The sequence below is a fragment of the Methylobacterium sp. NEAU K genome, from assembly GCF_030700285.1.
GTDB lineage: Bacteria > Pseudomonadota > Alphaproteobacteria > Rhizobiales > Beijerinckiaceae > Methylobacterium.
In genome coordinates this window covers 1-56,380 of sequence record NZ_JAUYZJ010000001.1, presented here as the reverse complement: position 1 = coordinate 56,380, position 56,380 = coordinate 1, and the positions used below count along the sequence as shown (strand labels likewise).

Here is a 56,380-nt window from a genome sequence, read left to right as displayed (position 1 = left end):
GTTCCGGCACCTCGCCGAGCCCGATCCCGAGCACCCGGGGGGCGAGCCCGCCCCCGGCGGCCTGACCGGGCGCCTCGCCACCATCGCCATCGCCGGCGTGGAGGTGAACCGGGCGATCTTCTTCTCGGCCATCATCATCATCGTCGGCTTCCTGCCGCTGTTCACGATGACCGGCGTCGAAGGCCACATCTTCGGGCCCATGGCCAAGACCTACGCCTACGCGCTGATCGGCGGCCTGCTCGCGACCTTCACGGTCTCGCCCGCCCTGTCGGCGCTCCTCCTGCCCAAGCACCTGGAAGAGCGTGACACCCTGATCGTGCGGCTCATGCGCTTCGGCCACGAGCGCATCCTGGCCTTCGGCCTCAAGAACCGGGTCCTGGCGCTCGCCGTGATGCTGGCGGTGCTCCTGGTCTCGGGGCTGGCGGCCAAGAACCTCGGCCTGGAATTCCTGCCCCGCCTCGAAGAGGGCAACCTCTACGTGCGCGGGACCATGCCGTCCTCAATCTCGCTGGAGGCCGGCAACGCCTATGTCCAGCGCATGCGCAAGATCTTCCAGGAGGTCCCGGAGGTCGTCACCGTGCTCTCGCACCAGGGCCGCCCGAACGACGGCACCGACGCCACCGGCTTCTTCAACGTCGAGATCCTGGCCCCCCTCAAGCCCGTCGACCAGTGGCGCACGGGCCTCGACAAGGAAACCCTGATCCGGGATCTCAACGCGAAACTGGAAGCGGAATTTCCCGGCATCGAGTTCAACTTCTCACAGTATATCGAGGATAACGTCCAGGAGGCCGCCTCGGGCGTGAAGGGCGAGAACTCGGTTAAGATCTACGGCAACGACCTCGCCCAGCTCACGAAGACCGCCAACGCCGTCAAGGCGGCGCTCGCCACCGTGCCGGGCATCACCGACCTCTCGGTGTTCGAATCCCTCGGCCAGCCGACGGTGCGCATCGACGTCGACCGCCACAAGGCGGCGCGCTACGGCCTGTCGATCGGCGACGTGAACACCACGATCCAGGCGGCGATCGGCGGCCAGACCGCGGGCGACCTCTACGAGTACGGCTCCGATCGCCACTTCCCCATGCGGGTGCGGCTCGCCAAGGAATACCGCTCGTCGCTGGCCGGCATCCGCAATATCGCGGTGGGTGCCCAGAATCCCAACGGCGGCGTGATCCAGGTGCCGCTCTCCGAGATCGCCGACGTCGACCTCGTCTCGGGCGCCTCGTTCATCTACCGCGAGGACCAGGAGCGCTACATCCCGGTGAAGTTCTCGGTGCGCGGGCGCGACCTCGGCAGCGCGGTGATCGAGGCGCAGCGCAAGGTCGCGGAGGCGGTGGACCTGCCGCCGGGCTACCGCATGGAATGGGTCGGGCAGTTCACCAACCTCAAGGAGGCGGCGGCCCGGCTCAGCCTGGTGGTGCCGATCACCCTGCTGCTGATCGCTTTGCTGCTGTTCATCAACTTCTCGTCGGTGGCCGACATGCTGCTGACCCTGTCGGTGATCCCGATGGCGATGATCGGCGGCATCTTCGCGCTGTCGCTCACGGGCACACCGTTCTCGATCTCGGCGGCGATCGGCTTCATCGCGCTGTTCGGCATCTCGACCATGGAGGGCGTCATCCTCCTGGCCTATTACAACCAGCTCCTCGACGAGGGCTGGAGCCGCCGCGAGGCGGTCTGGAACGCCGCCGTGGTGCGCATGCGCCCGGTGATGATGACCTGCGTGGCCGCCTGCGTCGGCCTGCTGCCGGCCGCGGTGTCCACGGGCATCGGCTCGCAGGTGCAGAAGCCCCTGGCCCTGGTGGTCGTGGGCGGCATCATCCTGGCGCCGAACCTGATCCTCGTGATCGTGCCGGTGCTGATCTCGCTGTTCTCCCGGCGCAAGCCGAACCCGGAGGCCCGGGTGCGGAACGCACAGCGGGCCGCGGCGTGAGCCGGATCGGGACGATGCCGGCCCGGCAGCCCCACGTGGCCGGGGTGCCACAGGCCGGGCCGCGCGTGCGCGATCGGGAAACGGGCGCATTGACTTGGATGCACGCCGGGACGCTCTACCGGGGACGGGGTTGCGGGGGCATGATGGTGCGGTGGGCGCCGAACAGGTGCGGACGGACGGCCGCTGCGCTGGCGGCGGCCCTGGCGCTGTCGGGCTGCGCGGTCGGTCCGAACTTCGTGCCGCCCGAGGCGCCTCCGGTCAGCCGCTACACCCGGGAGCCGCTGAAGAACCCGTCCGCCGCCGACAACATCCGCACCCCCCAGGGCGGCTCGGCCGACCAGAGCTTCGTCTCCGGCGCCGACATCCCGGGCCAGTGGTGGACGATGTTCCACTCCAAGGAACTCAACCGGCTGGTCGAGCAGGCGCTCGCCAACAACCCGACGCTCGAGGCCGCGCAGGCCGCGCTCCGGATCGCGCAGCAGAACGTGCTCGCCCAGAAGGGCACGCTCTACCCGAGCCTGACCGCGACCCCGCAGGCGCAGGGCATCCTGGCCCCGGGCCTCGACCTGCAATCGCCGCTCAACAACCAGACCAACTACCTCTACAGCCTCTACACCCCGCAGGCGGTGGTCTCGTACAATCCCGACGTGTTCGGCGGGAACCGGCGGCAGATCGAGTCCCTCGAGGCCACCACCGAGAACCAGCGCTTCCAGCTTGAGGCGGCCTATCTCAGCCTGACCGCCAACGTGGTCGCCGCCGCCATCCAGGAGGCGGCCCTGCGGGCGCAGATCGACGCCACGCGCAAGGTCATCCAGGCGCAGACCGAGGTCCTCCAACTCTACAACAAGCAGCTCTCCCTCGGGCAGATCGCCGGGGCCGACGTGGTCCAGCAGCAGGCCGCGCTCGCCCTGTCGCAGCAATTGCTGCCGCCGCTGGAGAAGCAGCTCGCGCAGCAGCGCAACCTCCTCACCGCGCTCGCCGGGCGGCTGCCCTCCGACGAGGTCCAGGAAACCTTCCAGCTCGCGGCGCTTCGCCTGCCGACCAGGCTGCCGGTGAGCCTGCCTTCCCGCCTCGTGCAGCAGCGCCCCGACGTGAAGGCGGCCGAGGCCCTGGTTCAGCAGGCGAGCGCCAATGTCGGCGTCGCAGTGGCCAACCGCCTGCCGCAGTTCAGCCTGACCGCCACGGGTGGTTCCAGCGCCGTGCGGCTCGCGCAGGTGGCCAATCCGGGGGCGGCGTTCTTCACCATCGTCGGGCAGGCGACGGCGCCGATCTTCGACGCGGGCACGCTGTTCCGGCGCCAGCGCGCGTCCGAGGAATCGCTGACCCAGGCGCAGGCGCAGTACAAGGCAACGGTGATCACCGCCTTCCAGAACGTCGCCGATGCCTTGCGGGCGCTCCAGGCCGACGCCAAGGCGGTGGCCGCCGCCGACGCGGCAGTCAGCGCCACGAACCAGAGCCTGGGGCTGATCCGCAAGCAGTTCACAGCGGGCGCGGTCACCTCGACGCAGGTGCTGATCGCGCAGCAGGGCTACCTCTCGGCGCTGGTAACCTCTGCGGGCGCGCGCGCCACCCAGTATGCCGACACCGCGGCCCTGTTCGTGGCGCTGGGCGGCGGCTGGTGGAACCGCAACGATGTGGCCCCGCCCCCGCCCGAGACGGACCCGCTGAAGTTCCTGTGATACGGCGTCCGGTTGAATAGCTTGGCCGATCAGCCCGCGTTTTCCCCTCCCGGCAGCCTCGATCGATCCTGGGCGCCCCCGGGATCGACTGCGGAGGCGGGCGCACCTCGGGCAGAGGTGCGTGAATCCGGAAGCCCGCAGCGGGTGACGGCGGCGCTCCCCTTCGGAAGCCCGGATGCCCGATGTGGCGCCGTCTACGGCACCACCCCCGGCGTCAGACGTCCATCGCGATGGCGTCCTGCAGCATCTGGTCAGCGGCGCTCATGACCTTGGTGTTGGCGGTGTAGGCCTGCTGCGTCTCGATCATCTTCGAGAACTGGTCCGAGATGCCGGCATTCGACTGTTCCGTCGCGCCGGCGGTCAGGGTCGCGCCGTTCAGGCCGTAGCTCGGCGTCCCAGACTGGCCGTTGGCCACGTAGGTTCCGCCGTCCAGGGAGGTGAGATTGTCCTGCCCCCCGAACTGCGCCAGCGTCATCGAGCCGAGCGCAAGGGTGCTGCCGTCCGCCTTCGTGCCGGTCAGCGTGCCGGCGGGGGATACGGTGAGGCTCGACAGGGTGTTCGTGCCGGTCGGAACCTGGACGGGTGCGGTCGCCGAGGGACCGGCGAACAGGTAATAGCCCGCGCCGTTGACCAGATAGCCGCTCGAATCGGGCGCGAAATCGCCGCGCCGCGTGTAGGCGGTCTCGCCCGTGAAGGTCGGGCTCTGCGGCGTCCCGGTGTTCGACCGGACCACGAAGTAGCCGTTCCCCGAGATGGCGAGGTTGGTGGCCACGCCGGTGGACTGCACCGTGCCCTGGAGGCCGAGGGTATCGCGCGTGCTGGTCGAAACGCCTCCGCCCGACTGGGACTTGGCGGTGGTCTGGGCCAGCATGTCGGCGAAGCTCGTCTCCGTAGTCTTGAACCCCGCCGTCTGGGTGTTGGCGATGTTCCCGGAGATGTTGTTGAGGGCGAAGGACTGCGCCGAGGCGCCGGCCACCGAATTCGACAGCGCGTCGTAGAGGCTCATCGGGGTCTCCATTCGTGAGACCGGCCCGAGGAACCGATCCGACGAATGCCTATAGGCTCACGCTATGGTTAATTGTCCGTGTGTCGCCGCGTGTTGCCGCCGGCGGGGCGCCCCGCTCACGCCCCGATCACACTCAGAACGACCTCCCGCCGGTGCGGCCGGTCGCGGTGCTCGATCAGGTAGATCCCCTGCCACGTGCCGAGCGCCAGCCGGCCCGCGACCAGCGGGATGCTCAAGCCCGAATCGGTGACCAGGGTGCGGATATGGGCCGGCATGTCGTCCGGCCCCTCGGCACCGTGGACGTAGCCGGCGTTGCGCGGGGCGAGGCCGTCCAGTGCGGTCATCAGGTCGGTCCGCACGTCCGGGTCGGCGTTCTCCTGAATGGTGAGCGACGCCGAAGTGTGCCGGCAAAAGACCGTGGCGAGCCCGTCCCGGATCCCGCTCCCGCGCACGAAGTCCGCCACCGCCTCGGTGAAGTCCGTGAATCCCTGCCCGGATGTCGCGATGGTGAGGCGGCCGCTCGCGTGGCGCTCCACCGCGCCGGAAGACAGATGTTCGACCGGACCGACCTTACCCTGCCTCATGGGCTCTCCTCCATCAGCGTCCGGCCCGGCGCGATCTCGCCCTCGCCCCGGGCGAGGATTCGCTCCAGCACGTCGATCCGGTCGGCCTCCGCGGGGGGCTTGTCCCAGCGGATGCGACTGACCCGGGGAAAGCGCATCGCCACGCCGGACTTGTGCCGGGTCGAGCGCTGCACGCCCTCGAAGGCGATCTCCAGGACGAGGCCCGCCTCGGGCCCATACGCGACCTCCCGCACCGGGCCGAACCGCTTGGTGGTGTTGTTGCGCACGTAGCGGTCGAGCTTGGCGAGCTCCGCGTCGGTGAAGCCATGATAGGCCTTGCCCACCGGCACCAGCTCGTCCCCGCCCTCGGGAGACTCCCGCCAGACCCCGAACGTGTAGTCCGAGTAGAACGACGAGCGCTTTCCGTGGCCGCGCTGGGCGTACATCATGACGGCGTCGACCACGTGGGGCTCGCGCTTCCACTTCCACCACGGGCCCTTGGGGCGGCCCGGCAGGTAGGGACTGTTCAGGCGCTTCAGCATCACGCCCTCGATCGCGTCGGCGTCCTCGCCGGCTCCCACGGCAGCCGGATCGGCCCGGGCGGCGGCCAGCGCCTCCCAATCCGCGAAGGGCACCAGGGGCGAGATGTCGACGCGCGCGTGGTCGAGGCGGGTGACGAGGGCCTCCAGCATCTCCCGGCGGGACGCGAAGGGCTGCGCCCGCAGGTCCTCCCCGTCGAGGGTCAGGAGGTCATAGGCCCGCACATGCGCGGGGAATTCCTCCAGGAGCTTGGCCGTCACGGCCTTCCGGTTCAGGCGCTGCTGCAGCACGTTGAAGCTCTGGACCCGGCGCTCGCGCAGGATCAGCAGCTCGCCGTCCAGCGTCCCCGCGAAGGTGATCGCCTCCGCGAGATCCGGGAACGCGCCGGTGATGTCCTCGCCGGTGCGGGAATAGACCTTGGCCACTTGGACGCCGGCCCGGTCGCGGCCGCCGACCAGCTGGACGCGGATGCCGTCCCATTTCCACTCCGCCGAGAACGCCTCCGGCTCCAGCTTGTCGAGATCGGCCTGCTCCTCGATCGGATGCGACAGCATCGGCGGCCGGAACGGGGCCGGGTTCAAGGTCTCGGGCCGCTCGGCCCTGCCCTCGACCCAGGCGAACAGAGTCTCGAACGGGGGCGCGAGCCCGTGCCAGACCTCCTCGACCGCATCCGCCTCGTGACCGCCCAGCGCGCCGACCGCGGTCTTGGCCAGCCGCGCCGAGACGCCGACGCGCAGGTTTCCGGTCACCAGCTTCAGGAGCGCCCAGCGCCCGGTCTCGTCCAGCGCGTCGAGCCACGCGGCGAGGTGGCCGGGCAGATCCTTCTTGGCGGTGGTGCTGAGCGTCTCGACCACCTCGGCGAGGCTCGGGGGCGGCGGGTTGTTGTGGCCGGGACCGACGCGCGCGTCCCCTCCCCCCTCTGCAGGGGAGGGCGGCCCCTGCACCAGCGGGGGTCGGGAGAGGGGCAGCGCGGCGCCGGTTGTTGTGACGCCCGGCGCGACCTCTCCGGATAGGGCGCTCCCCTCTCCCACCCTGCTGCGCAGGGTACCCTCCCCCGCAGAGAGGGGAGGGAAACACGGCGCGGGCCAGATCAGCGCCGTGGTCTCGGCAAGGTCGCCGACGTAGTTGTGCGACAGCCGGAACAGCACGGGGTCGATGCGCTCCTCCACCAGGCCCCGGATCAGGGCCGGTTTGGCCTCGCGGAAGCTCAGCGTGCCGGTCATGGCGCCGAGCGCGTAGCCGCGCTCCGGGTCCGGCGTGCGCGCAAAGAAATCCTGGAGCAGGCGCAGCTTGGCATTGCGGCGCGGCTCGTAGGCCAGGCGGTCGAGGAGATGGGCGAAGTCGTTCACGCGGCCACCTCCGGCGCCGCGGCATCGGCCGGGGCCGGCTCGGCCTCGCCGTCATCGCCGTAGCCGAGCAGGTGGAGGGGCTTGGCCTTGATCCCTTGCGTCCCGCACCAATGGACCAGGGCGTCCTCCTGGCCATGCGTCACCCAGACCTCACGGGCGCCGGTGTCGCGGATGGTGCGGCACAGGTCCGGCCAGTCGGAATGGTCGGAGATGACCAGCGGCAGCTCGACGCCCTTCTGGCGGGCCCGGGCGCGCACCCGCATCCAGCCCGAGGCGAAGCAGGTGACCGGATCGGGGAATTTCCGCGACCACAGATCCTGGATCGACGAGGGCGGGCAGATCACGATGGCGCCGTGCAGGTCCTTGCGCTCGGCGGCCGCGACCTTCGGGGTGTCGCCCAAGGGGATGCCCTCGCGCTTGTACAAATCCGTGAGCTTCTCCATCGCCCCATGCAGGAAGATCGGCCGGTCCCAGCCCTCCTCGCGCAGCAGCGCCATCACCCGCTGCGCCTTGCCGAGCGCGTAGGCGCCGACGATGTGGGCGCGCTCCGGGAACAGCTTGACCGAGTCGATGAGCTTCCGGACCTCGCCGCGGGTGTCGGGATGGGTGAAGACCGGCAGGCCGAAGGTCGCCTCCGTGATGAACACGTCGCAGGGCACCACCTCGAAGGGCAGGCAGGTCGGGTCCGGGGCCCGCTTGTAGTCGCCGGAGACCACCACGCGGACGCCGTCCCGCTCGATGGCGATCTGGGCCGAGCCGAGCACGTGGCCGGCGGGCGCGAAGCGCACGGTGACGTCGCCGATGCGGATCGCCTCGCCGAGACGCGCTTCCTGCCGGTGGCGGCAGAACTCGGCGCCGTAGCGCACCGCCATGATCCGCAGGGTCTCGGGCGTCGCCAGCACGTGGCCGTGGCCGGCGCGGGCGTGGTCGGCATGGCCGTGGGTGATCAGCGCCCGCTCCACCGGCCAGGTCGGATCGACGTGGAAGCGCCCGAGGGGACAATACAGGCCCTCGCGGGTCAGGGTGAGGAGGTCGCTCGCGCGTGTCGGCATCGGGCCCGTGCTGCCGGTGGAGTCCGCCTGTGGCACCGGTATATAGGCGGCCCCGACCCGGCAGACGCATGGCTACGCAGTACAGTTCCGGCGATCTCCTCGCTGACCGCCGCTATCGCTACGCGGAAGCCTGCCTGGCCGACGGCGACCACGCCGGGGCGGCGGACCTCGCCGAGCAGGCCCTGGAGATCGTGCCCCGCTATGCGCCGGCCTGGCTGCTCCTCGGCCGGGCCCGGGAGGGACTGGCCGCGCAGGGCGACGATCCGGCTTTGCGCGAGGCGGCGGCACGGGCCTATGCCTGCGCCCTCGACATCGATCCCGACGATACCCTGGGCGTGCGGGCGCATCTCGTCCGCCTGGGCGAAGGCGGTGGCCTGCCGGCCCTGTCGCCGGCCTATGTCCGCGCCCTGTTCGACGGCTACGCCCCGCGCTTCGAGCGCCACCTCGTCGAGGGCCTCCGCTATGTCGGCCCGCAGCTCGTGTGCGATGCCCTGCCGCCCGAGCCCGCCCAGTTCGGCGCGGCGCTCGACCTCGGCTGCGGCACCGGCCTGATGGGCGCGGCGATCCGCGACCGGGTCGGGCAGCTCGCCGGGGTCGATCTCTCGCCCGGGATGCTGGCGCTGGCCCGGGCGAAATCCCATAACGGCCGGCCTCTGTACGACCGCCTGGCCGAGGGCGACCTCGTGGCGTTCCTGGCGGCCGAGCCCCCGGACTCCGCCGATCTCTGCCTCGCCGCGGACGTGCTGATCTACGTGGCGGATCTCGCCCCCGTGCTGGAGCGGATCGCCTGCGTCCTGCGGCCGCGGGGCGTGGCGGCCTTCACGGTGCAGTCCTATGACGGCGAGGGCGTCCTGCTGGGCACCGACGGGCGCTACGCCCACGCGGATGCCCACATCGAAGCGGCGGCGTCCGGCGCCGGTCTGGAGATCCTGAGCCTGCGCCCCGCCGATGTCCGCCGGGAGGGCGGCCGGCCGGTGCCGGGCCGCGTCGTTATGTTGCGCCGCACTGCGGCATGAAACCGCTTGGCTGTTCGTCCATTGTCAGTCGGCTGCGACGGGCGCGGTCGCTGTATCGGGGATCGGCATGGCGGATTACGACAGCAGGACAGGTGGCAGGGCGCCCGAGCGCAAGCCGGACCCGCCCGCGGACCGGTCCTTCCCGGCGGATCCCCGGACGCGCATCTCCTTCGCCATCGCACTGGCCTTGCTGGCAGGCTGCGCCGATTCCAGCGGCTTCCTCGAATTCTCGCAGCTCTTCATGTCGTTCATGTCGGGCAACACCACGCGCTTCGGCGTGGCGGTGTCCAACGGCGATTGGGAGAATGTCACCCGCGTCGCCAGCACCATCAGCATGTTCTGCTTCGGCGCCTTCCTGGGCACGCTGATCGCGGCCTGGGTCGGCCGCTGGCGGCTGGCTGTTCTGCTGACCCTTCAGGCGCTGCTGCTGGCAGGCGGGCTGATGATGCCCTGGGGCACCTTTGCCTACCCGCTGCACGCCTACCCGATCGTGCTGGCCCTGGGGCTCCAGAACGCGACGCTGCAGGACGAGGGCGGCCGCTCCCTCGCGCTCACCTACGTGACCGGCGCGGTCGTGCGCTTCGGCACGGGGTGCGCCAACCTGCTGCTCGGCACGGTGGCGCCCTCGTTCTGGATCCAGGCGCCGCTCTGGGCCGGCCTCACCACCGGCGCGGTTCTGGGCGGCCTGCTCGACATCCGTTACGGCGAATCCGCCTTCCTGTTCCCCGCCGGCCTCGCGGCGCTCCTGGCTCTCGTGGCGATCGTGCTCACCATCGCCAAGCCCGGCAGCACCTTGGTGGCGGGCTCCTCGCCCGCTCCCGACGCGAGCCCGAAGGCAAAGGTGATCGACGCGATCCATTGAGCGCCGCGGGCCGACTCCGCCGCTGGCGGTGGTGCCTCAGCTCTCGGAATCCCGGTAGCTGCCCCGCCCCTGCTTGATCACGGCGCGGCTCTTCTTGGCGCCGATGCGCCGCTCCTTCGAGCCCTTGGTGGGCTTGGTCGCGCGGCGGATGGGCGGCGGCGGCTTGGCCGCCTCGGTCACGAGATCGACCAGCCGCTGCAGCACATCCGCCCGGTTGCGCTCCTGGGTCCGGTGCCGCTGCCCGGACAGGACCAGGACGCCGTCCTTGGTCAGCCGCCGGCCTGCGAGCTTGTAGAGGTTCGCCTTGACCCGCTCGTCGACCGAGGGCGAGGCGAGGACCGACCAGCGCAGCTGGACCGCGGTCTCGACCTTATTGACGTTCTGCCCGCCCGCCCCCGAGGCGCGCATGAACGACAGCTCGATCTCGTCGTCCTCAATGGCGATCCGCGCGTTCACCCGCAGGGACATGGCGACCTCCGGCAGGCGTCCGAGCCGTGGCCACAGCAGGCATGCCAGACCTCCGCGTCCGGCGCGGGTCCGGCGATCTCGAGGGTGGGCACCGGAGCCACGATCGCCATATCCTCTCCTACCGAGCCGCCGGCCGCACTGGACCGGCGATCCCGGGTTCAGGCGGCCTCGGACGGCGTGCGGGCGCGCAGCGCCAGGGCATGCAGGCCGCGCTTGAAGGCCTCGTCCAGCAGGCCGTTGACCAGCCGGTGCCGCTCCACGCGGCTCCGGCCCTCGAAAGCTGCCGCGACGATGTCGAGCCGGTAATGGGTCTCCCCCCCCGGCCGCGCACCGGCATGGCCCGCATGCAGGTGCGATTCGTCGATCACGTCGAGACGCGCCGGCGCGAGTTCCGCGCGCAGCCGCGCCTCCATCCAGTCCCGAAGGGTGCCGCCCTCGCCCGTCCCGTCAGCCATCGCGCCCTCGCCTCCCGTCACCGGCATCCGTCAAGCCCGATCCCGCGCATGCGTCATCAGGCCCGGTGCCCTTGTGTCTCAGGTTTGCCCCCTCATAATCGGCCCGTCATGGATCTCAACTCGCGGCTGTTCGACAGCATCCGGATCAAACCGTCCTGCGACGAGCCGAAGCCCGCGGCCGAGGCCGTGTGCGAGAGTCCCGGCTGCACGCGTCCGGGCCCGCACCGGGCGCCGAAGGGCCGGAAGGCCGAGGGCCAGTATTGGCGCTTCTGCATCGATCACGTCCGCGCCTACAACGCGAGCTATAATTATTTCGACGGCATGAACGACGCGGCCGTGCAGGCCTACCAGAAGGACGCGATCATCGGGCACCGCCCGACCTGGGCCATGGGGGTGAATCCGGCCGGCCAGGGCAAGCCGGCGAACGAACCGGCCCGGGACTGGGCCTATGTCGACCCGCTGGGTATCTTGCGCGGCGCCGGCGTCGGAGATTCACGACGTCGCGCTCGCCAGCCGGAGCCGGAGCAGCCCCGCCGCACGGCCACGGTACGCCGCGCCCTCGACGTGATGGGACTTGAAGAGTCGGCAGACGGCCCCGCCATCAAGGCGCAGTACAAGGCGCTGGTGAAGCGCTTCCACCCCGATGCCAACGGCGGCGACCGCTCGTTCGAGGAGCGGCTGCGCGACATCATCCGCGCCCACGATGTGCTGCGCGCCGCCGGTCTCTGCTGAACGGCACGAACGATGCACACCAGTCCGACCGTAGAATAGGGCAAACCGGGCGGTGCCACCCTATATGTGGCAGACGCCGATCGGTGGCGCCCTGGCGCGCCGCCGTTTAAGGATGGGGCCGCCCTGCCGCGGATGCCCGGCTCGACGTTCTTCCGCGCGGAAGCTTCAGTCTTTCGGGATGGAGTTTCCGCGTCTCACGAGGTTCCGAATGCTCTCTGACGACACGCCCGCCGCGCTGCCCGACCGCACCGTTTCCGTCCGCGAGGTCTTCGGCATCGATCTCGACCTGAAGGTTCCGGCCTATGCCGAGCCCGAGGAGCACGTACCCGATCTCGATCCCGACTACATCTTCGACCGGGAGACGACGCTGGCCATCCTGGCCGGCTTCGCGCGCAACCGCCGTGTGATGGTCACCGGCTATCATGGCACCGGCAAGTCGACGCATATCGAGCAGGTCGCCGCCCGGTTGAACTGGCCCTGCGTGCGGATCAACCTCGACAGCCACGTCTCGCGCATCGATCTCGTCGGCAAGGACGCGATCGTCCTGCAGGACGGCAAGCAGATCACCGCCTTCCAGGACGGCATCCTGCCCTGGGCACTGCAGAACAACGTCGCGCTGGTGTTCGACGAATACGATGCCGGCCGCCCGGACGTGATGTTCGTGATCCAGCGCGTTCTGGAGCTGTCGGGCCGCCTGACGCTCCTCGACCAGAAGCGGGTGATCCGCCCGCACCCGGCCTTCCGGCTCTTCGCAACTGCGAACACCGTAGGTCTCGGCGACACGTCGGGCCTCTATCACGGCACCCAGCAGATCAACCAGGGCCAGATGGACCGCTGGTCGATCGTGACCACGCTGAACTACCTGCCGCACGACCGCGAGGTCGACATCGTGCTCTCGAAGGCGGTTCACTACCGCAGCGACCAGGGCCGGGACATCGTCAACCGGATGGTGCGCGTGGCGGACCTGACCCGCAACGCGTTCATGAACGGCGACCTCTCCACCGTCATGAGCCCGCGCACGGTGATCACCTGGGCCGAGAACGCCGACATCTTCAAGGATGTCGGGTTCGCCTTCCGGGTGACCTTCCTGAACAAGTGCGACGAGCTGGAGCGCACCCTGGTGGCCGAGTTCTACCAGCGCGCCTTCGGCAAGGAGCTGCCCGAGAGCGCGCTGAACGTCGCCCTGAGCTGAACCGCATGGAGGACGCGATGGCGCATCCGGCCCCGACGCGCGAGGACGCCCCGGCGGCTCCGCATGCCGGGAGCCGGACACGCTACGCGGACGATCTCTACACCTGGGTTCAGGAGCAGGTGGCGCTGCTCCGCGCCGGCCGGGTGGATGCGCTCGACCTCGGCAACATCGCCGAGGAGCTGAGCGACGTGGGTTCGGAGCAATACGACAAGCTCGACAGCGCGCTGGAGGGGGTGCTGGCACACGCCCTCAAATGGGATCACCAGCCCGAGCGGCGCAGCCGGAGCGGGTCTCTGACCATCGCCGAGCAGAGGGGGCGGGTTGCCAGGCAGCTTCGCAAGAACCCGGGCCTCAGGTCGCGCATCGCGGAGGCCAGCACCGAAGGTTTCCGGGTTGGTCAACTCCGTGCCGCTCGCGAGATGAAACGCCCGCCAAAATCATTGCCCGCGGAGTGTCCCGACAGCTGGGACGACATCCTGAACCGCCCCTTCGAGTTCGAGGCCGACCGGTAGACCCCGCATGTCCATCTCCAACCGCAAGCCCGGCGAGCGTCGCGAATCCGTGGCCGAGCCCCTGAAGCGCTCGGTGGCCGGGTGCCTGCGTGCCATCGCCCGCCGGCCCGAGGTCGAGGTGACCTACGCCACCGACCGGCCGGCGCTCACCGGCGACAAGGCCCGGCTCCCCGAGCCGCCGCGCAAGCTCTCGGCGCAGGATGTCGCGGTGCTGCGCGGCAATGCCGACGCCATGGCGTTGCGGCTCGGCTGCCACGACGTCGCGGTGCATCGCCGGCTCGCCCCCGAGAACGCCGCCGCCCGCGCCGTCTACGACGCGGTGGAGCAGGCCCGGGTCGAGGCGATCGGCTCCCGCCGGATGGCGGGCGTCGCCAGCAATATCACGGCGATGCTGGAGGACCGCTACCACCGGGGCGGCAAGTACGAGACCATCACCGACCGGGCCGACGCCCCCATGGAGGACGCCGTCGCCCTGATGGTGCGCGAGCGGCTCACCGGTCAGCAGCCGCCCCAGGCGGCGGCCAAGATCGTGGAGCTGTGGCGCGAGCACATCGAGGCCAAGGCCGGCCCGAACCTCGACGGCCTGATCGGCTCGATCGAGGACCAGCGGAAATTCGCCCGCTCGGTGCGCGAGCTCCTGACCTCCCTCGACATGTCGGACGAGACGCCGTTCGACGCCGAAGACGACGAGAACGACGACGAGAACGACGCCCAGGACGACGAGCAGAACCCGAGCGAGGGCGACTCCGAGGAGAAGAGCCAGGGCGACCGCGCCGAGATCGAGACTTCCGAGGAAGCCTCCGACGAGATCGAGGAAGGCGCGCAGGAATCCGCCGACGCCCCGTCGGGTGAATTGCCGGAGGAGGCCGAGGACGCGGAATCGGAGGAGGCCTCAGAGGCGTCGCGCCCGCCGCAGCGGCAGAGTAACGAGGCGCGGGGCCCCGAGTACCGGGTGTTCAATCCCCGGTTCGACGAGGTCATCCACGCCGAGGAGCTATGCGACGCGGACGAGCTGTCGCGGCTGCGCAGCTACCTCGACAAGCAGCTCTCGCACCTGCAGGGCGTCGTCGGGCGCCTCGCCAACCGCCTCCAGAGGCGGCTGCTGGCGCAGCAGAACCGTGCCTGGGACTTCGACCTGGAAGAGGGCCAGCTCGACCCGGCGCGGCTGGTCCGCGTTGTGATCGATCCCTACCAGCCCCTCTCCTTCAAGCAGGAGAAGGACACCAATTTCCGCGACACCGTGGTCACCCTGCTGCTCGACAATTCCGGCTCGATGCGCGGCCGGCCGATCACCGTGGCGGCGACCTGCGCCGACATCCTGGCGCGGACGCTGGAGCGTTGCGGCGTCAAGGTCGAGATCCTGGGGTTCACCACCCGGGCCTGGAAGGGCGGCCAGAGTCGCGAGGCCTGGCTCGCGGCCGGCAAGCCGCCGAACCCGGGCCGCCTGAACGACTTGCGCCACATCGTCTACAAGTCCGCGGACGCCCCCTGGCGCCGGGCACGCAAGAACCTCGGGCTGATGATGCGCGAGGGGCTTCTCAAGGAGAATATCGACGGTGAGGCCCTGGACTGGGCGCACAAGCGCCTGCTCGGGCGGCCCGAGCAGCGCAAGATCCTGATGGTGATATCCGACGGCGCCCCGGTCGATGATTCGACCCTGTCGGTCAACGCCGGCAACTATCTGGAGCGGCACCTGCGCTGGATGATCGAGGAGATCGAGACGCGCTCGCCGGTGGAACTCCTGGCCATCGGCATCGGCCACGATGTGACCCGCTACTACCGCCGCGCCGTGACCATCATCGACGCCGAGGAACTCGGCGGCGCCATGACCGAGAAGCTCGCCGAGCTGTTCGAGGAGCACGACGCCCCGGCGCCCACGGGACGGATTCTGCGCGCGGCCGGCGGGCGGCGCTGAGGGCCGGTTCGCCGCCGTGACGCACTGCGCGTTTCGCGGCGGAGGGGCCTGCGCCGTCTAGGTTAGCGCAGCCAGGGCGCCTGAGGTCGAGGCGGCCGGCAGGACTCGGTCACCGGACCTGAACCTGCCGAAGGCCAACCGCGTCGCGCGCCAGCCCCACCGCCTTCATGACCGCATCCAGACGATCGCGCTGACCGCCGCGGGTCAGGCGCTGCGCGACTCGGCCAAGGGGCGTATCTCCGGGCTGAAAGCGGAGAGGCGGCGCGATCTGAGGCCCGCGGAACAGGCCGCGATCCGCCAGGGGCTGGCCTGGATCGCCCGCCCGGGCGCCGGATAGGGGTGCGGTATGCCCGTCCCTCACGCAGGCGAGCAGAAGCCGCCGCGGCCTGCGCGGCCACAGCGGTTTGCGTCGTCCGGTATTGATGAGGCGCGAAGCGCCCGAGATCAGGCCGCGGCGGCCGGGGTCTCGGCGAGCTTCTTGTGAATCTCGCGCTTCAGGAGGCGGGCAGTCTGCGACAGGTCGCCCTCGCCCGCCTTGATCAGGAAGGCGTCGAGGCCGCCGCGGTGCTCCACCGAGCGCAGGGCGTGCGCGGTGACGCGCAGGCGCACCCGCTTGCCCAGCGCGTCCGACTGGAGCGTGACGTTGCACAAGTTCGGAAGGAACCGGCACTTGGTCTTGTGGTTCGAGTGGCTCACGAGGTGGCCGACCTGAACGGCCTTGCCGGTGAGTTCGCAGCGGCGCGCCATGATGACTTAAAATCCCGTCTCGTTCCGCCCGAGCAGACCCGATCGCGGCCGGCGCGATCATCGTCGCAGCGGGCGTCGCCCAGTGCGTTTTCCAGGTCCGGCGGAGTCCTGTTGAAGGCGCGAGCCTATAGGCGACCTGCCCCCGATGCGTCAAGGTGCGGATGGACGTACGCAGCCGAGATCGCGGCGGCCGAGCGTCCAACGGTCTGTTAACCACGATGCCGGGATATAGCCGTCATCCGCTCGTAGAAGGCCCAGGCACCGCCTGCAACGAGCGTCGCGAGGCTGCCTTGGGAGGCGGTCTTGGCCCGAATTCCCTGGGATGCGATCCGGATCATGAGCGCCACGCCTGTCCGTCGGACGACCAAGCCTCTGACGACGCGTCTCCTGGGCGTCGTCCTCGCTGTCGCGGCCCTCGGCAACCCGGCCGATGCGGCGCCGCGCGGGAAGCGGGCCGGCGCGGCGGCCCCCGCCACGGTGGCGATCGATTACGGCATCAACCTCGCCGGCCTGCCGATCGGCACCGCGCGTCTCGCCGGGGCGTTCGAGCGCGACCGCTACGTCATGGACGTGTCGGCGGTGCTCACCGGCCTCGTCGGGGCGATCACCGGCGGCAAGGGCTCGGCCCGGGCCTCCGGCACCTTCGCGGCCGCGCCGCAGCCCGGCGCCTTCTCGATCGCAACCCATACGGCGAGTTCCGGCATCGCGGTGCGCATGGCGGTCGCGCACGGCAACGTGGTGCAGGCCGAGATCACGCCGCCGCTGATCGACATGCAGGATCGGGTGCCGGTCACGACCGCAGACAAGCGGGGCATCATCGATCCGGTGAGCGCGCTTCTGATGCCAGCGCAGGGGCGGGGCGAGCCGCTCGATCCGGGCAATTGCAACCGGACGCTGCCGGTCTTCGACGGCGCGACCCGCTTCAACGTGGTGCTGAGCTACGCCGAGACCCGCGACGTGCAGAAGCCCGGCTATGCCGGCCCCGTGCTCGTGTGCAGCGCGCGCTACCAGGCGGTGGCCGGCCATCGGCCGGACCGGCCCGGGGTGAAGTTCATGGAGGAGAACCGGGAGATGTCGGTTTGGCTCGCGCCCGTCGAGGGGACGCGGGTGCTGATCCCGCTGCGCATCTCGGTGCTCACCACCATCGGCACCAACATCATCGAGGCGACGCGCTGGAGCCAGGGCGCCACGGGGACGGCCGGCACCGCCGGCGCGAGCGTCGCCCAGGCGAGCCTGCCCGGGCAGTAGCGTCGGCCGCGATCCGCCTTTGACCGGCGGTCGATTTCCGGGCACGCCCATCCGGCGCGACAGCCGCGACAGGGAGGGGCCAGGGCAATGCCGAAGGGCTACATCATCGTCCGCATGACGGTCACCGATCCGGAGACCTACGCGGCCTATGCCGAGATGGCCTCCACGGCGATGCGCCTCCACGGCGCCAAGCCCCTGGTGCGCGGCGGGCGCTGCGAGGCCCTCGAAGGGGAGGCGCGGCCGCGCAACGTCGTGCTGGAATTCGATTCCTACGACGCGGCGCGGGCTTATTATTTTTCTCCTGAATACCAGGAAGCCAAGGCCAAGCGCCTGCCCGCCGGCATCGGCGAGGTCGTGCTGGTCGAGGGGGCCGGCTGAGCCTGGCCCGCGTCAGGCAGCCAAAGGCGCGCGGCCGTAATTTTTCGCGTAGGCGTTCTCGACGGCCGGGATAATCTCGACGATCGCGAACCATCGATCCCAGAACGCCGTCTCGCGCAGAGCCTCGACGACGCATTCGTAGGCGTGGTGGTCGTTGGCCTCCCAAATCCAGAGATCGGTCACGCGGGCGCTGTAGAATTCCGCGTCGTAGAAGCGCAGCTTCACCGTTTCGGCGTGTTGGCGCAGGATCGGCTCGAACACGTCCCGCAATCGGGTGAAGCGATCGTCGATCGACAGGGCGAGCCATTCAGGGGACGTCTTCACGAGCATGAAGACCGTCAGCTTGGGATCGAAGGTCTGGTCGGACATGGGAATTACCGCTCCATGGGTCTGTCTGGACGCGGCGATGATGCCTCCGGCTGTCCCGGCGGCGAACTCGCATTCATGACCGCCGGGACGACGCGCGGACGGGCTCTCAAGCCGCGGAAAAGGCCGGGACAATCCCGCTCCGCCGAAACGGTGCGGACGATTCTCGAAGGCGCGGCTCGCGTTCTCGAGGAGCGCGGCCTTGCCGGCTACACGACCAATGCCGTGGCCGAGCGGGCCGGCGTCTCGGTCGGTTCGGTCTACCAGTACTTCCCCGGCAAGGACGCGCTGACCGCTTCCCTGGTGAACCGGGAGACCGGCCTGCTCGTGGAGGCGGTGCGGGCCGCAACAGCGGCGGCGACGCCGGGGCACGGCCTTCGCCTGATCGTGCGTGCGGCTGTCGCCCACCAGATGGCCCGGCCGCGCCTTGCGCTCCTGCTCGATCGGGAGGAGAGCCGGCTCCAGCTTGCCGAGAGCCTGGACGCGGTCACCCGGGCGATCACGGACGCGATCCTGGCGCTGCTGGCGCGCTTCGAACCCGCTCCGCCGGTCGAACCTGAGACGGCCGCGGGAGACCTGTTCGCGCTCCTGCGGGGTATGGTCGATGCGGCGGGCGAGCGGGGCGAGCGGGATCGCGGGGCACTGGAACACCGCGTCCTGCGCGCGGTGTTCGGCTATCTCGGGCTGCCGCAGGAGATGCCGCAGGCCGCGCAGGCGATCGCCCGCCGCAGGCCGAAGGGGTAGCCGGTCCGGAGTCCGCGACCCTCGCGGGCGCCTCGATCGCCTACGAGCGCGTCAGACAAAACTTGAGATCCCGCGCGATCGAGCGCCACCGAACGGTATCGCTGTGCACGGATCTATAGATGCCGGATCGGATATTCCCGATCACGCTCCACAGGGCCAATCCCCGGTGACGCGTGACATAGACGCCCCTTCTGCACTCCAATTGGCGCAGGGCTCTCTGGAAGAAGTGAAGCGCCTTGGCGCGATCGAAGAGGGGGAAATCGGCGACGGTGTCGTGCGGCAGATCGCGGATCACATCGATCATGCCTGACGTGGCCGATATATAGTCGTCGAACACTTGAATGGGCTTTTGAGCATTGGCTTTCCGGCCACGGCGGCCGTCGCCGAAGAGATTCGCTGCATGTTGCCGGTATTTGACCAACGGAAGATCCAGCTCAGCCGTCTCCCCGACCACCTGGCCCAGAAACATGATCCATCGATCGTGTGCGATTTTCTCCTTGGGAGCGATGAAATCCGTGAACCGAGCATTGATATCCGCCAGATAAAGCAACTCGCGGCGAAAAACGATCGAAAATCCGAAGAACGTCAGCCACGGATCGTAGCTGAGAGGCGGCTTGATACCCGCCTGACGAATGCCCTGCGAGAATTTCACCAGCCTGCCGGTGGATTGTTCCAAGCTGGCAGCGGAATGAACGATCAGGGAAATATTCTTGTTGCAAAAATAGGCTGCGGCGCACTCCAGTTTCGTCAAATCCCAAATATCATCCTGGTCGCAGAATGCAATGAAGTCGCCTTTGGCATCCAAAGATGCGGCCAAAAAATTGTCCCTGAAGCCGAGATTGACCGCATTCACCTTAATGATGATTGGAATATCGCAATGGCTCGCTACCGAACGGACGATCGCCAACGTGTCGTCCGTCGAACCATCATCGGAGATGATGACCTCAAGCGGCTTGAAACTTTGGCTGATGACGCTTTCGAGCTGCGAACGGATAAATACTGAACCGTTGTACGTAGCAATGACGACGGAAACAGTTTTGCCAGCAGCATCCACCCCAAACGGTCCTGACATTTCACATCTTTAAATTGTAATCTTGGATCGACATTGAGCACCGGCGCCCGCCCTGCGCGACCGCTTTCTTGTTCTGCCATTACTGTATCATGGCCCGCTAAAGTTGGAAACGCAGGTCTTTTCGAGCTCGATAAGATATTGCACGGCCCTCGACGGGGTACGAGGGAACGCCTTGCTCTCTGTACTGCTGTTCCATTTGGGCCTATGGCTCGATGCCCAGTTCCTGGCGATCTAGGAAGGCCTGTCGGTCGTTACCTTTTTCCCGCGAGGAGATGCGTCCTCGCGCGCCTGCGCCCGCCGGACACGACATGTGCCCCCACAGAATTCACGGCGATCAGATTCCTTAGACTGGTCTCAATCATCGTCCCGTCCATTCTGATCGGCGCGCCCTGCGTCCGCACGCGGACCGACAGGCCGAATCCGGGGCACAGGCAGCCGCCGCCGTACTGACGATCCTGTTGGAGCTGACCAATCGTCTATATATCGGCGCCCCAAGCCGGCGAGGCGATACCGCTGCAAGGTCCCGCCGTCGGCGAAAGCGTCCCATCCCGAGAAAACGCAATATGGCGTTCGACCCGGCCTTGAAGAATCGCCCTGCCAGCCTGTGATCGCCCGCCCTTCCGTTGCCGCATCTCTGGAGCGGGTGGGGACCGCGAAATGCGCCGCGATCCGCGACGATCGAGCGCGGCGCTCTACGGCCGCCGAATGGTCCGGCACGCGGGCCCATGGCGGCGCATCACGTCCGGAGGCCAAAACACACAGCCCTTCGCCGCATCGCCCGCGGAAGCGCTCAAATTTTTCATCTTCCCGGCGATAATCCGCGCATGTGCCCGCTTCGCCTCCGAATCGCCTTCGCCTTGACCACCGGCGCTTTCGCCGGATCGGCCGTTGCGCATCCGCTGACGGCCGGATCCGCCCGATCCGGTTGCGGCGGCGACGCCTTCTCGTCGGCCGAGGTGATCGAGCACCGCCCGCCGCGGCACGGCCCGCTCACTGCGGTTCCCGATACGCTGTGCGCCGACGTCGCCCCGCAGCCCGGGACGCCGACCACGCAGATCGACATCTACCCGCAGGTCGGGCCGGATGTTGGAACTGGCCGCGGTAGCATCCCATATGGGGGTGGCTCGACCCGGCCCTATCGTCCCTGACGCGACCGGCCGACCGAGTCTTCCCCGCACGCGCCACCACGGCGCCGCGACGGCCTTCCCGTCCGAAGGAACCGCCGACCATCGACGCGCCGCTCCGCCCCCTCCCCCGCCGCTCCCTGCCCCGCGATGTCCGCGCCCGCGGCGTCACGGCGGTCCTCGGGCCGACCAACACCGGCAAGACGCATCTCGCCATCGAGCGGATGCTCGCGCACCCGACCGGCATGATCGGTCTGCCCCTGCGGCTGCTCGCCCGGGAGGTCTACCTGCGGGTGGTCGCCAAGGTCGGCCCCGAGAAGGTCGCGCTGGTGACCGGCGAGGAGAAGATCAAGCCGGACCGGCCGCGCTACTGGATCTGCACGATCGAGGCGATGCCCCGCGACCTCGACGTGGCCTACGTCGCCATCGACGAGATCCAGCTCGCCGCCGACATGGATCGCGGCCACGTCTTCACCGACCGCCTCCTCTACGTGCGTGGCCGGGAGGAGACGCTGCTCATCGGCTCAGCGACGATGCTGCCGCTGGTCCAGGACCTGATTCCGAACGTCCACACCACGACGCGGCCGCGGCTTTCGAACCTGACCTTCGCGGGCGAGAAGCGGCTGTCGCGCCTGCCCCGGCGCACCGCGATCGTCGCCTTCTCGGCCGAGGAGGTCTACGCCATCGCCGAGCTGATCCGCCGCCAGCGCGGGGGGGCCGCGGTGGTCCTCGGGGCGCTTTCGCCGCGGACACGCAACGCCCAGGTCGAGATGTACCAAGCGGGGGACGTGGATTACCTCGTCGCCACCGATGCGGTCGGGATGGGCCTGAACCTCGACGTCGACCACGTCGCCTTCGCGGCGAACTGGAAATACGACGGCACCCGCTTCCGCAAGCTCACGCCCGCCGAGATGGGCCAGATCGCCGGCCGCGCCGGGCGCCATCTCGCGGACGGGACCTTCGGCTCCACGGGACGCTGCCCGCCCTTCGAGGCCGAGATGGTCGAGCGCCTGGAGAGCCACGATTTCGATCCCTTGCGCATCCTGCAGTGGCGCAATCCGGATCTCAGCTTCGGCAGCCTGGAGGCGCTCCAGGCGAGCCTCGACGAGCACCCCCGCGAATCGGGTCTCACGCGCGCACCCATGGGCGAGGACCAGCAGGCGCTCGAGATCCTGATGCGCGAGGACGACATCCGCGACATGGCGCGGAGCCAGTCCACGGTCAGGCGGCTCTGGGACGTCTGCGGCGTGCCGGATTACCGCAAGGTCCACCCGCAGGTGCATGCCGACCTGGTGGCGCAGCTCTTCCGCTTCCTCATGAAGGGCATGGCTGGACGCATCCCCGATACGTGGTTCGCCGAGCACGTGGCGATGATCGACCGCACCGACGGCGACATCGACACGCTGTCCCGGCGGATCGCCCAGGGGCGCACCTGGACCTTCGTGGCCAACCGCCCCGATTGGCTGCGCGACCCTGAACATTGGCAGGGCGAGACACGTCGGGTAGAGGACAGGCTGTCAGACGCCCTGCACGAACGCCTCGCGAGCCGCTTCGTCGACCGGCGCACAAGCGTCCTGATGCGGCGCCTGAGAGAGAACACGATGCTCGAAGCCCAGATCACCGCCGACGGTGACGTCACCGTCGAGGGTCAGCATGTCGGTCACCTGCATGGATTCCTATTCGTCCCGGACGCCAGCGCCGAGGGGCACGAGGCTAAGACTCTGAGGAGCGCCGCCGAGAAGGCGCTCTCCGGAGAGATCGAGTCTCGGGCCGACCGCTTCGCGGCGACCGCCGATTCGACCCTCGTGCTGTCGCATGACGGCACGATCCGCTGGACCGGGGCGCCCGTCGCCAAACTGAACCCCGGCGAGAAGCTGTTCGCCCCGCAGATTCGGCTGCTCGCCGATGACAGCCTGACAGGGGCGCACCGCGAGAAGGTCGAGGCGCGGCTGGATGCCTGGCTGAAAGCCACCATCGTCCGCCTGCTCGGCCCGCTCATGGAGATCGAGACCGCTGCCGACCTCACCGGCCTCGCCAAGGGTATCGGCTACCAGGTGGTCGAATCGCTCGGCGTGCTGGAGCGCTCGAAGGTCGCCCACGAGATGCGCAGCCTCGATCAGGAGGGCCGTGGGGCGCTCCGCCGGCACGGGGTGCGCTTCGGCGCCTACCACATCTTTCTGCCGGCCCTGCTGAAGCCGGCACCGCGCACCCTTGCGGCGCAGCTCTGGGCCCTGCGCAACGGCGGCCTCGACCAGCGCGGCCTCGACGAGATCGCGCATCTCGCCGGGTCCGGCCGAACCTCGATCAAGGTCGATCGCGAGATCGCCAAGGGCCTCTACCGGGCAGCCGGCTTCCGCGTCAGCGGCGAGCGGGCGGTGCGGGTCGACATCCTGGAGCGGCTCGCCGACCTGATCCGTCCGGCCATCGCCTATCGCCCCGGCACCACACCGGGCGCCCCGCCGGACGGCACGGCCGACGGCGATGGTTTCGTGGCCACCGTCGGGATGACCTCCCTGGTCGGCTGCTCGGGCGAGGATTTCGCCTCGATCCTGAAGTCGCTGGGCTACACGTCGGAGGGCCGCCCCGGCCCCGCCATCACCGTGCCGCTGCTCCCGGCCGCCGCGACCGCGCCGGTCGCGGTGACCGCGGCCTCGGAACCCGTCCCTGCGAGCGAGACCGAGGCGACGGGCGAGGAGGCAGAGGCCGCGGCCAGAGCCGCGGAGGCCGACACCGCCGGCGACGAGGCCCCGATATCAGATGCGGAGCCGGCGGAGCACATCGCCGACGCGCCGTCCCCCGAGGCCGAGGGTACGCCCGGGACCGATGCCGAGCCCCAGCCCGTGGAATCCGTGGCCGAGTCCGGACCGGAGCCGGTGACCGAGGAGCCGACCCCGACGGAGGACGTCCCGGCCGAGGCCGCGGAGGCCCCCGAGGCCGGAGCCACCGCGACGTCCGACGCCGCCGAATCCCAGTCCGAGCCGACCGAGGCCGCTTCCGTGGCCGACGCGGCGGATGCCGACGCCGTCGGCCCGGACAGTGAGGCTGCCGCGGAGCAACCGCAGATCGAGGTCTGGCGCCTGCAGCGCCACCAGCGTCCGGCCCATCCCCGCCCGCAGAACCGTCCACGCGGCGCAGGTCGGGGGCGCGAGAGCGGCCAGCAGGGTCAGCACCAGGGACCGGGACGTCCGGAGGGCGGGCGGCCCGAGCACCGACGTGCCGAGGGCGGCGAGCGCCCCGGCAACGAGGGCGGCCCGCGCGGCGGGCGCGATCGGGGGCCCCGCCGCGACCGCTTCGAGGGCGGCCGTCCGGAGCGCCGGGACGATCAGCGCAGTGCCGAGCAGCGCCAGTCCGGTCCGCGGCCCGACCAGCGTCCGCCGCGGCGCGAGCGGGCCCCGGATCCCGACTCGCCCTTCGCCAAGCTGGCGGCGCTCAAGGCCCAGCTCGAGGCCGGCGACGGCGGGAAGCGCTGACACCCCCGGATGCGGGAGGATCGGCAGCGGCTCGACAAGTGGCTGTGGTTCGCGCGCTTCGCGCGGACCCGTTCGCTGGCCGCGCGCCTCGCCGAGGACGGCTTCGTTCGGGTCAACGGAACGCGGGCCGAGAACCCGGCCAAGGGTGTCGGGATCGGCGACGTGGTGACGGTGGCCGCGCCCCACGCGACCCTGGCCGTGCGGGTGCGCGGCCTCGGCGAACGGCGGGGACCGGCCCCGGAAGCACGGCTTCTCTACGACGATCTGGCCGGCGGTCCGACGAGCGACAAGCCGCCCGGGTGATGAGACGGTGCCACAGCGGCCGGGCGAGAAGCGGATCGAGGGCGCCGTGCGGCGCCCGCGCGCTTGTCAGTCCGGAAGGCAGGGTCTAGAGCCGTTGGCATCCGAAGGCCCGGGCTCCGAACCGGGTCGCGCGGCGCACCATCGACGCGCCACCCGGGCGCGCGGGCCTGCAAGGTTCCGCCTGGATCGACCGGTATTTTTGGGACGAAGATAGCCGATGACCTACGTCGTCACCGACAATTGCATCAAGTGCAAGTACATGGACTGCGTTGAGGTCTGTCCGGTGGACTGCTTCTACGAGGGCGAGAACATGCTCGTCATCCATCCGGACGAGTGCATCGACTGCGGCGTCTGCGAGCCGGAATGCCCGGCCGAGGCGATCAAGCCGGACACCGAGTCGAATCTCGAGACGTGGCTGAAGCTCAACGCCGACTACGCCAAGAGCTGGCCCAACATCACTCAGAAGAAGGACGCCCCGACCGACGCCAAGGAATGGGATGGGGTAGCCGGCAAGCTGGAGGCGTATTTCTCGGCCAATCCCGGCTCGGGGGACTAAGCGGGTCCGCAGCCCCGCTGAAGCCGGACCTCGGCTCGCCTCACGATGTTGCGATCGGGGATGCCCTGCCGGACAGCCTGTGGATCATCGGCAAAACGACCTTCGACCCGCGTTAAGTGAGGCCCTGATCCGCGGCCACGTCATTTCTCTCCGGTACGGCCGGTGTAAAAACTCTTGGCGGCCGCGCTCGCTCCGCGCGTGCTTCTTCAGGGATGCTTTGATCTGCGCGTCGGATTGTGATACACAATCCGCCTGCCGTCGCTTGCGCCAGACGTGCTCCCTCCGGCCGAAACACCTTCTGTTTCCTTGGATTAGGAGTTGCACGCGAACGACCGCCGAGGGTGCCCTCGGTGGACGTTTCAGGCGTTTGCACGGCCGCGCCGGGGAACGCCCGGGTTCTCGCCCGTCATGGAGCGCGGATCCCGGGAACGGCGAGGCAAACCGGGTATCCCGCCCGGAAGAACACGGTTTCGCGCGGCGCCGAGCGTCGCGCGCCAGTGGAGGCCCTTCTCGCATGACCACAGCCAAGAAGACGACGACCGCAGGCCGGCAGGGCTTCAAGACCGGCGAGGCCGTCGTGTATCCGGCCCACGGCGTCGGTCGCATCACCGCGATCGAGGAGCAGGAGATCGCGGGCTACAAGCTTGAGCTGTTCGTCGTCTCGTTCGAGAAGGACAAGATGGTCCTGCGCGTACCGACCGCGAAGGCCAACAGCGTCGGCATGCGCAAGCTCGCCGAGCCGGAACTGGTGAAGAAGGCCCTGGACGTGCTGACCGGCCGCGCCCGGATCAAGCGGACCATGTGGTCGCGGCGCGCCCAGGAATACGAGGCCAAGATCAACTCCGGCGACCTGCTCGCGGTCACCGAGGTGGTTCGGGACCTCTTCCGCTCCGAGGCGCAGCCCGAGCAATCCTATTCTGAGCGCCAGCTCTACGAGGCGGCTCTCGACCGGATCGTGCGCGAGATCTCCTCGGTCAACCGCATCACCGAGACCGAGGCGCTTAAGCTCATCGAGCAGAGCCTCGCCAAGTCGCCGCGCCGCGCCAAGAACGAGCCCGAGGCTGAGGCGGACGGGGACGACATCCAGGAAGAGGCCGCCTGAGGCGCCCTCCACCGTTGCGACGACATGAAGCCCGGCCCCAAGCGGCCGGGCTTTTTCTTGGCGTTCTGCAGGTGAAATTCGCCTTCCTTCGTCATCGCGGCGGAGGACCGGGGACTGGACGACGCGGCGCCGAAACCCATTTCATCCACGGGAACACGATATCGTGGCCGTCCGACTGTCTCACTGTGGGGCATCGCGACGGAACTTTCGCGTTTTGCCTTCCGTTGTCGGTTGCCTGGCGTCGCTCTCCGGTGACGCCCTGCGGGCTGGACAAAGGTTTGGCGCCGCAACAGCACTCGGCAACAAGAGGCAGGCGGGATGGCTGAGATCGCGGGAATTCGACGGCAGTTCATACGGACTGCGATGGAGGCGCCTTTCCTGGCACGGGAGGAGGAGCGCGGCCTCGCCGTCCGCTGGAAGGACAATCGTGACGAGCGTGCCCTTCACCGCCTGATCTCCGCCCACATGCGCCTCGTCATCGCTCTGGCGGGGCGTTTTCGTCACTACGGCCTGCCCATGGCCGACCTCGTCCAGGAGGGGCATGTCGGCCTGATGGAGGCCGCCGCCCGGTTCGAGCCGGAGCGGGACGTCCGGTTCTCGACTTACGCCACGTGGTGGATCCGGGCTTCGATCCAGGACTACATCCTGCGTAACTGGTCGATCGTGCGCGGCGGGACCTCCTCGGCCCAGAAGGCCCTGTTCTTCAATCTGCGCCGGCTGCGCGCCCGGCTGATGCAGTCGACCGAGGAGCATGTCGGCGACGAGATCCACCGTCGCATCGCCACCGCCATCGGCGTCTCGCGCGATGACGTGGCCTTGATGGATGCCCGCCTCTCCGGCCCCGACCTGTCGCTGAACGCGCCCGTGGGCGAGGACAACGACGCCTCCTCGGAGCGGATGGACTTCCTGGTCGACGGTGCCGCGCTGCCGGACGAGACCGTGAGCGCGACGGTAGACGGCGAGCGGCGGCTCAGCTGGCTGCAGCAGGCCCTCACGGTCCTCTCCGAGCGTGAGCTGCGCATCCTGCGCGAGCGGCGGCTCGCCGAGGATCAGGCTACCCTGGAAGCGCTCGGGCAGCGCCTCGGCATCTCGAAGGAGCGGGTCCGCCAGATCGAGAATCGCGCCCTGGAGAAGCTGCGCCGCGCCCTCGCCGACCGGTTCCCGGCGGCCACCGGCAGCCCGCATATCGGCTGATCGCCCGGCGACACGACCACACATCGACCTTGAGAAGCCCGGCCGGACAGGCCGGGCTTCTCGCGTTTCGGAACCCCGGGCGTCCCGGGCTGGACGTCCGCCGGGCCGCAGCGGAAACCTAGGCCCCCTGGATCGCCGTGCTCCGCTGCTCCTGGCGGCGCCTGCGCCGGCCGGGCTCGGGAGTCGCGTCGAGCCAGATCACCAGCGCCAGCGCGGCCAGCGCCGGCACCCCCAGCGCGAGGAACGAGCCCGTCCAACCGAATAAGCCGTAGGACAGGCCACCATACCAGCCCGACAGGGCGCCCCCGACTCCCTGCACCGCATTGACGCTGCCCAGCGCCGTCTGGGTGCGGCCGGAGCCCCAGGTCAGGTCAGCGACGATCACCGGCACGGCCACCCCGACGATGCCCGAGGCCACGCCGTCCAGAATCTCGGCGGTGATGAGCCAAGCCGGGTCATCGATCAGGCCCGACAGGACGGCCCGCACCGGCAGCACCGCGAAGGCTACCAGCAGAAGCTGGCGCCGCCCGCGCCGGTCCGCGAGCGAGCCGGCGAACAGGGCCACCGGCACCATCACGAGTTGCGCCACCATCACGTAGCGGGCGGTCCAGGTCGTGGCGTCGGCCGCGGTGGCCACGAGCTTCTGCCCGAGCAGCGAGAGCATCCCGCCGCTGCCGAGGTTGAACAGAGTCAGCGCCATAGTCAGCACCAGCAGGCGCCGGTTGCCGAGGACCTGGCGGATGCCGCTGCGCTCCGGCTCGCCCTCCTCATCCTCCTTCCAACCCACCGCCCGGCGGCGGTTCCAGGCGCTGGCCGGCGTCGTCAGTGTCGCGGCGATCGCGGCGACCGCCATTCCCCCAAGCACCCAGAAGGCGATCGCGGGGCCGAAATAGCCGGTGCCGAGGCTGATGCCGCCGGCGGCGATCAGGATGCCGACGTGGTTGAAGGCCTGGTTGCGGCCCTGCTGCTTGGGGAACCGGTCCTTGCCGACGATCCCAAGGGTGAGCGCCGAGACTGCCGGCAACAGCAGGGTGCCCCCGGCCGCCGCGAGCAGTTGCGCGACGAGCACCGCGGGGAAACTGCGCGCCGGCAGGAGCAGGAGCGTGCCGGCCAGGATCCCCGCGCAGGCGAGCACGACGAGCAGGCGCGGGTGGGGCAAGCGGTCGACCAGGGCCCCGAACGGGCCGCTCAGGAGCAGCGTGCCGAACCCCACGAGCGTGATGACGAACCCGACCCGCGCCGGGCTCCATGAGGCCGCCTCCGCCAGCCATGTCCCGAGGAACGGCCCGAGGCCGCCCTGGATGTCACCGATGAACAGGTTGATCAGGGCGAGGTGTGCGGTGGGGGCCATGCGATCCAGGTCTGGCGAGGGGACCCGGACCTGGACTCTGCCCCCGGTACGGTCAAGCCCGGCCGCGGGATCGGCGCACATCCGCCTCGCGCGCTCACGGATCCGGCCCGCTCTGGATCGGCCCGTCGCCGAACGATCCGTTCGCGGTCGCGACTTCGACCAGACTCACGAAGACATCGGCCACCTTCGCCCCGGGGTCGCACCCGAGATAGCGGACAATGGCGGCGGAGAAGGCGCGCTGCCGCGCGATGCCTCGGGTGGCGTCGGCGGCGGCCTATCGCTGTCCCGGCGGCCGCTAACGGGGCCACCGGGACGGTTTAGAGCGTCAGGAGGCGAGCGGGCCGGTCGCGCCGGCGCCTTGGGTTTCCATGGCCTTCTGGCGATAGAGGGCGACGAAGTCGATCGGGTCGATGTACAGGGGCGGGAAGCCACCGTTGCGCACGGCCTCGGCCACGATCTGGCGGGCGAACGGGAACAGCAGGCGCGGGCACTCGATCATCACCGCCGGGTGGAGCTGGTCGGCGGGAATGTTGACCATCCGGAAGACGCCCGCGTACTTCACGTCGAACGCGAACAACACTTCGCCCTGGACCTTGGCGTCGCCCTCAAGGATCAGCTCGACCTCGAAGTCGGTCTCGGAGAATTGCTGGGCGTTGACGTTGACTTGAATGTTGATCTGCGGGCCCTGGCCTTCCTTGGGCTGGAGCGAGCGCGGCGCGTTCGGGTTCTCGAAGGAGAGGTCCTTCGTGTACTGCGCCAGGGCGTTGATCGTCGGCGCATCGCCCTGCGGCATGCCGCCGCCGTTGCCGTTGGCTGCCGGGGAGTCGGCCATGCGGATCATCCTTCTCGATCGGCCGGCACGGCCGGCGCGGGTTGTCGCGGCGGGAGCCGCTGGACGGCGCCGCGGAACGGCCCGGAAGGCAGCGCCGCTAACACGCGCGCCAGGCATGGACAAGGAGCGAGCTTGTCTGGCGCTGGCGGTCCCCCCACCGGCGCCCCATATCGAATCTGGTTCGGGTATCGCGGTATTCCGGACTTGTACAACCGGCTCGCTCCTTGTGCGTTGGTCGGATATGAGTCGCCCAGACCCGCGAGCGCTTTGCCGGCGCCGCACCGCGCAGGACCAGGGCAAGGGGCATGAGGTCCCGCCGCGGCCACCATCGGATCGGTGATGCAGGACAGCTTCGACGTTACGACGATCATCTTCCTCGCCCTCGCGGTCTTCGTGATCTGGCGTCTGCGTTCGGTGCTCGGTCAGAAGACCGGTGCGGAGCGCTCGCCGTTCAAGCCGGTCGATCGCAGCCGCACCGAGCCGCAGGCCCGGTCCGAGGGCGACAATGTCGTGCGCCTGCCCGGCGCCGACCGGGTGCAGCCCGCCCCGGCTTCCACCCCTGCGCCGCGCGATTGGCGCGGCATCGCCGAGCCCGGCTCCGAGGTCGCCCGCGGCCTCGAGGCGACCGTGCAGGCGGAGCCGGGTTTCGATCCGCGCGCTTTCATCGAGGGCGCGAAGGCGGCCTACGAGGCGATCATGATCGCGTTCGCCAAGGGCGACCGGAAGACCCTGCGGGGGCTCCTCTCGAAGGAGGTCGGCGAGGCCTTCGAGCGGGCGATCGCCGAGCGCGAGCGCAACCGGCAGACCTTGGAGACAACCTTCGTGTCCATCGACAAGGCCGAGATCGTCGCCGTCGAGGTGCGCAATCGCGTGGCGCAGATCACCGTGCGCTTCCTGTCGAACCTGATCACCGCCACCCGCGACGCGGAGGGCAAGGTCGTCGACGGCAGCGCCGAGGCCGTGGTCGAGGTGCCCGACGTCTGGACCTTCGCCCGCACCCTGGGCTCGCGCGACCCGAACTGGCAGCTCGTGGCCACCGAGGCCGGCGCCTGATTTCGTGACCCCGTTGCCGTGCCGAACCCGCTTGCCTGCCCCGGAGGTTTTCCGGCCGCCCTCCTCGCGACGGTAAGCGCTTTCGCTGCCGCGCTCCCTCTTGTCGTGGCGGCATCCGGTCCGGCGAGGAGCGCGCCCGCCGTCACCGCGAGCGCCGTACCCATTGAAATCGGCGGCGCGACCCTGGTGCCCGTGCCGTTCGACGCGCTGCCGGGCTTCCCGGGTCGCGACCCCGCCGCGGCCCTGGAGGCGTTCCAACAGGTCTGCGCGGCGCCGATGCCTGCGACGCCACAGGCCGCCGGCGTCGCGGGCGATGCGGCTGCCCTGTCCGCCGCCTGCTCGGCCGCCTCGGGCGTCGGGCCGGATTCGGCATCCACGTTCTTCCGGGACCGATTCGACGCCTTCCGGGTGGTGCGGCCCGCGGCCGAGCGCCCCGGATTCCTCACAGGCTATTTCGAGCCGGAGCTGGAGGGCTCGCTCGCGCCGGGGCCGGACTTCGAGACGCCGGTGCTCGCCCGGCCCGACGACCTCGTCTCCCTGAGCCCGGGCGAAACCCGGCCCGGCCTCGACCCGGCCCTGCGCGCCGGCCGCGCCACGGCGGATGGCTTGACGCCGTACCCCGACCGCGCCGCGATCGAGGACGGGGCTCTGGGCGCGCATGCCCGGCCGATCCTCTGGCTGCGGGATGCGGTCGACCTGCTGGTTCTGCAGGTCCAGGGCTCCGGGCGCGTCCGCCTCCCCGACGGGGGCACGGTCCGGGTGCTGTACGACGGGCGCAACGGGCAGCCCTACACGGCAGTGGCCAAGCTGATCGTCCAGGAGGGTCATCTGCCGCTGGAGGGCCTGACGTTGGCCCGCTGGACGGGATGGCTGCGCGCGCATCCCGAGACGGCCAGACGCCTGATCCGCGCCAACGCCTCCTACATCTTCTTCCGCCTCTCCGAGGTGGCGGACCCGGCGCTGGGGCCGCCGGGCGCCGCGAACGCGCCGCTGACACCCGGCCGCAGCCTCGCAGTCGATGCGGGGGTGTGGCGCTACGGGCTGCCGTTCTGGCTGGCCGGCCAGCTTCCGGGCGGAGCACCGGGCGAGGCCGGGCGCCTCGTGGTCGCGGCCGACACGGGTTCGGCGATCGTCGGACCGGCCCGGGGCGACCTGTTCGTGGGGACCGGCGCGCAGGCGGGGATCGCGGCCGGGAACCTGCGGGATGCGGTCGGCTTCGTGGTGCTCCTGCCGAAAGCCGCCCCGGGCCGCGAGGTGGCGCCATGAGGCCGCCGCGCCGCTCGCGCCGCCTCACCGCCGGGGAGGCCCGGCTCTGGGGCGAGATCGCCAAGCTGGTGACGCCGCTGCCGGGCCGCGCGACACCACCTCCTGAGTTGGCGCCCGCGCCGGCCCCGGCCGCCGCCATGCCGACGCTGATGGACCCGATCCTGAAGCCGACCGCGCGGCCGGCCGCCAAGAGGCCGCGCCAGAAGCTTCCGCCTCGACCGGCAGCCGAGCCCCCGCATCCGGTCACCGCTGCGCCCTATCAGGCCCCGCCTCAGCGCCACGCCCCACCGGCGGGTTTGGAGCGACAGGCCAAGGTCGGTCTGCGACGCGGGCATCTCGCGGTCGAGGCACGGATCGATCTGCACGGGATGGTGCAGGCGGAGGCCCATGCCGCGCTCACTGGCTTCCTGCTCCGCGCGCGGACCGCCGGACACGCCTACGTGCTGGTCGTCACCGGCAAGGGCGGCCAGGACAAGGGAGGATCGGGCTACCCCGACGCCTTCGCCGAGCGCGGCGTGCTCCGGCGCAGCGTGCCGCACTGGCTGCGAGGCGCGGAACTGCGCGGGATCGTCATCGGCTTCGAGGAGGCCGCGCGCCACCACGGTGGTACCGGCGCGCTCTACGTCCGGCTGCGCCGCCGCTGAGCGGAGGCTCCGGCGCGTGACACGGAGGGGCGGCAAACCGCGCGGGGCCCGCACCGTTGCGGTCGGCGCCGAACCCGCCGATATCCGAAGCCGGCGCACAGGGCGCCGCCAACGCAAGTCCCGAGAGCGATGCCGGAGCTTCCCGAGGTCGAGACGGTGCGGCGGGGACTGGCGCCCGCGATGGTCGGTGCCCGCTTCAGCCGCGTCACCCTGCGCCGGGCCAACTTGCGCTTCCCGTTCCCGGACCGTTTCTCCGCGCGCCTGGAGGGACGCACCGTTGTCGATCTCACCCGCAGGGCGAAGTACCTCACGGCAGCCCTCGATTCGGGCGAGACGCTGATCATGCATCTCGGCATGAGCGGCCGGTTCGACGTGGCACTGCCCGACGGCAGCAACCTTTCGCCGGGGGATTTCTACCTGGAGGGGGCGCTCGGCACGCCCAAGCACGACCATGTGGTCATGGCGATGAGCACGGGGGCCACCGTCACCTACAACGATGCCCGTCGGTTCGGCTTCATGGACCTCGTCCCGAGCGAAGCTCTTGACGGCTGCCGACACTTCGCCCGGATGGGCGTCGAGCCCCTCGAAGGGCTGACGGGGGCTGTCATCGCGCGCCTCTTCCGCCACAAGATCGCGCCGCTCAAGGCCGCGCTCCTCGACCAGCGGCTGATCGCGGGCCTCGGCAACATCTACGTCTGCGAGGCCCTGCACCGCGCGCGCCTCCACCCCGAGGCCCCGGCGGGCCTCCTGGCCAAGCCCGACGGGCGGCCGACGCCCAAGGCCAACGCGCTGGCGAAGGCGATCGTGCAGGTGCTGGAGGAGGCCGTGAAGGCCGGCGGCTCGACCCTGCGCGACTACGCCCATACCGACGGCAGTTCGGGCGCGTTTCAGCACGCCTTCCGGGTTTACGACCGGGTCGGTGAGCCCTGCCGCCAGCCGGGATGCCGCGGCTCGATCACGCGGATCGTGCAGGCCAACCGCTCGACATTCTTCTGCGAGACCTGCCAGCCGCTAGCTTGATATGGTCGTTGACCGGCCAGGGGCCCCGACCGGACCCCTGTCGCTATGCAAGACGGCATTTTCGCCACAAACCCGGCTAGGGTCGCAAGCCTCGACGCGCTCACCCGGTTGCGGGCAGCCGATCCCGGCCCGCGACGCGAGACGGGTCGCGCGGGCCCATACAGGATCCCGATGTTCTTCCGCCGATCAAAGACGTCCGCGCCCGAGACCACCGCGCAGGATTCGACGGACGAGCCAGCCCTGCCGCAGCGGCTGTCGCCGCGCTCGCCGGGCGAGGCGATCAAGCCGACGGCCGCGCCGCCGCCGCCGGATAAGCCGGTGCGCGAGCGCAGCGGCCTCGTCGGCATCATCAGCGGTGCCCTCACCTTTGCGGTCGTCATCGCCATCGCGGCGATGATCGGGATCACCCTGTTCCAGCGGCAGGTGCGCGAGCCCGGCCCCCTGGCGGTCGACAAGGTCGTGGTGATCCCGACCCACAGCGGCACCGGCGAGATCGCCGAGGCCCTGAAGCGCGAGGGCGTGATCGACCATACCGGCCTGTTCGAGTTCGCCGCGCGCTTCGGCGGGCGGCCGCCGTTGCGGGCCGGCGAATACATGTTCAAGGCGCATGCGAGCATTTCGGATGCGCTCGACACGGTCACCACCGGCCGGCAGGTGCAGCACGCGATCACGTTCCCGGAGGGTCTGACCTCCGAACAGATCGTGACGCGGCTCAATGACAACGACGTGCTCACGGGCGAGGTGAATGAGATCCCGGCCGAGGGCACGCTTTTGCCCGACACCTACAAGTTCGAGCGCGGTGCCACCCGCCAGCAGATCGTCAATCTGATGAAGACCAAGCAGCGCGAGGTGCTGAACCAGATCTGGCTCCGGCGCAGCGCCGACGTGCCGGTGCGTACCCCGGCCGAGATGGTCACCCTGGCGTCGATCGTCGAGAAGGAGACCGGCCGCGCCGACGAGCGCCCGCGGGTGGCCGGCGTGTTCATCAACCGCCTCAACAAGCGGATGAAGCTGCAATCCGATCCGACGATCGTCTACGGGCTCGTGGGCGGCCGCGGCACCCTGGGGCGGGGTATCCTGCGCTCCGAGATCGAACGGGCGACCCCGTACAACACATACGTGATCGAGGGCCTGCCGCCGGGGCCGATCGCCAATCCCGGCAAGGCCGCTCTGGAGGCGGTGGCCAACCCCTCCCGGACCAAGGACCTCTATTTCGTGGCGGACGGCAGTGGCGGGCACGCCTTCGCCGACTCGCTCGAAGGGCACCAGCGCAACGTCGCCCGCTGGCGCGCCGTGGAGAAGAGCCGTCAGGCGCCCCCGGACGCCGTCGACAAGGTCGAGCCCGGGCCCGACCCGAGCACGCCCGGCCGCGCCTCGGCCTTCGCGCCCGGCGGTGCCCCGGCGGGCAACGCGCCCAACACGAACGCGGCCTTCGCCCTCGACGCCGGCGCACCGAGTTCGCGCGCTTTCGACGCCTCCGAAGGGACGCGGCTCGATCCGCTGAAGAACCGCAGCTACGATCTGGGCTCTCCCAAGACCGTTCCGGCGCTGAGCGAGCCGACGCCCGCACCGCGCGGTCGCCGATAGGCGGGGTTCGTTCCCGCACCGCCTCTTCCCACCGGGACGATCCGTGCTACAGGCCCCGATCTTAACGAGGACGGGGGTCGACGTGGCCCAGATCGCGAGCATGACCGGCTTCGCCCGGGCGGCGGGCACCACCGGGCCGGTGCATTGGGCCTGGGAGGTCCGCAGCGTCAACGGGCGCGGCCTCGACGTGCGCACCCGCGTGCCGGCCGGCTACGACGGGCTCGGCGAGACCGCACGCACCGCCCTCCAGAAAACCCTGGCCCGGGGCCAATGCCAGCTCACCCTGACGCTGACCAAGCCGGAGACGGCCGCCCGCGTGCGGATCAACGAAGGGTTGCTGGCGAGCCTCGCCCAGGCGGTCGCCCGCGTGCCGGTGCCCGCGGGCGTCGCACCGGCGACACTGGACGGGCTTCTTGCCGTGCGCGGGGTGATCGAGATCGACGACGAGGCGGGGGCCGAGACCGAATCGCTCGCCCGGGACCTCGCCGAGGGCGTGGTCCGGCTTGTCGCCGACCTGGTCGAGGCGCGCCGCGCAGAGGGGCGCCAACTTGAAGAGGTGGTCACCGCTCAGGTCGCCCGGATCGCCGCGCTGACGCAGGCCGCGGAGGACAACCCGGCCCGCCGGCCCGAGGCGGTGCGCGCCCGGCTGGCCGCCGCCGTCGCGGCGCTGGGTGAAAGCGGCCTCGATCCGGACCGCCTGCATCAGGAGGCCATGCTGCTCACCGCCAAGGCGGACGTGCGCGAGGAGCTGGATCGGCTGCACGCCCACGTCGCCAGTGCGCGCGAGCTGCTGGCCGCCGGCGGCGCCATCGGCCGGCGACTGGATTTCCTCGCCCAGGAATTCGGCCGCGAGGCCAACACCCTGTGCGCGAAGGCCAGCGACATCAGCCTGTCGCGGATCGGCCTCGACCTCAAGGCCGTGGTCGAGCAGTTCCGCGAGCAGGTCCAGAACATCGAATGACGCCCCGGGAGTCGAGAGTGCGGATGCGAAACATGGCGGAACCACGCGGATGACCGAAGCGGCCGGGAGCGTCTCCGACACCATCGCACGACGCGGGTTGATCCTGATCCTGTCCTCGCCCTCGGGGGCGGGCAAGACCACGCTGACGCGGGCGATCGCGCAGGACCCCGCCTGGGCGCTCGACCTGTCGATCTCGGTGACCACGCGGGCCCGCCGGCCCTCCGAGATCGACGGGCGGCACTATCACTTCATCGACCGCGAGGCGTTCGAGGACCTGCGCAGCCGCGACGACCTGCTCGAATGGGCCGAGGTGCACGGCAACTACTACGGGACGCCCCGCCGGCCGGTGGAGAAGGTGCTCGGCTCGGGCCGGGATATGATCTTCGACATCGACTACCAGGGCACGCGGCAGGTGCGCGCGAAGCTCGCCCAGGACGTGGTGACGGTCTTCATCCTGCCGCCCAGCATGGCTGAGTTGCGCCAGCGCCTCGAGCGCCGCGCGGAGGATTCGGCCGAGACCATCGAGAAACGCCTGGCCAACGCCCGGACCGAGATCCAGCGCTGGAGCGAGTACGACTATGTCATCGTCAACGACGATCTGCAGGACGCCTTCCGGGCGCTCCAGGGGATCGTATCCGCCGAGCGCCTCAGGCGTGCGCGCCGCACCGGCCTGGCGCAGTTCGTCGAGGGCCTGCTGGCAGAGGACAGCGGGCGCTGAGCTTTGGAGCGCCCGCCGCCGAACCGGATGTTGGTTCGGCGGCTAGCTCATTGTTTGCGCATGATGGTTTCGGAGAGCCGGGTTTCACGTTCCGGCATCGTGATCGAGCCGGCCGCCTCGCCGGGCTGCGGCCCGCAGAGCCAGACCCGCAGCGCCGCGAAGGTCGCCACCGCGCCGGCCGTCACCGCCGTGTGATCGTCGGAGAAACGCTCCAGCCGCTCGAGGAAGATCGACCACATCGCGCCTGTCCGGGGGCCGTGTGCCCGGTAATAGCCGAGCCCGTCCCCGGAAAAACCGTGCAGGGAAGTGATGTGCCGGCCGATCACTTGGCCGCCGAGGGTCGAGCCCTCCAGCACGTAGAGCGCCCCCATGGCCGCACCCGCCCCGGGGAGCCGCACCGGACCTGGGCCCGGCAGGGCGCCGATCCCCGTTGGAGACAGGCCGAGATGGCCGAGGTCGGCCGCCAGGAGAGCGAGGCGGCGGCGGGGGCCGAGGAACGGCTCGTCGGCGAGTTCCATCCCGATCGCCGGCTCCCACGCCGCGTGGAAGCCGTGGAGCCTCGCCAGAAGGTCACGATAACCCGCCAGCGTCGCGACCCGCGCGCGCCAGTCGAGGGAATCCTCGAGCGCCCGGTGCGCCGGGCCGGTCGCCGCGCGAAGCCGCGCACGCAAGCTGTCGCGGCCGTTCGGATCGGGCGGGCTCACGCGGTGATCGTGAAGCAGGCGCCGGGATTGTTGGCGACGTCGAGGCGGGCGTTGATCTGGTCGAGCATCGCCCGGATCAGCTTCATCCCGAGGCCCGATCCCTTGCCGCGGGCCTTGGCGTCGGCCCAGTCGTCGGGGAGGCCGGAGCCGTCGTCGCAGACGCGCAGTTGCACCTCGCCGGGGCCGGAGGCCGTGACGCTGACCTCGACGCGGCCGCCCCCAGCCGGATTGGCGGCGTACTTGAAGGCGTTGGTCACGAGTTCCGTGGCGATCAGCGAGAGAGCCACCGCTTTCCGGTAGGGCACCATCAGGCCCGGCTGGGCGGAGAGATCGACGGCGTGGCCCTCCCCGGCCAGCCCAGCCAGATCGTTGCACAGGCTCTCGATGGTCTGGCCGAGATCGACCTCGTCGAAGCGCTCGGCCTGATACAAGCTGTCGTGAACGCGCGCGACGCTCATGACCCGGGCCGAGGTGTCGGCGAAGGCCTGGCGGGCGTCGCCGTCGGCGATCTGGCGGCGCTGCATCTGCAAGAAGGCCGAGACGATCTGCAGGGAGTTCTTGACCCGGTGGTCGATCTCCCGGGTGAGCAGGTCCTTCTGCTCGAGAAGGCGCTCCTTCTCGGCCAGCAGGCTGGTCAGCTCATCGATCTTGCGGCGCTGGCGCAGCACCACGCCCTCGACCGCCTCGGCCAGCGAGCCCGCGAGCTGGATCTGCCATTCGGCCCAGGGGCTCGCGAAGCCGGTGCGCTCCTCGATCCAGCGCTCGAACGAGCGGCGCGGCAGGACCGCCACGGGACCGCTGCCGGCCAGCACGGGCTTGCGCGGGTCGCCGCCCCACGTCACCGTGCTGGGCACCTCGGGTCGGAACCAGAGCAGCAGGGTCTCCCGCGATTCGTCCGCGAAGGCGGCGAGCAGGCCGCTGGCGATCTCACGGTACGCCGCCGCCTCCAGGTACTCGGCGGCGAAGCTGCTGCTGCTGTAGCTGGACTCGCCCGCCGGCAGCCGTTCCCGGAGCCAGCCGGCGATCCGGGCCACCATGTCGGGCGGCGGCGCTTGGCCGATGAGCGTGACCCGCTCACCCGCGACGATGCCGGCGCCGGTGGCATCGAACAGATCGAGCAGGGTCACGCTGCCGCCTGTCAGGGCAGCCACGAAGTCGTCCGAGCGGGTCAGCCCGCGGACCAAGCGGCCTTCGACGTCGAGATGGCCCTGCCGCTCGGCCCAGAGCCGGCGCGATTCGATCTCCTGCACCCGCATGGCGAACGCGTCGGTGAGCACGGTCGCGGCCGAGCGGGTCTCGGGGGTGACGTAGTGCGGACGCCGATGGTGGCCGATCATCAGGCCCCAGAGCCGGTTCTCGACCATGATCGAGATCGACATCGAGCCGTTCACGCCGAGGTTGCGCTGGTACTCCAGGTGGATCGGCGAGAGCGTGCGGTGTTGGGCGAAGGTCAGGTCGATCGGGCCGTTGCCGGCGCCAGGCGACGAGACCAGCCCCACGGGGATGCTGTCGCGGTCGATCACGAAGCGGCTCTTGGCCTTGGTGTAGAGGGCACGCGCCTGCGCGGGGATGTCGGAGGCGGGGAAGCGCAGACCCAACAGGCTGCGCGACCAGTTCGGTACCTTGTCCTCGGCCACCGCCTCGCCGTTCCAGTCCGCGTCGAAGCGGTAGACCAGCACCGCCTCGAAGCCGGTGAGCGCCCGGATCTCCAGGGCGGCGATCCGGGCGGCATCGGCCAAGGTCTCGGCCACGCGCAGACGCCCGACGCCGAGCTCAACGTCGATCTGGCGGGCGGTCGGGAAATCGTCGGCCGAGTCCGGCTCCAGCTCCAGCTCGACGATCACGCGGCCGGCATGGGCGTGCGCCACCGCGTCATAGGACGCGCCGCGGCCCGTCAGGTCGAGCCGGCGGCGCACCGAGCGTCCGTCGTCCAGAGTCCCGTTCGCCAGCCGCGTCCGGATCGCGTCAACAAAGTCCTTCGGCAGAACGTCCGCGAGTGGTCGCCCCGCCAGAGGCGGCTCCAAGGGGTCGACGAGCTCGGTGACATTGGCCGAGTAGGCCAGCACCAGCAAGGTACCGGCGTCGGCCGCGATCATCACGGCATTGGGCTGGATCGAGCCCGGGATGTGGATCGGCTCGCGCTCGCAGAGGCTGGCATCCACCGGCTCGGCACGGACGCGCCGCCCGATCGCGGCCATCACCGCCTCGCGCGACAGGCCGGCGCCGAGGCTCTCGATCGGATCGATCGTCAACCACGTGACCGGACCGCCGTCCGCCACCGTCCCGTGCCGCATGCGCACCCGGGCTCGCAGCGGCTGCGGCAGCCGGCCGAACACGTAGTCGAAGCTCTCGTCCAGCGCGCCGCGGCGGCGGCCGGCGAGAAACCGGCCGCGGAAGCCCGGGACGTTGGTGCCCGGCATCACCTCGCGAAAATAGTCGCGCCCGAGCACCGACTCGCGCGAAAATCCGGAGAGCGCGCTCGCGCCCTCGCTGAACACCACGACGGTGCCGGCGGAGTCGAGACCGATCACGCCCTTGTCGAGGCGATCAAGCGCGTCTGGCGCGAGCACGTCGAGGTCGACGCCGCTGTCGGGGGCCTGGCTCGGCGGCATCAGGAACGAAACCGGCTCATCCGGTCCCGTATGCCGGGGGTACTGGCGAAGTGCAATGCTTCTGGTCTCGGCAAGATCAGCACGGGATCACGATCTCTCTACGCACAGTCTAAAATCGCGTCATGATGTGTGTGATTTCAGACAGAGCGGTCGCAAATCCTTCTTCAACTGTAGGATGATATATCGGTCGATCCTGCATGGCCTGCGCGCTCAGCCCATCCTCGATCGCATACGTCAACAGATGCGCGAGATGCTCGACGTCCGGCCCAAGCATTTCCCCGCCCAGCAGCCGGCCCTCCCGGTCGGCCCAGACCCGGATTCCGCCCCGGTTGCGGCATTCGACCCGGGCGCGGCCCTGGTCGGAAAAGTCCACGGTGCCGGTCAGGCGCCCGGCGGCGTCGGGATCGTAGGGAGCACCGATCACCGCAACCTGTGGGTGGGTGAACACCATCGCGAGGCTCGTCCACGGCACGGGCGCTTCGACGGCGCGACCGGCGGCCAGGGCCGCGGCGTTGGCCCCGGCGATCCTGCCCTGGCGGCTCGCCTCGTGCAGGACCGGCCGCCAAGCATCGGCGTCGCCCGCGATCAGGATCTGCGCGCCCGCGCAGACGGGGCTGCGCCGGTCAAAATCCGGCACGCCGTCCGCGCCGAGGCGCAGGCCGGCCGCCTCGATCCCGATCCCGTCCAGGTTCGGGGAACGGCCCGTGGCCGCCAACACCCGCGCGACACGCGTCACCTGCGCGCGTCCGTCCCGGTCGATCCAATCCAGGCGCACGCCCTGGCCGTCCGGCGCGGCGGCCTCGAGCGTGGAACCGAGGTGCAGCTCCAGCTCGGACCCGAAGATCCCGGCCGCCTGGCGGGCGAGATCCGGCTCCGACAAGCCGGCAACCGCGTCGCCCGCGTCGAGCACCGTCACCGGGACACCGAGACGGGCCATCGCCTGGGCGATCTCGATCCCGACTGCACCGGCCCCGAGAACCGCCAGCGAATCCGGCAGATCGGGACTTTCGAACAGGGTGTCGGTGGTGAGGGTGCGGCCGCCGATCCCGCGCAGGGCTTTCGGGATGGTCGGGCTTGAGCCGGTGGCGATCACGGCGGCGCGGAATGCGACGCGGGTGTGCTCCCCGACCGTGAGGTTTCGGCCGTCGTGGAAGCGTGCGCTGCCTTCGAGGCGCTCATAGCCGGGAAGCGCGTCGATTCCCGCCAACACGGCGTCGACGAAGCGGTCCCGTTCGGCCCGGAGGCGTCCGAGTACGGCAGGTCCGTCGACCGCGACGCCGGACACCCGGATTCCGAACAGGTCGCTGTTGCGCGCCTCGTGGGCGGCGTTGGCCGCGGCGACCAGCAACTTCGAGGGCATGCAGCCCGCCCGGGCGCACGTGGTGCCGCCGGCGCCGCGCTCGATCAGCACGGAGCGCGCTCCGGCCTCGGTGGCGGCCCGATGGGCAGCTATGCCGGCGGTCCCGGCACCGATCACCGCCACATCGCAGTCGAGTTCAAGCATCGTATTCCCGGGCCGGTCGCCGGGGCCAAAGCCTCGCGGCCCAGGTTCGTTCCACCTGCGCCCACGCGCCTCAGGGAGACGCGCGGAGAACCGCGGGGTCGCCTGCACGCACCGCAACGGGGCGTGCGGCGGGTGTTCGGCTCAGGCGTTGCGGCCCGGCGCCGTACCGCCGAGATGGAAGACCCGGTGCGGCACCAGCTCGCCCCGCTCCACGTCGCCGACCGCGACGAGGATGCCCGCGCACGTGGCGAAGGCCTTGCCCTCCACGGGCGCGTCCCGGCCGCGCAGGATCACCGGCTGGCCGCGCATCAGGCGCAGGCCGAGGTCGCGCGAGACGGCGACCTCGGGAATCGCGTCGAGGGCGGTCTCCACCGGCCGCAGATGAGCGAGCGCGGCCTCCGGGCTGCCGTCGGTGAGGGTGGCCACCGCGCAGGCCTCGGCCTCCGAGAAGGGGCCGACGCGGGTGCGGCGCAGGGCGGCGACGTGGCCGTAGCAGCCGAGCATGCGGCCGAGATCGCGCGCGAGCGCCCGCACATAGGTGCCCTTGCCACACTCGGCCTCGATCACAGTGCGCTCGCCGTCATGCTCGACCACGGCGAGCCGGTCGATCTGCACCGGCCGGGCCACCAGCTCCACGACCTCGCCTTCACGGGCGAGATCGTAGGCGCGCTCGCCCTGGATCTTGATCGCGGAATAGCGCGGCGGCACCTGTTCGATCGCCCCCACGAAAGCTGGCAGCGCCGCCTCCACCGCGGCGCGGTCCGGCCGCGTGTCGCTGGTCGCCACGGCCCGGCCCTCGGCGTCGTCGGTGTCGGTCTCGACGCCCCACTGCACGGTGAACCGGTAGGCTTTGCGCCCGTCCATGACGAACGGGACGGTCTTGGTCGCCTCGCCCAGGGCGATCGGCAGGATGCCGGAGGCCAGCGGATCGAGGGTGCCGGCATGGCCGGCCTTCTTGGCGTTGAAGGCGCGCTTCACCACGGCGACCGCGTGGGTCGAGGTCATGCCGACATGCTTGTCGAGGATCACCCAGCCCGACACGTCCCGCCGCTTGGGACGGTCGGGACGCGGGCCGCGCTGCGGGCGGCGACCCTCCGGCGCCCGACGCTCGGCGCCCGGCGCGGAGGCCGGACGCTCGGCCTGCGGATAGTCTTCCATGGAAACCGTCATGTCCTCGTGTCCCCCGGGGTCGATGCCCCGTCCCCTTCCGCCTGGGATCGGGATTCAATGCCCCGTCCCGGTCTCCGGTTCGTCGCCGCCCCGGGCGTCGTCATCCCGATCCTGGCCGAGATCGCGCTGCACGCGCTCGTCCCGAAGCAGCCTGTCGATGCGCGCCGCCTCGTCGAAGGTCTCGTCGCGGCGGAAACGCAGCTCCGGCGCGAATTTCAGGTTCACGCGGCGTGCAACCTCCTGGCGCAGCACCTTGCGGTGGCGCTCCAGGGCGGCGATCACCGGCGCCTCGTCCATGCCGCCGAGGGGCATCACATACGCGGTGGCGAGCTTCAGGTCCGGCGACATCCGGACCTCCGGCACGGTCACGACATGCGTGCCGAGCACCGGATCCTGGATGTCGCCGCGCTGAAGCACCTCCGCGAGGGCGTGGCGCACGAGTTCGGCCACGCGCTGCTGGCGCTGCGAGGGGCCGGTGGAGGTCGGTTTCTGGGCCATTCTGTCTCGGGCCGGCGCCGCAGGGCGGCGGGCTCACGTTCAAAAAAGAAAAGACGGCCGCGGCGGATGCCGCGACCGCCCTGTCCGGACGGGTCCGGGATCTCAGAGCGTGCGGCGGATCTCTTCGACCCGGTAGCACTCGATCACGTCGCCCGCGCGCATGTTCTCGAAGTTCTCGAAGGCCATGCCGCACTCCTGGCCGGAGGTGACTTCCTTCGCGTCGTCCTTGAACCGCTTGAGGGTCTTCAGCTTGCCCTCGTGGATCACGACGCTGTCGCGGATCAAGCGGACATGGGCGCCCCGCTCCACGATACCGTCGGTGACGCGGCAACCCGCGACCTTGCCGACCTTCGAGACCTCGAAGACCTCCTGGATCGAAGCCTCGCCGAGGCGCTCCTCGCGCAGGGTCGGCGGCAGCATCCCCGACAGCGTGGCTTTGATGTCGTCCACGAGGTCGTAGATGATGTTGTAGTAGCGGATCTCGATGCCCGCCCGCTCGGCGGCCTCGCGGGCCTCCTTGTGGGCGCGGACGTTGAATCCGATCACCACCGCCTTCGAGGCCTGCGCCAGGGTGATGTCCGATTCGGTGATGCCGCCGACACCCGACAGGAGGATGCGGGCCGCGACCTCGTCGTTGCCGAGCTTCTCCAGCGCGCCCGAGATCGCCTCGACCGAGCCCTGCACGTCGCCCTTGATGACGACCGGCAGCTCCTTGCGGCCGGCGCCCTCCTTGAGGTCGCGCATCATGTCGACCAGCGAGCGGTTGGCACCGCCGGTCCGAGCGTTCTGACGCTCGCGCTTCTGGCGGGCGCGATACTCGGTGACCTCGCGGGCGCGAGCCTCGTTCGGCACCACGATCACGCGGTCGCCGGCATCAGGCGTGCCGTTGAAGCCGAGCACCTCCACCGGCACCGAGGGGCCGGCGTACTGCACGTTCTCGCCAAGATCGTCGATCAGGGCGCGCACCCGGCCCCACTCGGCGCCGGCCACGACGATGTCGCCGGTGAACAGGGTGCCGCGCTGGACCAGAACGGTCGCCACCGGGCCGCGGCCGCGGTCAAGCTGGGCCTCGATGACCGTACCCTCGCCGTCGCGCTTTTCGTTGGCGCGCAGGTTCATGATCTCGGCCTGGATCTGGATGCCCTCCAGCAGCTCCGGAAGGCCGTCGCCGGTCTTGGCCGAAACCTCGAACTCCAGGGTCTCGCCGCCCATCGACTCCACCTGGATGTCGTGCTGCAGCAGCTCGGTGCGGACCCGCTGCGGGTTCGCGTCCGGCTTGTCGATCTTGTTGACCGCGATGATCATCGGGACACCGGCCGCCTTGGCGTGCTGGATCGCCTCGATGGTCTGGGGCATGACGCCGTCATCGGCCGCCACCACGATCACCACGATGTCGGTGACCTTGGCGCCGCGGGCGCGCATCGACGTGAACGCCGCGTGGCCCGGGGTGTCGATGAAGGTAATCATGTCGCCGGACGGGGACGCGACCTGATAGGCGCCGATGTGCTGGGTGATGCCGCCGGCCTCGCCCTCCACCACGTTCGCCTTGCGGATCGCGTCGAGCAGCGAGGTCTTGCCGTGATCGACGTGGCCCATGATGGTGACCACCGGCGGACGCGGATCGAGATCCTCCTCCAGATCCGGCTCGTCGGACGACAGACCCTCTTCCACGTCGGACTCGGCGACGCGCCGGACCGTGTGGCCGAGCTCCTCGGCGATGAGCTGGGCCGTGTCCGAATCGATCACATCGGTGATCTTGTGGATCTGGCCCTGCTTCATCAGCAGGCGGATCACGTCCACGGCCCGCTCCGACATGCGGTTGGCGAGTTCCTGGATGGTGATCGTCTCGGGGATCGTCACCTCGCGGGACAATTTCTCTTTCTGCTCGACCTGGCCGCGGCCGCTCATGCGCTGCTGGCGCCGACGGAACGAGGCAACCGAACGCGTGCGCTCGTCCTCGCCCGACGTGGCCGTGGCGATGGTCAGGCGGCCGCGGTTGCGATCCCCGCCCGGCGACTTCGGCGTCTTGGGCGGGGCGATGATCTTGAGCGGCATGCCGGGCCGCCGGATCACACGCTTGGTCTCGGACTCATCCTCGTTGGTCTGGGCGCCGCGGCCAGCGGCGGGACGCGCCGCCGCGGTGGCACCGGCGGGACGCGCCGCGGTCGCGGGCGTCGCGCTCTTCTCGGGCTCCGGCGCCGGGGCGGGGCGCGCCATGAAGTTGAGGTCGCGGGGCTTGCGCGTGTCCGCGGTGATCGTCTTGCGGGGCTCGCCCGTCGCGGGCCGGGGCGTCAGCGGCGGACGAGCCGCAGGGGCAGCCGGAGCCGCCGAGGCCGAACGCGCTGCGGCAGCCGGACGGGCGCCCTCGGGCTGCCGGGCCGGCGCCGGACGGCCCGCGACCGGGGCCGCCGCCGGGCGGGCGGGCGCGGCGGGGGCCGCAGGGGCAGACGCGGCGGGCACAGGCGCCGCGGGAGCGGCAGCCGGAGTCTCGGATGTCGCGGCGGCTGCGGCTGCGTTGGCAGCAGCGGCGGCCTTGGCGGCCTCCTCGGCCGCACGCGCCGCCTCGGCGGCGGCGGCCTTGCGGGCCTCCTCCTCGCGGCGGCGGGCCTCGGCGGCCTCGCGCTCGCGGCGGGCTTCAGCCTCGGCTTCCTGGCGGCGCGCCTCGGCTTCCGCCTCGGCGTTGCGACGTGCCTCGGCCTCGCGGCGCTGCGCGTCGGCGAGGGCGGCGGCGCGGGCAGCGCTCTCCTGCTCGCTCAGCGTGCGCAGCACGACGCCAGAGGCGGACCGCTGGGCCGGGCGCGGCGGCGCCGCGGGTGCGGTCGGCGCCGGGCGGGGCGCAGGCGCAGGCTCGCGGGCAGGTGCGGCCGGCGCCGCGCCGATGACGCGGCGCTTGACCGTCTCGACCACGACCTGCTTGGAGCGGCCATGGGAGAAGCTCTGACGCACGGTGCCCGCCTCGATCGGCCGCTTGAGGGACAGCGGCTTCGGGGAAGTCCTGTTCAGAGTCTTGTCGCCCGGGTTGTTCGTGTCGCTCATTCAGCCTGAACCCTGAGGGTTTCCATCGTCCCGTGAACCGGCGCCCGGTGGCGCCAGCCAAATTCGTCCTGGTGCGTCGTCAACGTGAGGCTTCGTCGATCCGGCCGATTCGGGCTAGATCGGGCTCCTCGGTCGCCGCGGCGGCGCCCTCGAAGGAGCGTAGCCGACGCCAACGCGACAGGCAGCCGGCAGCTCCGGCTCCTGCGACGAGCGCAGCGTGTATCACATGATCCCGACCTAAAGCCATGTCCAATTCGTCCTCGGACAGGTCATCGACGATCGGGATCCTCGACATGGCCTCACCGTGACGCCGGTGCAAGGCCGCGGCGATCTTGCGGCGACCATCCGGACTCGCCTCGGCAGCGTGGATCACCGCCACAGCGCCGGGCTGACCACCGATCGCCGCCTCGACCTTCGAGAAACCTGCGACGACGCATCCCGCCTTGTTGGCCATGGCGATGGCCTGACGCAGGTCCGCGCGCAGGGCCGCGGCGATCCGGTCGGGGAGGTCGGGACCGGCCTGGGCCGGCCCCTTGAACGCCCGCTGGAACAGGTTCTTGCGCACCGCGGCGGCGACCGCGTCCCGCCGGGCGCTGACCCAGGCGCCGCGTCCGGGCAGCTTGGCGCGCAGGTCGGGAACCACTACCCCGTCGGGGCCGCGGACGAACCGGATCATCGTGTCCGGCGACTGGACGACCCGCGTGGCGATGCAGGTGCGTTCGGGCACGCGACGGCCGGGGCCGGCATCGAGCCCCCCGGCATCCAGCCCGTCCTCGGGCAGGGTCGCTTCGACCTCGGCCATTGCGCGCCCGTCGCGGCCCCCGCTCAGGCCTCGGCCGGGGCGGAGGCCGTTCCGGCGGTCTCTTCACCCTCGGCAGCCTCTTCGCCCTCCGCCGCCTCCGGCTCGGGCAGGGCCTCGATCCAGCCGGCCTTGAGTCGGGCGGCCATGATCAGGCCCTCGGCCTCGGTGCGCGACAGGTCGAAGCCGTCCAGATATCCGGCATGGCGCACGGCATCGGGGCCGCGCCCCTCGGTATAGCCGACGAGGTCGTCGGTGGCGCAGCCCGCCAGATCCTCGACCGTCTTCACGTCGTTCTCGCCGAGCGCGACCATCATGGGCGTGGTGATGCCCTCGATCTCGCGCAGCTCGTCGGCGACGCCGAGTTCCGTGCGGCGGGCATCGTGCTCCTGCTCGATCCGGGCGAGGTGATCCTGCGCGCGGGCCTGGATCTCGGCGCCGGTCTCCTCGTCGAGCCCCTGGATGCCGGACAGCTCCTGGATGTCGACGTAGGCGATCTCCTCGACGTTGCGGAAACCCTCGGCCGCCAGCAGCTGCCCGACGGTCTCGTCGACGTCGAGCGCCTCCATGAACACCTGGGTCCGCTCGGCAAACTCCTTCTGGCGCCGCTCGGATTCCTCGGCCTCGGTCAGGATGTCGATGTCCCAGCCGGTGAGCTGCGAGGCGAGCCGCACGTTCTGGCCGCGGCGGCCGATGGCCAGCGACAGCTGGTCGTCGGGCACCACCACCTCGATACGGTCGGCCTCCTCGTCGAGCACGACCTTCACGACCTCGGCTGGCTGGAGCGCGTTGACGATGAACGTCGCCTCGTCTTCCGACCACGGGATGATGTCGATCTTCTCGCCCTGCAGCTCGCCGACCACCGCCTGCACCCGCGAGCCGCGCATGCCGACGCAGGCGCCGACCGGGTCGATACTGCCGTCGCGGGAGATCACCGCGATCTTGGCGCGCGAGCCCGGATCGCGGGCCACCGCCTTCACTTCGACGATGCCGTCGTAGATCTCGGGCACTTCCTGGCCGAACAGCTTGGCCATGAACTGCGGGTGCGAGCGCGACAGGAAGATCTGCGGCCCGCGCACTTCCGAGCGCACGTCGAACAGGTAGGAGCGGATGCGGTCGCCCGGGCGGAAGGTCTCGCGCGGAATCATCTCGTCCCGGCGGACGATGCCCTCGCCGCGGCCCAGGTCGACGATGACGTTGCCGTACTCGACCCGCTTCACGATGCCGTTGAGGATCTCGCCGATGCGGTCCTTGTACTCGTCGAACTGGCGGGCGCGCTCGGCGTCGCGCACCTTCTGGACGATCACCTGCTTGGCCGACTGCGCGGCCACGCGGCCGAAATCGAACGGCGGCAGGGTGTCGGAGATCACGTCGCCGACCAACGCGCCCGGGTTGTAGCGGCGGGCCTGATCCAGGGTGATCTCGCGGGCGTCGTTCTCCACCTGATCGACCACCAGCAGGTGGCGCGAGAGGCGCAGCGCCCCGGTCTTGTTGTCGATCTCGGCGTGCACGTCCGTCTCCGCGCCGTAGCGGGAGCGGGCCGCCTTGGCGATCGCCTCCTCCATCGCGTCGATCACGATGGAGCGGTCGATCACCTTCTCGCGGGCGACCGCGTCGGCGATCTGGAGGAGTTCGAGCCTGTTGGCGCTGACGACGGCCATCGGTTTCGGTCCTTCTCTTCCGTCAAATCTTCGTGCCGGGCGCCCTGCGGCGGCCAAGCCCAAATCTCAATTCAATGCAGGTCGTCGCGGCCCTTGAGCCGGGATGCCTTGGACACGACCGGCTTCCTGGGACCGGTGCGCGGCGGCTTCTTATCTTTTGCGGCCTTCGGGTCGGCCTTGGCAGCCTTGCCCTTCGGACCCTGCGGCCGGGGCGCGGGCCGGGCGGGTGCCGCCTGAGCGTCGTCCTCGTCCTCGATCTCTTCGTCCATCTCGGCGTCGTCGGCCGGCGGACCGCCCCGGCGGAGCGACTCGCGGATCAGCTCGTCGGTAAGGACGAGGTGGGCCTCGGCGAGATCCCGCAGCGGCAGGTCGATGCGGCTCGGCAGCCCTTCCTTCACGTCGGGCAGGTCGATCGGGACCGTCATCCCCACCGGGTCCGGCGCGCCGAGGATGCCGCGGAAGCGCTTGCGCCCATCCAGCGGCGGGCTCAGCTCGACCTTGGCCTCGTAGCCCGCCCAGCGGGCGAAGTCCGAGACCCGCACGAGCGGCCGGTCGATCCCCGGGGAGGAGATCTCCAGGTTGTAGGCGGTGCCCACGGGATCGTCCACGTCGAGCACCGGGGAGATCGCCCGGCTCACCGCCTCGCAATCGTCGATCGAGAACGTGCCGTCCGGCCGTTCCGCCATGATCTGCACGGTGCAGCCGTTGGCGTTGGTCACCTTCACGCGGACCAGCCGGAAGCCGAGGCCCTGGACCGGCCCCTCGATCACCTGCACCACGCGCGCGGCGATTCCGGCCTCTCGGACGAGGCGCTTCTCGGACAGATCCGCTTCGATCTCGGACGACATGGATGTGGGCGCGCAACCTTCGCGGCGTTCTGCGTGGCCCGTCCGCGGCGTGCGGCCTTCGCGGCAAGAGATCTGTGCGGCGAAAAAAAAGAGCGGACCCGGTGGGGCCCACTCCCGAACCGCAGCCTCTCGACTGCCATCAGAACTGTTGACCGTCAGATAACCGCAGATCGTGGAAAGTTCAAGGCCGATCGGCCGGTTCGCCGCGCGGGATACGCCCCTCCAGCGGATAGGCCGGATCGTTGTAGCCGGGCGTGGTCGGGTGCCCGGCCGCCACGAACCCGTCCACGAGCGCCTCGTCCTCCGGGGTGAAGGCGTAGTCGAGGGCGCCGAGATATTCCTGCCACTGCGCTTCCGTGCGCGGCCCGGCGATCACGCCCGTGACGAGGCGGTTGTTCAGCACCCAGGCGGTGGCGAACTGCCCCGCCGTGATGCCGCGGGCCTCCGCGTGCTCCTTCAAGGTGCGGGCGATCCGCAGGGATTCCGGGCGCCACTCGGTCTGCATCATCCGGGTGTCCTGGCGGCCGGCGCGGGACTCGGCCGGCGGCGGGGCGTCCGGGTCATACTTGCCGGTCAGCACGCCGCGGGCGAGCGGCGAGTACGGGACGACGCCGAGCCCGTAATGGGCGCAGGCCGGCAGGTGCTCGGTCTCGGGCATGCGGTTGAAGGCGTTGTAGTAGGGCTGGCTCACCACCGGCCGGTCGATCCCGGCCTCGTCGCAGAGCCGGCAGATCTCGGCGACCCGCCAGGACCGATGGTTGGAGACGCCGAAATGGCGGATCTTGCCCGCGCGCACGAGGTCGGCCATCGCCCGCACCGTCTCCGAGAGCGGCGTGTCGTGGTCCTCCTTGTGGAGGTAGTAGATGTCGATGAATTCGGTGCCGAGCCGCCGCAGGCTGTCCTCGGCGGCCTTCATGACGTGGACCCGCGACAGGCCGCAATCGTTGACGCCCTTGCCGGTGGGGTTGGCGACCTTGGTGGCGAGGATCCAGGCATCGCGGTCGGCCTTGATCGCCCGGCCGGTGATCTCCTCCGAGCGCCCCTCGGTGTAGACGTTGGCCGTGTCGATGAAGTTGATGCCCGCCTCCCGGGCGCTGCCGACGATGCGGCCGGCGGTCGTCTCGTCGGTGGGGCCGCCGAACATCATCGTGCCGAGGCAGATCGGCGAGACCTTGAGGCCGGAGCGGCCGAGATTGCGGTGCTGCATGGGGATCTTCCGGTGTCCGTCCGCCCGCTATCTCAGTGCCGGGGCGGCAAGGTCAACCATCCCGGCTGTAACCCGGGCCGAGCCGCGGCGAACCGACCCGCGCGGGCACTGATGGCCCGAGGCACCCGTTTTGCCCCCACGTGCGCTCCGGCAAGCGGCGCGCCGCGTCCGATGCTGAAGGCCCAGTTCGAGAACCATGATCGCACGCCTGGCCATTCCGCTCCCCTGGCTCGACCGGGCCGGGCGCCTCTCCCGGTTGAAGCTCGCGGTGTTCCTGGCCTGCGTCGCGCCGGCCCTGTACCTCGCGGCCGCCTACCGGCTCGACGCCCTCGGCGCCAAGCCGATCACCGCGCTGATCCATGCCACTGGCGACTGGGCGGTGCGCTTCCTGCTCCTCTCCCTGGCGGTCTCGCCACTCCGCCGCATCGCCGATTGGGCGAAGGTGCTGGTGGTGCGGCGCATGCTCGGCGTCACCGTCATGGCCTATGCGGTGGCGCATCTCACCCTCTACGCGGTCGACCAGAACCTGATCCTCACCAAGGTCGCGTCCGAGATCGCCCTGCGGCTCTACCTGACGATCGGCTTCGTGGCGCTGATCGGGCTGATCGCGCTGGGGCTGACCTCCACGGACGCGGCGATCCGCACCATGGGCGCGAACTGGCACCGGCTGCACCGGCTCGCCTACACGATCGCCGTGCTGGGGTTGGTCCATTACTTCCTGCAATCGAAGATCGACGTCAGCGATCCGGTCTTCTGGACCGGGCTGTTCCTGCTGCTGATGGGCTGGCGGGCGATGCGGCGCTTCAAGCTGCCGGAACGGCCGTGGTCGCTCGCGATCCTCGCCCTCGCCGCAGGCCTCGCGACCGCCGGGCTCGAGGCGGCTTGGTATGGCCTGGCCAGCGGCGTCCCTGCGAACCTCGTGCTCGCCGCCAATTTCGACTTTTCGGGTCCGATACGGCCGGCCTGGTGGGTGCTGGCGGTTGGGTTGACTCTGCCCGTCCTAGCAGCTCTGCGCGGCGCGCGCGCGGCCGGCAAGGCGCCGGGCCAGGTAGCGGGCAGAGGATCGGCGAAGGCTGCCGGCCGGCCGCAGGCGCCACCCTCGGCCGCAGCGCCGCGCGGTGCGCTCGCCCGGGAGACCTTGTCGCCGCGGGTCTGATGCCGCAGAACCCGCGGCCGGCCCCCGCCATCGGCGGTCCCGGACCCAGCGGAGTTACCTAAGCGCCATGCGCGGCACGCTTCTCCTCCTCGCGGGCATGCTCGCCCCGGCCATCGCCCTGGCGGCCCCGCCGGCGACGGCGCCCTCGGCTCCGGCCGCCAAGCCGGCGACCAAGGCTGCCCCGCCTCCGGCCGCCGCGGCCTGCACGCCTCCCGAACCGCCGCCGGCCTCCGCGCGCCCGACCAAGCCGCCGCTCCCCGACAAGCCGGCCTGCCTCGACGCCAAGGGCGGCTGCCCGGGCTGGGAGGCCTACAGCTACAATGACGCCATCAAGGCCTACAACCTCCAGGCGCAGGCGTTCCGGCCGATCGCCGAAGCCTACATGCAGAAGCTCAACGCCTACGTGAAGGCGAGCGCGGATTACGCCCAATGCGAAGTCAACGCGATGCAGAAATAGCCGGCTGAACGGCAGCCGACGCGGCAGGACGGCGACGGTTCAGTCCGTCCGGCGCAATCTCGGGCGATGATGGCCGCGATCCCCGCGCGCCGCTCTCGAGCCGAGGCCGCTCCGTGCCCTCACCCCGTTCCATCGCGCGCGCCGGGTGCTGCGCCCTGCTCCTCGCAGCCGGCCCTGCGCTCGCCGCGGACTTCGACGGCCCCTATCCCTCTCACGGCTACGGCGGTCCGGTCGAGGACGGCGAGCCCGAACGCCGGCCTCCTCCGCCGCCTCCAGAGCCGGAATTCCGGAGGCCCCGCTTCACCGCAGCCTCCCCCGAGGCGTGCCGGGACTTCGTCCGGCGCCGGTTCGATCCGGATGGCATGCCGGTGGTGCGCCGGGTGCGGGTCTGCGATGAACCGGCCTTCGACCGGGGCCCGCCCCCGCCCCCGCCACCCGAGGAGGTCCCGCCCCGGCGGTGGGGCGGTCCCCGCTGGTAGGGCGACCGTCCCCGATCAGATCCGGGCCGGCGCCTTCTTCAGGGCGGCCGCGAAGGCCTTGAGCTGGCGGTTCAGATCCGTCAGCTCGTTGAGCGCGATAGTCTTGTGGCCGTCACGGACCGCGCGCTCGATGTCCTCGACCTGCGAGGCGACGAGGCGGCGGATGGCGGTGGCGACTTGTTCTCGAGTCATCGATGCGAGCGTCTCGTGCGAGCGTCCTGGCGGGCCTCAAGGGACGGCCGGGACGCGGCCGCCGACACGGCTCGGTGATAGGCCGGTAGGCTTAACCGTTGGTGTGCGCGGGCAGCCCCGTGCACCGGATCCGAGGCTCCGCTCCCCCTAACGGCGGCGGAGCATCTCGCCGCGCCGCATCGGCATCGCGTCGATCGTCGCGAAAAGGGCCTCGGACGGGATCGGCTCCTCTGCGGTGAGCTTGGCGCCTCCGTCCTTGCCGACCAGGACCGCGCGGAAGCCGTGTGCCGGCAGCGCGAGTCGGGCGCGCAGGGCCTGCGCCTCCACGCCGGCACCGACGGCCTCCAGGACAACGAGGTCGCGCTCGGCCATGCCGCCCGGCACGGAGCCCAGCCCGGCGCGCTGCGCCGTCAGCTCCGCATCGGCCCCGTCGGGGGCCGAGAGCACCAGCACCCGCGAGCGCCCGCGATAGGCATCGAGCGGGCCGGCCGCCGCGGCACAGGCGGCGAGGGTCGCCAGTCCCAGACCCATCAGCGTGCTCGTCGGGACCCGGACTTCCAGCGCGGCGAACGGGCCGCCCGGCCGGCGCCGGATCCAGACCGCGATCCGGGCGAGCCAGGGGGCGCGGTCCTCGTCGTCGAGCCCGTGGCCCGCATGCATCTTCGCCACGTGCTCGGGCGTGTGGGCGCTGTCGTCATCGACGGAGGTCAAGCCGAGCCGCCCGGCGACCGGCGCGCCGACGCTGCTCTTGCCCGAGCCCGACACGCCCGTCACCGCCAGGACCTGCTCCGCACAGGCGGCCGTTCCGGCATCGTCATCCGTCCGTGTGCGGGAGGTCATCCGGACCACCATGCTGTGGGGCGTGCACGAGCGTGCCGCACCCTTCATCATTAGGACCGGAATCCGGGAAGGAAAGCGCGGCGCGGAGCCCCGTGCCCCCATCGGACGCCGCGGGGAACCGCGCGCGCAGGCGGCGCGTTTTCGATGGCGAAACCAGAACATTTCAAGAACGAGGATCCCATGGCCAAGGCTGCCGCGAAGAGCGACGCGACCCAGGAGAACCCGAAGTCCGATCCCAAGGACGTCTCGAACCAGATCAAGGACCCGGATCAGTGGACCACCGGCGGCGAGCCGATGACCGGGGCGCAGGCCTCGTACCTCAAAACCCTGTCGGAGGAGGCCAAGGCGCCGGAGGCGTTCGACGCCGATCTGGACAAGGCCGAGGCCTCGAAGCGGATCGACAGCCTGCGCCACAAGGCAGGCCACGCCTGAGCCGACCGCGGAGGCGCCCGCGCGAGGGCCGGGGCCCGGCGTGGTCCCGGCCCTCCTCGTCCGGAAGGCCTCGTTTCGCCGACTCCATTAAGTCGGCGGCAATGGGGATGCGCTAGAAGGCTCTGCCGCGCAGGGGCCCGCTCAGGCGACCCGAAGCGGCGGGAGGGCGGTGTCACAGATGGCTGAGCCGAGTTTCGGCGGGGCGGGGACGGGCTCCGAACGGTCCCGTATCGTCGTTTCCGACATCGCAAGATGGGGCGCGTGTCGGGCTGCGCGGTTCGCCCGCGACGCGCGCGGCTCCACGGCGATGGAGTACGCCATGATCGGCGCCCTCATCTTCGTCGTCGCGGCCGGCAGCATCCGGTATTACGGCTCCCGGATGATCCCGATCTACAGCCAGATCAGCACCGCGGTGAGCCAAGCGAACTGACGACTCTCGCTCCAAGACAACGATTGGCGCCGTCGTATCGCCGGTCGTCCAAACATGTATCCCGATATTGCTGTGTCCCGGTGCTGCGGAAGCGGACTTTTCGGGGTTGCCCAGAAAAAGCTGTGCTTAGCGAGGATGAAATTGCCGCCTCGGCCGTCGCGGGCGGAGTGTGGCCCACCCGCTACGGACACCCCGGCCGCTATCGGCTAGGCACGGGCTCGGCAAAACCGATGAGCAACATCTGGATGCGCAAACTTCCTCTTGCCCTGCTCGCTGTGACGGCGATGTCGGGCTGCACGGTCCTGCCTGCGGCGGGTCCGACGGCGGGCGCGATCGAGGCGGGCGCGCAGGTCGCGACCGCCGACGGCGGGCTGCTGGCGCGCTACGAGATCATCGACGTCACCCCGGCCGTGGTCGAGGCCCTGCGCGGGCGCCCGCTCGACAGCCTGCTCGCCTCCTTCGGCGACCACCGCCCGTCGACCGAGCCGGTGATCGGCGTCGGCGACATGGTCTCGGTCTCGATCTGGGAGGCCGGCTCCGGCGGCCTGTTCTCCGGCCCGCTGGTGGCCGACCGCTTCTCCGCCGGCTCCAAGTCGGCGCTCATCCCCGAGCAGCCGGTCGGGCGCGACGGCGCCATCTCGGTCCCCTATGCCGGGCGCATCAAGGTCGCCGGGCGCAGGCCCCAGGACGTCCAGGGCCTGATCGAGAACGAACTCGCCGGCAAGGCCATCCAGCCCCAGGTGCTGGTCTCGGTCACCCGGCCGATCTCGCAGGCCGTCACCGTCACCGGCGAGGGCGCGGCCGGCGCACGCCTGCCGCTCTCGGGCCACGGCGACCGCATCCTCGACGTCATCGCCGCCGCCGGCGGAAACCGCTCGCCCGTCTCGGAGACCTTCGTGCGCCTGTCGCGCGGGCCGCTCACCGCCACGGTGCCGCTGACCACGGTGGTGTCCAACCCCAAGGAAAACATCTACCTGCGGCCCAACGACGTGCTCACCCTGGTGCGCGACCCGCAGACCTTCATCGCCGTCGGCGCCCTCGGCAACAGCACCGAGCTGCCGTTCCAGGCCGACGGCATCACCCTGGCCCAGGCGCTCGCCAAGGCGCGCGGCCTGTCCGACTTCCAGGCCGACCCCGCCGGAACCTTCATCTTCCGGTTCGAGCCCGCCAGCGTCGTGCGCCGCCTCAACCCCGGATCGAGGCTGCTCGGCACGCCGCTCGTGCCCGTGGTCTACCGGATCAACATGCGCGACCCCAACAGCCTGTTCACCACTCAGGCCTTCCGCATGCGAAACCGCGACCTCGTCTACGTCTCCAACGCGCCCTTCACCGAGGTCCAGAAGGTGCT

At 70.5% G+C, this 56,380-nt stretch carries 51 protein-coding genes (1 of these 51 cut by a window edge); 28 read left to right on the top strand and 23 right to left on the bottom strand.

The window, feature by feature from the left end; translation table 11 throughout:
• Positions 1-1,930, top strand: partial view of an efflux RND transporter permease subunit gene (locus Q8W67_RS00255; protein WP_305539047.1) — the 3' portion only. It extends 1,226 nt beyond the left edge of the window; the window shows 1,930 of its 3,156 coding nt (coding positions 1,227-3,156); its start codon lies off the left edge, out of view; it ends in the stop codon at positions 1,928-1,930.
• Between the two features lie 143 nt (positions 1,931-2,073).
• Positions 2,074-3,609, top strand: a complete 1,536-nt coding sequence (locus Q8W67_RS00250; RefSeq protein ID WP_370693793.1) for an efflux transporter outer membrane subunit — start codon at positions 2,074-2,076, stop codon at positions 3,607-3,609.
• 214 nt (positions 3,610-3,823) lie between these two features.
• On the opposite strand, the gene Q8W67_RS00245 is transcribed toward Q8W67_RS00250, so the two are convergent.
• The 4 genes from Q8W67_RS00245 to Q8W67_RS00230 form a co-directional block, all read right to left on the bottom strand.
• The gene (locus Q8W67_RS00245) at positions 3,824-4,615 is read right to left on the bottom strand and encodes a flagellar hook basal-body protein (protein ID WP_305539045.1); all 792 of its coding nucleotides are present in this window, start codon (positions 4,613-4,615) and stop codon (positions 3,824-3,826) included.
• Between the two features lie 116 nt (positions 4,616-4,731).
• Positions 4,732-5,199 (bottom strand): secondary thiamine-phosphate synthase enzyme YjbQ, encoded by a 468-nt coding sequence (locus Q8W67_RS00240; RefSeq protein WP_305539043.1) that lies wholly within the window; start codon positions 5,197-5,199, stop codon positions 4,732-4,734.
• The gene (locus Q8W67_RS00235) at positions 5,196-7,067 is read right to left on the bottom strand and encodes a cisplatin damage response ATP-dependent DNA ligase (protein ID WP_305539042.1); all 1,872 of its coding nucleotides are present in this window, start codon (positions 7,065-7,067) and stop codon (positions 5,196-5,198) included. The genes Q8W67_RS00240 and Q8W67_RS00235 overlap by 4 nt, the downstream gene beginning before the upstream one ends.
• Positions 7,064-8,119, bottom strand: coding sequence for a ligase-associated DNA damage response exonuclease (locus Q8W67_RS00230; RefSeq protein ID WP_305539041.1), 1,056 nt, complete (start codon positions 8,117-8,119; stop codon positions 7,064-7,066). Before Q8W67_RS00230 ends, Q8W67_RS00235 begins: the two co-directional genes overlap by 4 nt.
• A gap of 68 nt (positions 8,120-8,187) precedes the next feature.
• On the opposite strand from Q8W67_RS00230, the gene Q8W67_RS00225 reads away from it, so the two are divergent.
• Together Q8W67_RS00225 and Q8W67_RS00220 are read left to right on the top strand one after the other, a co-directional pair.
• On the top strand, positions 8,188-9,135 hold the full coding sequence (locus Q8W67_RS00225; protein WP_305539039.1) for a class I SAM-dependent methyltransferase: 948 nt from the start codon (positions 8,188-8,190) through the stop codon (positions 9,133-9,135).
• 67 nt (positions 9,136-9,202) lie between these two features.
• Positions 9,203-9,997 (top strand): YoaK family protein, encoded by a 795-nt coding sequence (locus Q8W67_RS00220; protein WP_305539037.1) that lies wholly within the window; start codon positions 9,203-9,205, stop codon positions 9,995-9,997.
• A gap of 36 nt (positions 9,998-10,033) precedes the next feature.
• Here Q8W67_RS00220 and arfB read toward each other — a convergent pair whose 3' ends face one another.
• Positions 10,034-10,465 carry an alternative ribosome rescue aminoacyl-tRNA hydrolase ArfB gene (gene arfB / locus Q8W67_RS00215; protein ID WP_305539035.1) on the bottom strand — a complete coding sequence of 144 codons (432 nt, stop codon included), beginning with the start codon at positions 10,463-10,465 and terminating at the stop codon, positions 10,034-10,036.
• 158 nt (positions 10,466-10,623) lie between these two features.
• Complete coding sequence (locus Q8W67_RS00210; RefSeq protein WP_305539033.1) at positions 10,624-10,920, bottom strand: BolA family transcriptional regulator; 297 nt, start codon at positions 10,918-10,920, stop codon at positions 10,624-10,626.
• A 108-nt stretch (positions 10,921-11,028) separates the two neighbouring features.
• On the opposite strand from Q8W67_RS00210, the gene Q8W67_RS00205 reads away from it, so the two are divergent.
• The 4 genes from Q8W67_RS00205 to cobT all read left to right on the top strand — a co-directional run bounded on the left by Q8W67_RS00205 (position 11,029) and on the right by cobT (position 15,271).
• A complete protein-coding gene (locus Q8W67_RS00205) occupies positions 11,029-11,652 on the top strand; it encodes a J domain-containing protein (RefSeq protein ID WP_305539031.1) in 624 nt (207 codons plus the stop codon).
• 208 nt (positions 11,653-11,860) lie between these two features.
• Positions 11,861-12,844, top strand: coding sequence for a cobaltochelatase subunit CobS (gene cobS, locus Q8W67_RS00200; RefSeq protein ID WP_305539029.1), 984 nt, complete (start codon positions 11,861-11,863; stop codon positions 12,842-12,844).
• Positions 12,845-12,861: 17 nt separating this feature from the next.
• Entirely contained in the window at positions 12,862-13,356 is a 495-nt protein-coding gene (locus Q8W67_RS00195) for a DUF29 domain-containing protein (protein WP_305539027.1), read from the top strand.
• Between the two features lie 7 nt (positions 13,357-13,363).
• The gene (cobT, locus tag Q8W67_RS00190) at positions 13,364-15,271 is read left to right on the top strand and encodes a cobaltochelatase subunit CobT (protein ID WP_305539024.1); all 1,908 of its coding nucleotides are present in this window, start codon (positions 13,364-13,366) and stop codon (positions 15,269-15,271) included.
• Between the two features lie 444 nt (positions 15,272-15,715).
• On the opposite strand, the gene rpmB is transcribed toward cobT, so the two are convergent.
• On the bottom strand, positions 15,716-16,018 hold the full coding sequence (gene rpmB, locus Q8W67_RS00185) for a 50S ribosomal protein L28 (RefSeq protein WP_305539022.1): 303 nt from the start codon (positions 16,016-16,018) through the stop codon (positions 15,716-15,718).
• Between the two features lie 336 nt (positions 16,019-16,354).
• Between rpmB and Q8W67_RS00180 the strand changes: the two genes are divergently transcribed.
• Positions 16,355-17,266 (top strand): DUF3108 domain-containing protein, encoded by a 912-nt coding sequence (locus tag Q8W67_RS00180; protein WP_305539020.1) that lies wholly within the window; start codon positions 16,355-16,357, stop codon positions 17,264-17,266.
• An 87-nt stretch (positions 17,267-17,353) separates the two neighbouring features.
• Positions 17,354-17,644: a DUF1330 domain-containing protein gene (locus tag Q8W67_RS00175; protein WP_305539018.1), complete on the top strand. Its 291-nt coding sequence runs from the start codon at positions 17,354-17,356 to the stop codon at positions 17,642-17,644.
• Between the two features lie 12 nt (positions 17,645-17,656).
• On the opposite strand, the gene Q8W67_RS00170 is transcribed toward Q8W67_RS00175, so the two are convergent.
• Complete coding sequence (locus tag Q8W67_RS00170) at positions 17,657-18,013, bottom strand: darcynin family protein (RefSeq protein WP_305539016.1); 357 nt, start codon at positions 18,011-18,013, stop codon at positions 17,657-17,659.
• A 150-nt stretch (positions 18,014-18,163) separates the two neighbouring features.
• On the opposite strand from Q8W67_RS00170, the gene Q8W67_RS00165 reads away from it, so the two are divergent.
• A complete protein-coding gene (locus tag Q8W67_RS00165) occupies positions 18,164-18,754 on the top strand; it encodes a TetR/AcrR family transcriptional regulator (RefSeq protein ID WP_305539014.1) in 591 nt (196 codons plus the stop codon).
• A 40-nt stretch (positions 18,755-18,794) separates the two neighbouring features.
• Here the strand turns inward: Q8W67_RS00165 and Q8W67_RS00160 are convergent, their stop codons facing one another.
• Positions 18,795-19,808 carry a glycosyltransferase gene (locus Q8W67_RS00160; RefSeq protein WP_305539012.1) on the bottom strand — a complete coding sequence of 338 codons (1,014 nt, stop codon included), beginning with the start codon at positions 19,806-19,808 and terminating at the stop codon, positions 18,795-18,797.
• 1,366 nt (positions 19,809-21,174) lie between these two features.
• On the opposite strand from Q8W67_RS00160, the gene Q8W67_RS00155 reads away from it, so the two are divergent.
• The 5 genes from Q8W67_RS00155 to Q8W67_RS00135 all read left to right on the top strand — a co-directional run bounded on the left by Q8W67_RS00155 (position 21,175) and on the right by Q8W67_RS00135 (position 27,575).
• Complete coding sequence (locus tag Q8W67_RS00155) at positions 21,175-24,420, top strand: helicase-related protein (RefSeq protein ID WP_305539010.1); 3,246 nt, start codon at positions 21,175-21,177, stop codon at positions 24,418-24,420.
• Positions 24,421-24,429: 9 nt separating this feature from the next.
• Complete coding sequence (locus Q8W67_RS00150) at positions 24,430-24,723, top strand: RNA-binding S4 domain-containing protein (protein ID WP_305539008.1); 294 nt, start codon at positions 24,430-24,432, stop codon at positions 24,721-24,723.
• Between the two features lie 217 nt (positions 24,724-24,940).
• Positions 24,941-25,279, top strand: coding sequence for a ferredoxin FdxA (fdxA, locus tag Q8W67_RS00145; protein ID WP_305539006.1), 339 nt, complete (start codon positions 24,941-24,943; stop codon positions 25,277-25,279).
• A 514-nt stretch (positions 25,280-25,793) separates the two neighbouring features.
• Positions 25,794-26,381, top strand: a complete 588-nt coding sequence (locus Q8W67_RS00140; RefSeq protein ID WP_305539004.1) for a CarD family transcriptional regulator — start codon at positions 25,794-25,796, stop codon at positions 26,379-26,381.
• Positions 26,382-26,699: 318 nt separating this feature from the next.
• Positions 26,700-27,575 (top strand): RNA polymerase factor sigma-32, encoded by an 876-nt coding sequence (locus Q8W67_RS00135; RefSeq protein ID WP_305539002.1) that lies wholly within the window; start codon positions 26,700-26,702, stop codon positions 27,573-27,575.
• Between the two features lie 118 nt (positions 27,576-27,693).
• Here Q8W67_RS00135 and Q8W67_RS00130 read toward each other — a convergent pair whose 3' ends face one another.
• Together Q8W67_RS00130 and secB are read right to left on the bottom strand one after the other, a co-directional pair.
• Positions 27,694-28,926 carry an MFS transporter gene (locus Q8W67_RS00130; protein ID WP_305539000.1) on the bottom strand — a complete coding sequence of 411 codons (1,233 nt, stop codon included), beginning with the start codon at positions 28,924-28,926 and terminating at the stop codon, positions 27,694-27,696.
• Between the two features lie 325 nt (positions 28,927-29,251).
• Positions 29,252-29,758, bottom strand: coding sequence for a protein-export chaperone SecB (secB, locus tag Q8W67_RS00125; protein ID WP_305538998.1), 507 nt, complete (start codon positions 29,756-29,758; stop codon positions 29,252-29,254).
• A gap of 339 nt (positions 29,759-30,097) precedes the next feature.
• Between secB and Q8W67_RS00120 the strand changes: the two genes are divergently transcribed.
• The 7 genes from Q8W67_RS00120 (at position 30,098) to gmk (ending at position 37,007) form a co-directional block, all read left to right on the top strand.
• On the top strand, positions 30,098-30,811 hold the full coding sequence (locus tag Q8W67_RS00120; protein WP_305538996.1) for a Tim44/TimA family putative adaptor protein: 714 nt from the start codon (positions 30,098-30,100) through the stop codon (positions 30,809-30,811).
• 105 nt (positions 30,812-30,916) lie between these two features.
• The gene (locus Q8W67_RS00115; RefSeq protein ID WP_305538993.1) at positions 30,917-32,077 is read left to right on the top strand and encodes a murein transglycosylase A; all 1,161 of its coding nucleotides are present in this window, start codon (positions 30,917-30,919) and stop codon (positions 32,075-32,077) included.
• Positions 32,074-32,721: a Smr/MutS family protein gene (locus tag Q8W67_RS00110; protein WP_305538991.1), complete on the top strand. Its 648-nt coding sequence runs from the start codon at positions 32,074-32,076 to the stop codon at positions 32,719-32,721. Before Q8W67_RS00115 ends, Q8W67_RS00110 begins: the two co-directional genes overlap by 4 nt.
• Positions 32,722-32,850: 129 nt before the next feature.
• Positions 32,851-33,741: a bifunctional DNA-formamidopyrimidine glycosylase/DNA-(apurinic or apyrimidinic site) lyase gene (gene mutM, locus Q8W67_RS00105; protein ID WP_305538989.1), complete on the top strand. Its 891-nt coding sequence runs from the start codon at positions 32,851-32,853 to the stop codon at positions 33,739-33,741.
• A gap of 171 nt (positions 33,742-33,912) precedes the next feature.
• The gene (gene mltG, locus Q8W67_RS00100) at positions 33,913-35,328 is read left to right on the top strand and encodes an endolytic transglycosylase MltG (RefSeq protein WP_305538986.1); all 1,416 of its coding nucleotides are present in this window, start codon (positions 33,913-33,915) and stop codon (positions 35,326-35,328) included.
• A gap of 100 nt (positions 35,329-35,428) precedes the next feature.
• Positions 35,429-36,289 carry a YicC/YloC family endoribonuclease gene (locus Q8W67_RS00095; RefSeq protein ID WP_305539629.1) on the top strand — a complete coding sequence of 287 codons (861 nt, stop codon included), beginning with the start codon at positions 35,429-35,431 and terminating at the stop codon, positions 36,287-36,289.
• A gap of 49 nt (positions 36,290-36,338) precedes the next feature.
• Entirely contained in the window at positions 36,339-37,007 is a 669-nt protein-coding gene (gene gmk, locus Q8W67_RS00090; protein WP_305538984.1) for a guanylate kinase, read from the top strand.
• A 47-nt stretch (positions 37,008-37,054) separates the two neighbouring features.
• Here gmk and Q8W67_RS00085 read toward each other — a convergent pair whose 3' ends face one another.
• The 10 genes from Q8W67_RS00085 to Q8W67_RS00040 all read right to left on the bottom strand — a co-directional run bounded on the left by Q8W67_RS00085 (position 37,055) and on the right by Q8W67_RS00040 (position 51,046).
• On the bottom strand, positions 37,055-37,711 hold the full coding sequence (locus Q8W67_RS00085) for a biliverdin-producing heme oxygenase (RefSeq protein WP_305538982.1): 657 nt from the start codon (positions 37,709-37,711) through the stop codon (positions 37,055-37,057).
• The gene (locus Q8W67_RS00080) at positions 37,708-40,323 is read right to left on the bottom strand and encodes a histidine kinase dimerization/phosphoacceptor domain -containing protein (protein WP_305538980.1); all 2,616 of its coding nucleotides are present in this window, start codon (positions 40,321-40,323) and stop codon (positions 37,708-37,710) included. Before Q8W67_RS00080 ends, Q8W67_RS00085 begins: the two co-directional genes overlap by 4 nt.
• Positions 40,324-40,432: 109 nt before the next feature.
• The gene (locus Q8W67_RS00075; protein WP_305538978.1) at positions 40,433-41,827 is read right to left on the bottom strand and encodes a dihydrolipoyl dehydrogenase; all 1,395 of its coding nucleotides are present in this window, start codon (positions 41,825-41,827) and stop codon (positions 40,433-40,435) included.
• Positions 41,828-41,968: 141 nt separating this feature from the next.
• Complete coding sequence (gene truB / locus Q8W67_RS00070) at positions 41,969-42,985, bottom strand: tRNA pseudouridine(55) synthase TruB (RefSeq protein ID WP_370693792.1); 1,017 nt, start codon at positions 42,983-42,985, stop codon at positions 41,969-41,971.
• A gap of 66 nt (positions 42,986-43,051) precedes the next feature.
• On the bottom strand, positions 43,052-43,495 hold the full coding sequence (rbfA, locus tag Q8W67_RS00065) for a 30S ribosome-binding factor RbfA (RefSeq protein ID WP_305538974.1): 444 nt from the start codon (positions 43,493-43,495) through the stop codon (positions 43,052-43,054).
• A 102-nt stretch (positions 43,496-43,597) separates the two neighbouring features.
• A complete protein-coding gene (gene infB, locus Q8W67_RS00060; protein ID WP_305538972.1) occupies positions 43,598-46,531 on the bottom strand; it encodes a translation initiation factor IF-2 in 2,934 nt (977 codons plus the stop codon).
• Positions 46,532-46,610: 79 nt separating this feature from the next.
• Positions 46,611-47,333: an RNA-binding protein gene (locus tag Q8W67_RS00055; RefSeq protein ID WP_305538970.1), complete on the bottom strand. Its 723-nt coding sequence runs from the start codon at positions 47,331-47,333 to the stop codon at positions 46,611-46,613.
• A gap of 23 nt (positions 47,334-47,356) precedes the next feature.
• Positions 47,357-48,991, bottom strand: coding sequence for a transcription termination factor NusA (gene nusA / locus Q8W67_RS00050; RefSeq protein ID WP_305538968.1), 1,635 nt, complete (start codon positions 48,989-48,991; stop codon positions 47,357-47,359).
• Positions 48,992-49,062: 71 nt separating this feature from the next.
• Positions 49,063-49,839, bottom strand: a complete 777-nt coding sequence (gene rimP / locus Q8W67_RS00045) for a ribosome maturation factor RimP (RefSeq protein ID WP_305538966.1) — start codon at positions 49,837-49,839, stop codon at positions 49,063-49,065.
• Between the two features lie 181 nt (positions 49,840-50,020).
• The gene (locus Q8W67_RS00040) at positions 50,021-51,046 is read right to left on the bottom strand and encodes an aldo/keto reductase (RefSeq protein ID WP_305538964.1); all 1,026 of its coding nucleotides are present in this window, start codon (positions 51,044-51,046) and stop codon (positions 50,021-50,023) included.
• Positions 51,047-51,242: 196 nt separating this feature from the next.
• Here Q8W67_RS00040 and Q8W67_RS00035 point away from each other — a divergent pair, with 196 nt between their 5' ends.
• From Q8W67_RS00035 to Q8W67_RS00025, 3 genes are all read left to right on the top strand, one after another.
• The gene (locus tag Q8W67_RS00035) at positions 51,243-52,202 is read left to right on the top strand and encodes a sulfite oxidase heme-binding subunit YedZ (RefSeq protein WP_305538962.1); all 960 of its coding nucleotides are present in this window, start codon (positions 51,243-51,245) and stop codon (positions 52,200-52,202) included.
• 67 nt (positions 52,203-52,269) lie between these two features.
• Positions 52,270-52,659, top strand: a complete 390-nt coding sequence (locus Q8W67_RS00030; RefSeq protein WP_305538960.1) for a hypothetical protein — start codon at positions 52,270-52,272, stop codon at positions 52,657-52,659.
• 113 nt (positions 52,660-52,772) lie between these two features.
• Positions 52,773-53,138, top strand: coding sequence for a hypothetical protein (locus Q8W67_RS00025; protein ID WP_305538958.1), 366 nt, complete (start codon positions 52,773-52,775; stop codon positions 53,136-53,138).
• Between the two features lie 15 nt (positions 53,139-53,153).
• Here the strand turns inward: Q8W67_RS00025 and Q8W67_RS00020 are convergent, their stop codons facing one another.
• Both Q8W67_RS00020 and Q8W67_RS00015 read right to left on the bottom strand, forming a co-directional pair.
• Positions 53,154-53,330 carry a hypothetical protein gene (locus Q8W67_RS00020; protein ID WP_305538956.1) on the bottom strand — a complete coding sequence of 59 codons (177 nt, stop codon included), beginning with the start codon at positions 53,328-53,330 and terminating at the stop codon, positions 53,154-53,156.
• Positions 53,331-53,477: 147 nt separating this feature from the next.
• Positions 53,478-53,861 carry a DUF4174 domain-containing protein gene (locus tag Q8W67_RS00015; RefSeq protein WP_305539626.1) on the bottom strand — a complete coding sequence of 128 codons (384 nt, stop codon included), beginning with the start codon at positions 53,859-53,861 and terminating at the stop codon, positions 53,478-53,480.
• 489 nt (positions 53,862-54,350) lie between these two features.
• On the opposite strand from Q8W67_RS00015, the gene Q8W67_RS00010 reads away from it, so the two are divergent.
• Together Q8W67_RS00010 and Q8W67_RS00005 are read left to right on the top strand one after the other, a co-directional pair.
• Complete coding sequence (locus tag Q8W67_RS00010) at positions 54,351-54,602, top strand: DUF3072 domain-containing protein (protein ID WP_305538954.1); 252 nt, start codon at positions 54,351-54,353, stop codon at positions 54,600-54,602.
• A 675-nt stretch (positions 54,603-55,277) separates the two neighbouring features.
• On the top strand, positions 55,278-56,380 hold a 1,103-nt coding region (locus Q8W67_RS00005; RefSeq protein WP_305539623.1), incomplete at its 3' end, for a polysaccharide biosynthesis/export family protein.

Bases quoted from the DNA above. Each gene is read 5' to 3' on its own strand.
- Q8W67_RS00250 (WP_370693793.1), top strand. From the start codon at position 2,074: ATGGTGCGGTGGGCGCCGAACAGGTGCGGACGGACGGCCGCTGCGCTG.
- Q8W67_RS00245 (WP_305539045.1), bottom strand. From the start codon at position 4,615: ATGAGCCTCTACGACGCGCTGTCGAATTCGGTGGCCGGCGCCTCGGCG.
- Q8W67_RS00240 (WP_305539043.1), bottom strand. From the start codon at position 5,199: ATGAGGCAGGGTAAGGTCGGTCCGGTCGAACATCTGTCTTCCGGCGCG.
- Q8W67_RS00230 (WP_305539041.1), bottom strand. From the start codon at position 8,119: ATGCCGACACGCGCGAGCGACCTCCTCACCCTGACCCGCGAGGGCCTG.
- Q8W67_RS00225 (WP_305539039.1), top strand. From the start codon at position 8,188: ATGGCTACGCAGTACAGTTCCGGCGATCTCCTCGCTGACCGCCGCTAT.
- Q8W67_RS00220 (WP_305539037.1), top strand. From the start codon at position 9,203: ATGGCGGATTACGACAGCAGGACAGGTGGCAGGGCGCCCGAGCGCAAG.
- arfB (WP_305539035.1), bottom strand. From the start codon at position 10,465: ATGTCCCTGCGGGTGAACGCGCGGATCGCCATTGAGGACGACGAGATC.
- Q8W67_RS00210 (WP_305539033.1), bottom strand. From the start codon at position 10,920: ATGGCTGACGGGACGGGCGAGGGCGGCACCCTTCGGGACTGGATGGAG.
- Q8W67_RS00205 (WP_305539031.1), top strand. From the start codon at position 11,029: ATGGATCTCAACTCGCGGCTGTTCGACAGCATCCGGATCAAACCGTCC.
- cobS (WP_305539029.1), top strand. From the start codon at position 11,861: ATGCTCTCTGACGACACGCCCGCCGCGCTGCCCGACCGCACCGTTTCC.
- Q8W67_RS00195 (WP_305539027.1), top strand. From the start codon at position 12,862: ATGGCGCATCCGGCCCCGACGCGCGAGGACGCCCCGGCGGCTCCGCAT.
- cobT (WP_305539024.1), top strand. From the start codon at position 13,364: ATGTCCATCTCCAACCGCAAGCCCGGCGAGCGTCGCGAATCCGTGGCC.
- rpmB (WP_305539022.1), bottom strand. From the start codon at position 16,018: ATGGCGCGCCGCTGCGAACTCACCGGCAAGGCCGTTCAGGTCGGCCAC.
- Q8W67_RS00180 (WP_305539020.1), top strand. From the start codon at position 16,355: ATGAGCGCCACGCCTGTCCGTCGGACGACCAAGCCTCTGACGACGCGT.
- Q8W67_RS00175 (WP_305539018.1), top strand. From the start codon at position 17,354: ATGCCGAAGGGCTACATCATCGTCCGCATGACGGTCACCGATCCGGAG.
- Q8W67_RS00170 (WP_305539016.1), bottom strand. From the start codon at position 18,013: ATGTCCGACCAGACCTTCGATCCCAAGCTGACGGTCTTCATGCTCGTG.
- Q8W67_RS00155 (WP_305539010.1), top strand. From the start codon at position 21,175: ATGCTCGCGCACCCGACCGGCATGATCGGTCTGCCCCTGCGGCTGCTC.
- Q8W67_RS00150 (WP_305539008.1), top strand. From the start codon at position 24,430: ATGCGGGAGGATCGGCAGCGGCTCGACAAGTGGCTGTGGTTCGCGCGC.
- fdxA (WP_305539006.1), top strand. From the start codon at position 24,941: ATGACCTACGTCGTCACCGACAATTGCATCAAGTGCAAGTACATGGAC.
- Q8W67_RS00140 (WP_305539004.1), top strand. From the start codon at position 25,794: ATGACCACAGCCAAGAAGACGACGACCGCAGGCCGGCAGGGCTTCAAG.
- Q8W67_RS00135 (WP_305539002.1), top strand. From the start codon at position 26,700: ATGGCTGAGATCGCGGGAATTCGACGGCAGTTCATACGGACTGCGATG.
- Q8W67_RS00130 (WP_305539000.1), bottom strand. From the start codon at position 28,926: ATGGCCCCCACCGCACACCTCGCCCTGATCAACCTGTTCATCGGTGAC.
- secB (WP_305538998.1), bottom strand. From the start codon at position 29,758: ATGGCCGACTCCCCGGCAGCCAACGGCAACGGCGGCGGCATGCCGCAG.
- Q8W67_RS00120 (WP_305538996.1), top strand. From the start codon at position 30,098: ATGCAGGACAGCTTCGACGTTACGACGATCATCTTCCTCGCCCTCGCG.
- Q8W67_RS00110 (WP_305538991.1), top strand. From the start codon at position 32,074: ATGAGGCCGCCGCGCCGCTCGCGCCGCCTCACCGCCGGGGAGGCCCGG.
- mutM (WP_305538989.1), top strand. From the start codon at position 32,851: ATGCCGGAGCTTCCCGAGGTCGAGACGGTGCGGCGGGGACTGGCGCCC.
- mltG (WP_305538986.1), top strand. From the start codon at position 33,913: ATGTTCTTCCGCCGATCAAAGACGTCCGCGCCCGAGACCACCGCGCAG.
- Q8W67_RS00095 (WP_305539629.1), top strand. From the start codon at position 35,429: ATGACCGGCTTCGCCCGGGCGGCGGGCACCACCGGGCCGGTGCATTGG.
- gmk (WP_305538984.1), top strand. From the start codon at position 36,339: ATGACCGAAGCGGCCGGGAGCGTCTCCGACACCATCGCACGACGCGGG.
- Q8W67_RS00080 (WP_305538980.1), bottom strand. From the start codon at position 40,323: ATGCCGCCGAGCCAGGCCCCCGACAGCGGCGTCGACCTCGACGTGCTC.
- Q8W67_RS00075 (WP_305538978.1), bottom strand. From the start codon at position 41,827: ATGCTTGAACTCGACTGCGATGTGGCGGTGATCGGTGCCGGGACCGCC.
- truB (WP_370693792.1), bottom strand. From the start codon at position 42,985: ATGGAAGACTATCCGCAGGCCGAGCGTCCGGCCTCCGCGCCGGGCGCC.
- rbfA (WP_305538974.1), bottom strand. From the start codon at position 43,495: ATGGCCCAGAAACCGACCTCCACCGGCCCCTCGCAGCGCCAGCAGCGC.
- infB (WP_305538972.1), bottom strand. From the start codon at position 46,531: ATGAGCGACACGAACAACCCGGGCGACAAGACTCTGAACAGGACTTCC.
- Q8W67_RS00055 (WP_305538970.1), bottom strand. From the start codon at position 47,333: ATGGCCGAGGTCGAAGCGACCCTGCCCGAGGACGGGCTGGATGCCGGG.
- nusA (WP_305538968.1), bottom strand. From the start codon at position 48,991: ATGGCCGTCGTCAGCGCCAACAGGCTCGAACTCCTCCAGATCGCCGAC.
- rimP (WP_305538966.1), bottom strand. From the start codon at position 49,839: ATGTCGTCCGAGATCGAAGCGGATCTGTCCGAGAAGCGCCTCGTCCGA.
- Q8W67_RS00040 (WP_305538964.1), bottom strand. From the start codon at position 51,046: ATGCAGCACCGCAATCTCGGCCGCTCCGGCCTCAAGGTCTCGCCGATC.
- Q8W67_RS00035 (WP_305538962.1), top strand. From the start codon at position 51,243: ATGATCGCACGCCTGGCCATTCCGCTCCCCTGGCTCGACCGGGCCGGG.
- Q8W67_RS00030 (WP_305538960.1), top strand. From the start codon at position 52,270: ATGCGCGGCACGCTTCTCCTCCTCGCGGGCATGCTCGCCCCGGCCATC.
- Q8W67_RS00020 (WP_305538956.1), bottom strand. From the start codon at position 53,330: ATGACTCGAGAACAAGTCGCCACCGCCATCCGCCGCCTCGTCGCCTCG.
- Q8W67_RS00015 (WP_305539626.1), bottom strand. From the start codon at position 53,861: ATGGGTCTGGGACTGGCGACCCTCGCCGCCTGTGCCGCGGCGGCCGGC.
- Q8W67_RS00010 (WP_305538954.1), top strand. From the start codon at position 54,351: ATGGCCAAGGCTGCCGCGAAGAGCGACGCGACCCAGGAGAACCCGAAG.